This is a genomic window from Amycolatopsis lurida, assembly GCF_900105055.1.
GTDB classification, from domain to species: domain Bacteria; phylum Actinomycetota; class Actinomycetes; order Mycobacteriales; family Pseudonocardiaceae; genus Amycolatopsis; species Amycolatopsis lurida.
The window spans coordinates 1-56053 of the sequence record NZ_FNTA01000003.1 but is presented as its reverse complement, the minus strand read 5'-3'; the positions used below and the strand labels follow the sequence as shown (position 1 = coordinate 56053).

General features: G+C 67.7%; 57 protein-coding genes and 1 pseudogene (1 of these 58 cut by a window edge). 23 read left to right on the top strand and 35 right to left on the bottom strand.

Annotated features, from left to right (window positions below; all coding sequences use genetic code 11):
• The 12 genes from BLW75_RS02615 to BLW75_RS02560 all read right to left on the bottom strand — a co-directional run.
• Positions 1-169, bottom strand: partial view of a serine hydrolase gene (locus BLW75_RS02615; protein ID WP_034318879.1) — the beginning only. It extends 746 nt beyond the left edge of the window; only the first 169 of its 915 coding nucleotides appear in the window; it begins with the start codon at positions 167-169; its stop codon lies beyond the left edge, outside the window.
• Positions 170-257: 88 nt separating this feature from the next.
• Complete coding sequence (locus tag BLW75_RS02610) at positions 258-1526, bottom strand: MFS transporter (protein ID WP_034318882.1); 1269 nt, start codon at positions 1524-1526, stop codon at positions 258-260.
• A gap of 142 nt (positions 1527-1668) precedes the next feature.
• Positions 1669-3339, bottom strand: a complete 1671-nt coding sequence (locus BLW75_RS02605) for a PucR family transcriptional regulator (RefSeq protein ID WP_034318885.1) — start codon at positions 3337-3339, stop codon at positions 1669-1671.
• A 76-nt stretch (positions 3340-3415) separates the two neighbouring features.
• Positions 3416-4522, bottom strand: coding sequence for an o-succinylbenzoate synthase (gene menC / locus BLW75_RS02600; protein ID WP_034318893.1), 1107 nt, complete (start codon positions 4520-4522; stop codon positions 3416-3418).
• Positions 4519-5403: a hypothetical protein gene (locus BLW75_RS02595; protein WP_034318895.1), complete on the bottom strand. Its 885-nt coding sequence runs from the start codon at positions 5401-5403 to the stop codon at positions 4519-4521. Before BLW75_RS02595 ends, menC begins: the two co-directional genes overlap by 4 nt.
• Positions 5404-5434: 31 nt before the next feature.
• Positions 5435-6577, bottom strand: a complete 1143-nt coding sequence (locus BLW75_RS02590) for a M20 family metallopeptidase (RefSeq protein ID WP_034318899.1) — start codon at positions 6575-6577, stop codon at positions 5435-5437.
• On the bottom strand, positions 6574-8049 hold the full coding sequence (locus BLW75_RS02585; protein WP_034318901.1) for an amidohydrolase family protein: 1476 nt from the start codon (positions 8047-8049) through the stop codon (positions 6574-6576). The genes BLW75_RS02590 and BLW75_RS02585 overlap by 4 nt, the downstream gene beginning before the upstream one ends.
• A gap of 162 nt (positions 8050-8211) precedes the next feature.
• The gene (locus BLW75_RS02580; RefSeq protein WP_034318903.1) at positions 8212-9543 is read right to left on the bottom strand and encodes a GH1 family beta-glucosidase; all 1332 of its coding nucleotides are present in this window, start codon (positions 9541-9543) and stop codon (positions 8212-8214) included.
• Between the two features lie 32 nt (positions 9544-9575).
• Entirely contained in the window at positions 9576-10415 is an 840-nt protein-coding gene (locus tag BLW75_RS02575) for a carbohydrate ABC transporter permease (RefSeq protein WP_034318906.1), read from the bottom strand.
• Positions 10408-11364: a carbohydrate ABC transporter permease gene (locus BLW75_RS02570; protein WP_034318910.1), complete on the bottom strand. Its 957-nt coding sequence runs from the start codon at positions 11362-11364 to the stop codon at positions 10408-10410. Before BLW75_RS02570 ends, BLW75_RS02575 begins: the two co-directional genes overlap by 8 nt.
• Entirely contained in the window at positions 11364-12677 is a 1314-nt protein-coding gene (locus BLW75_RS02565; protein WP_034318914.1) for an ABC transporter substrate-binding protein, read from the bottom strand. The genes BLW75_RS02570 and BLW75_RS02565 overlap by 1 nt, the downstream gene beginning before the upstream one ends.
• Positions 12678-12808: 131 nt before the next feature.
• A complete protein-coding gene (locus BLW75_RS02560) occupies positions 12809-13465 on the bottom strand; it encodes a GntR family transcriptional regulator (protein WP_034318917.1) in 657 nt (218 codons plus the stop codon).
• A gap of 103 nt (positions 13466-13568) precedes the next feature.
• Here BLW75_RS02560 and BLW75_RS02555 point away from each other — a divergent pair, with 103 nt between their 5' ends.
• Positions 13569-14000 (top strand): VOC family protein, encoded by a 432-nt coding sequence (locus BLW75_RS02555; RefSeq protein WP_034318920.1) that lies wholly within the window; start codon positions 13569-13571, stop codon positions 13998-14000.
• 208 nt (positions 14001-14208) lie between these two features.
• Complete coding sequence (locus BLW75_RS02550; RefSeq protein WP_034318924.1) at positions 14209-14688, top strand: cupin domain-containing protein; 480 nt, start codon at positions 14209-14211, stop codon at positions 14686-14688.
• A gap of 3 nt (positions 14689-14691) precedes the next feature.
• Here the strand turns inward: BLW75_RS02550 and BLW75_RS02545 are convergent, their stop codons facing one another.
• Entirely contained in the window at positions 14692-15099 is a 408-nt protein-coding gene (locus BLW75_RS02545; protein ID WP_034318927.1) for a RidA family protein, read from the bottom strand.
• A gap of 98 nt (positions 15100-15197) precedes the next feature.
• Here BLW75_RS02545 and BLW75_RS02540 point away from each other — a divergent pair, with 98 nt between their 5' ends.
• A complete protein-coding gene (locus BLW75_RS02540; protein WP_034318931.1) occupies positions 15198-15587 on the top strand; it encodes a winged helix-turn-helix transcriptional regulator in 390 nt (129 codons plus the stop codon).
• Between the two features lie 154 nt (positions 15588-15741).
• Here BLW75_RS02540 and BLW75_RS02535 read toward each other — a convergent pair whose 3' ends face one another.
• On the bottom strand, positions 15742-16593 hold the full coding sequence (locus BLW75_RS02535) for a maleylpyruvate isomerase N-terminal domain-containing protein (RefSeq protein ID WP_277815010.1): 852 nt from the start codon (positions 16591-16593) through the stop codon (positions 15742-15744).
• Positions 16594-16817: 224 nt separating this feature from the next.
• Here BLW75_RS02535 and BLW75_RS02530 point away from each other — a divergent pair, with 224 nt between their 5' ends.
• Complete coding sequence (locus BLW75_RS02530) at positions 16818-18266, top strand: DHA2 family efflux MFS transporter permease subunit (RefSeq protein WP_034318934.1); 1449 nt, start codon at positions 16818-16820, stop codon at positions 18264-18266.
• A gap of 117 nt (positions 18267-18383) precedes the next feature.
• Here the strand turns inward: BLW75_RS02530 and BLW75_RS44060 are convergent.
• From BLW75_RS44060 to BLW75_RS02515, 3 genes and pseudogenes are all read right to left on the bottom strand, one after another.
• Positions 18384-19397: pseudogene (locus BLW75_RS44060) on the bottom strand (acyltransferase family protein); the annotation flags it as partial.
• Between the two features lie 57 nt (positions 19398-19454).
• On the bottom strand, positions 19455-20849 hold the full coding sequence (locus tag BLW75_RS02520) for an ATP-binding protein (RefSeq protein WP_034318938.1): 1395 nt from the start codon (positions 20847-20849) through the stop codon (positions 19455-19457).
• Positions 20842-21519: a response regulator transcription factor gene (locus BLW75_RS02515; RefSeq protein WP_034318941.1), complete on the bottom strand. Its 678-nt coding sequence runs from the start codon at positions 21517-21519 to the stop codon at positions 20842-20844. The genes BLW75_RS02520 and BLW75_RS02515 overlap by 8 nt, the downstream gene beginning before the upstream one ends.
• A 236-nt stretch (positions 21520-21755) precedes the next feature.
• Here BLW75_RS02515 and BLW75_RS02510 point away from each other — a divergent pair, with 236 nt between their 5' ends.
• Entirely contained in the window at positions 21756-23471 is a 1716-nt protein-coding gene (locus BLW75_RS02510; protein WP_034318944.1) for a glycoside hydrolase family 6 protein, read from the top strand.
• Between the two features lie 46 nt (positions 23472-23517).
• Here BLW75_RS02510 and BLW75_RS02505 read toward each other — a convergent pair whose 3' ends face one another.
• Together BLW75_RS02505 and BLW75_RS02500 are read right to left on the bottom strand one after the other, a co-directional pair.
• Entirely contained in the window at positions 23518-24978 is a 1461-nt protein-coding gene (locus BLW75_RS02505; protein WP_034318957.1) for an SDR family oxidoreductase, read from the bottom strand.
• Positions 24979-24990: 12 nt separating this feature from the next.
• Entirely contained in the window at positions 24991-25464 is a 474-nt protein-coding gene (locus BLW75_RS02500; protein WP_034318960.1) for a MarR family winged helix-turn-helix transcriptional regulator, read from the bottom strand.
• A 106-nt stretch (positions 25465-25570) separates the two neighbouring features.
• Here BLW75_RS02500 and BLW75_RS02495 point away from each other — a divergent pair, with 106 nt between their 5' ends.
• Together BLW75_RS02495 and BLW75_RS02490 are read left to right on the top strand one after the other, a co-directional pair.
• A complete protein-coding gene (locus BLW75_RS02495) occupies positions 25571-27601 on the top strand; it encodes an MMPL family transporter (protein WP_091596628.1) in 2031 nt (676 codons plus the stop codon).
• A gap of 74 nt (positions 27602-27675) precedes the next feature.
• Positions 27676-27897: a hypothetical protein gene (locus BLW75_RS02490; protein WP_034318963.1), complete on the top strand. Its 222-nt coding sequence runs from the start codon at positions 27676-27678 to the stop codon at positions 27895-27897.
• Positions 27898-28018: 121 nt separating this feature from the next.
• Here the strand turns inward: BLW75_RS02490 and BLW75_RS44145 are convergent, their stop codons facing one another.
• Complete coding sequence (locus tag BLW75_RS44145) at positions 28019-28192, bottom strand: hypothetical protein (protein ID WP_395766711.1); 174 nt, start codon at positions 28190-28192, stop codon at positions 28019-28021.
• On the opposite strand from BLW75_RS44145, the gene BLW75_RS44140 reads away from it, so the two are divergent.
• On the top strand, positions 28161-28256 hold the full coding sequence (locus tag BLW75_RS44140) for an ArsR family transcriptional regulator (RefSeq protein WP_395766710.1): 96 nt from the start codon (positions 28161-28163) through the stop codon (positions 28254-28256). The genes BLW75_RS44145 and BLW75_RS44140 overlap by 32 nt on opposite strands.
• A 3-nt stretch (positions 28257-28259) precedes the next feature.
• On the opposite strand, the gene BLW75_RS02475 is transcribed toward BLW75_RS44140, so the two are convergent.
• The 5 genes from BLW75_RS02475 to BLW75_RS02455 all read right to left on the bottom strand — a co-directional run bounded on the left by BLW75_RS02475 (position 28260) and on the right by BLW75_RS02455 (position 32077).
• A complete protein-coding gene (locus tag BLW75_RS02475) occupies positions 28260-28562 on the bottom strand; it encodes a DUF1905 domain-containing protein (protein ID WP_034318966.1) in 303 nt (100 codons plus the stop codon).
• An 84-nt stretch (positions 28563-28646) separates the two neighbouring features.
• Positions 28647-29273: a TetR/AcrR family transcriptional regulator gene (locus BLW75_RS02470; RefSeq protein ID WP_034318969.1), complete on the bottom strand. Its 627-nt coding sequence runs from the start codon at positions 29271-29273 to the stop codon at positions 28647-28649.
• Between the two features lies 1 nt (position 29274).
• Positions 29275-30483 (bottom strand): NAD(P)/FAD-dependent oxidoreductase, encoded by a 1209-nt coding sequence (locus tag BLW75_RS02465; RefSeq protein WP_034318972.1) that lies wholly within the window; start codon positions 30481-30483, stop codon positions 29275-29277.
• Between the two features lie 2 nt (positions 30484-30485).
• A complete protein-coding gene (locus BLW75_RS02460; RefSeq protein ID WP_034318976.1) occupies positions 30486-30680 on the bottom strand; it encodes a ferredoxin in 195 nt (64 codons plus the stop codon).
• The gene (locus BLW75_RS02455) at positions 30677-32077 is read right to left on the bottom strand and encodes a fatty acid desaturase (protein ID WP_034318979.1); all 1401 of its coding nucleotides are present in this window, start codon (positions 32075-32077) and stop codon (positions 30677-30679) included. Before BLW75_RS02455 ends, BLW75_RS02460 begins: the two co-directional genes overlap by 4 nt.
• A 192-nt stretch (positions 32078-32269) precedes the next feature.
• Here BLW75_RS02455 and BLW75_RS02450 point away from each other — a divergent pair, with 192 nt between their 5' ends.
• The 4 genes from BLW75_RS02450 to BLW75_RS02435 all read left to right on the top strand — a co-directional run bounded on the left by BLW75_RS02450 (position 32270) and on the right by BLW75_RS02435 (position 35260).
• Positions 32270-33280 carry an SdiA-regulated/phytase-like domain-containing protein gene (locus BLW75_RS02450; protein WP_091596622.1) on the top strand — a complete coding sequence of 337 codons (1011 nt, stop codon included), beginning with the start codon at positions 32270-32272 and terminating at the stop codon, positions 33278-33280.
• Between the two features lie 92 nt (positions 33281-33372).
• On the top strand, positions 33373-34269 hold the full coding sequence (locus BLW75_RS02445) for a hypothetical protein (RefSeq protein ID WP_034318986.1): 897 nt from the start codon (positions 33373-33375) through the stop codon (positions 34267-34269).
• Complete coding sequence (locus BLW75_RS02440; RefSeq protein WP_034318989.1) at positions 34266-34721, top strand: ester cyclase; 456 nt, start codon at positions 34266-34268, stop codon at positions 34719-34721. Before BLW75_RS02445 ends, BLW75_RS02440 begins: the two co-directional genes overlap by 4 nt.
• A 50-nt stretch (positions 34722-34771) precedes the next feature.
• Positions 34772-35260, top strand: coding sequence for a DUF4383 domain-containing protein (locus tag BLW75_RS02435; protein WP_034318991.1), 489 nt, complete (start codon positions 34772-34774; stop codon positions 35258-35260).
• A 51-nt stretch (positions 35261-35311) separates the two neighbouring features.
• On the opposite strand, the gene katG is transcribed toward BLW75_RS02435, so the two are convergent.
• Entirely contained in the window at positions 35312-37546 is a 2235-nt protein-coding gene (gene katG, locus BLW75_RS02430; RefSeq protein WP_034318994.1) for a catalase/peroxidase HPI, read from the bottom strand.
• 32 nt (positions 37547-37578) lie between these two features.
• Positions 37579-38010 (bottom strand): Fur family transcriptional regulator, encoded by a 432-nt coding sequence (locus BLW75_RS02425; RefSeq protein WP_034319092.1) that lies wholly within the window; start codon positions 38008-38010, stop codon positions 37579-37581.
• A gap of 647 nt (positions 38011-38657) precedes the next feature.
• Here BLW75_RS02425 and cmk point away from each other — a divergent pair.
• Complete coding sequence (cmk, locus tag BLW75_RS42675) at positions 38658-39332, top strand: (d)CMP kinase (protein ID WP_034318997.1); 675 nt, start codon at positions 38658-38660, stop codon at positions 39330-39332.
• Between the two features lie 90 nt (positions 39333-39422).
• Positions 39423-39857, top strand: coding sequence for an HIT family protein (locus BLW75_RS02415; protein WP_091596613.1), 435 nt, complete (start codon positions 39423-39425; stop codon positions 39855-39857).
• Here the strand turns inward: BLW75_RS02415 and BLW75_RS02410 are convergent.
• The 6 genes from BLW75_RS02410 to BLW75_RS02385 form a co-directional block, all read right to left on the bottom strand.
• Positions 39854-40477, bottom strand: a complete 624-nt coding sequence (locus BLW75_RS02410) for a class I SAM-dependent methyltransferase (protein WP_158005410.1) — start codon at positions 40475-40477, stop codon at positions 39854-39856. The two genes, BLW75_RS02415 and BLW75_RS02410, sit on opposite strands and share 4 nt — an antisense overlap.
• Entirely contained in the window at positions 40474-41241 is a 768-nt protein-coding gene (locus BLW75_RS02405) for a hypothetical protein (protein ID WP_034319000.1), read from the bottom strand. Before BLW75_RS02405 ends, BLW75_RS02410 begins: the two co-directional genes overlap by 4 nt.
• Complete coding sequence (gene thiL, locus BLW75_RS02400; RefSeq protein WP_034319003.1) at positions 41238-42299, bottom strand: thiamine-phosphate kinase; 1062 nt, start codon at positions 42297-42299, stop codon at positions 41238-41240. The genes BLW75_RS02405 and thiL overlap by 4 nt, the downstream gene beginning before the upstream one ends.
• Positions 42300-42425: 126 nt before the next feature.
• The gene (locus BLW75_RS02395; RefSeq protein ID WP_143055284.1) at positions 42426-43001 is read right to left on the bottom strand and encodes an HIT domain-containing protein; all 576 of its coding nucleotides are present in this window, start codon (positions 42999-43001) and stop codon (positions 42426-42428) included.
• A gap of 285 nt (positions 43002-43286) precedes the next feature.
• A complete protein-coding gene (hpaB, locus tag BLW75_RS02390; protein ID WP_034319010.1) occupies positions 43287-44747 on the bottom strand; it encodes a 4-hydroxyphenylacetate 3-monooxygenase, oxygenase component in 1461 nt (486 codons plus the stop codon).
• Between the two features lie 31 nt (positions 44748-44778).
• Positions 44779-45309, bottom strand: coding sequence for a flavin reductase family protein (locus tag BLW75_RS02385; protein WP_034319101.1), 531 nt, complete (start codon positions 45307-45309; stop codon positions 44779-44781).
• A gap of 70 nt (positions 45310-45379) precedes the next feature.
• Between BLW75_RS02385 and BLW75_RS02380 the strand changes: the two genes are divergently transcribed.
• Complete coding sequence (locus tag BLW75_RS02380; protein ID WP_034319014.1) at positions 45380-46069, top strand: IclR family transcriptional regulator; 690 nt, start codon at positions 45380-45382, stop codon at positions 46067-46069.
• Positions 46070-46087: 18 nt separating this feature from the next.
• Here the strand turns inward: BLW75_RS02380 and BLW75_RS02375 are convergent, their stop codons facing one another.
• A complete protein-coding gene (locus BLW75_RS02375) occupies positions 46088-47461 on the bottom strand; it encodes an MFS transporter (protein ID WP_034319017.1) in 1374 nt (457 codons plus the stop codon).
• Positions 47462-47610: 149 nt separating this feature from the next.
• On the opposite strand from BLW75_RS02375, the gene BLW75_RS02370 reads away from it, so the two are divergent.
• From BLW75_RS02370 to BLW75_RS02340, 7 genes are read left to right on the top strand one after another with little or no spacing between them, the layout of a single operon-like run.
• Positions 47611-49074, top strand: coding sequence for a fumarylacetoacetate hydrolase family protein (locus BLW75_RS02370; protein ID WP_034319020.1), 1464 nt, complete (start codon positions 47611-47613; stop codon positions 49072-49074).
• The gene (locus BLW75_RS02365; RefSeq protein ID WP_034319022.1) at positions 49056-49727 is read left to right on the top strand and encodes a GntR family transcriptional regulator; all 672 of its coding nucleotides are present in this window, start codon (positions 49056-49058) and stop codon (positions 49725-49727) included. The genes BLW75_RS02370 and BLW75_RS02365 overlap by 19 nt, the downstream gene beginning before the upstream one ends.
• A 13-nt stretch (positions 49728-49740) precedes the next feature.
• A complete protein-coding gene (gene hpaE, locus BLW75_RS02360; protein WP_034319025.1) occupies positions 49741-51246 on the top strand; it encodes a 5-carboxymethyl-2-hydroxymuconate semialdehyde dehydrogenase in 1506 nt (501 codons plus the stop codon).
• A 31-nt stretch (positions 51247-51277) separates the two neighbouring features.
• Positions 51278-52372: a 3,4-dihydroxyphenylacetate 2,3-dioxygenase gene (gene hpaD / locus BLW75_RS02355; protein ID WP_034319028.1), complete on the top strand. Its 1095-nt coding sequence runs from the start codon at positions 51278-51280 to the stop codon at positions 52370-52372.
• 9 nt (positions 52373-52381) lie between these two features.
• Positions 52382-53167: a 2-oxo-hept-4-ene-1,7-dioate hydratase gene (hpaH, locus tag BLW75_RS02350; protein WP_034319031.1), complete on the top strand. Its 786-nt coding sequence runs from the start codon at positions 52382-52384 to the stop codon at positions 53165-53167.
• Entirely contained in the window at positions 53152-53919 is a 768-nt protein-coding gene (locus BLW75_RS02345; RefSeq protein ID WP_034319034.1) for an HpcH/HpaI aldolase family protein, read from the top strand. Before hpaH ends, BLW75_RS02345 begins: the two co-directional genes overlap by 16 nt.
• Before the next feature lie 9 nt (positions 53920-53928).
• Positions 53929-54867, top strand: coding sequence for a prenyltransferase/squalene oxidase repeat-containing protein (locus tag BLW75_RS02340; RefSeq protein ID WP_034319038.1), 939 nt, complete (start codon positions 53929-53931; stop codon positions 54865-54867).
• 357 nt (positions 54868-55224) lie between these two features.
• Here BLW75_RS02340 and BLW75_RS02335 read toward each other — a convergent pair whose 3' ends face one another.
• Complete coding sequence (locus tag BLW75_RS02335) at positions 55225-55488, bottom strand: hypothetical protein (RefSeq protein ID WP_034319041.1); 264 nt, start codon at positions 55486-55488, stop codon at positions 55225-55227.
• Between the two features lie 133 nt (positions 55489-55621).
• Between BLW75_RS02335 and BLW75_RS42105 the strand changes: the two genes are divergently transcribed.
• Positions 55622-56053: hypothetical protein (locus tag BLW75_RS42105; protein ID WP_143055283.1), on the top strand; the 432-nt coding region annotated here is incomplete at its 3' end.

Here is a 56053-nt window from a genome sequence, read left to right as displayed (position 1 = left end):
GTTCCAGCGCGATCGGGACCTTGAAGACCGACGCGGTGACGACGGGGGCGTGCTCGTCGACCCCGAACCGCCGGGTGCCATCGATTTCGGCCGCGTGCAGCCGGACCCGGACGCCTGCTTCTTTCGCTCGTTCGTTGATCGTTTCGCTGACTTCGGACGCGGTGGGCATGGGACTCCTGTCTGGTCAAGGGGAAGTGGGCTGAGGACGCGTGGCGCGAAAGTGGCTTTCGCGCCACGCGTTGAATGACCGGAGCCAGTCAAGATCCGGTGCTGGTTTCCGCCGGAGCGAACGAAAACTGCGCCGGGTTCTGCGGCACCCAGAACGCCATCACGGCGGTGAGGAAGGTGGTGCCGATGAGGAAACCGAACGCGGCGGTGTAGGAGAAAGTGTCGGCGAGCCAGCCCATCGCCACCGGGGCGACGGCGCCCGCCACCTGACCGCCGAAGTTCATCACCCCCATGCCGATCCCGGTGACCGCCGTGGGCAGTACGCGCAGCGGCAGGCCGAAAACGGCCATCGTCGCCATGCCGAAGACAGCGAGGGCGAGCGTCTCGTAGACGGTGAACTCCGTAGTGCTGTCCGCGTTCACCATCAACGTCAGCAGCACCACGGTCACCAGCGAGATCGAGCCGAGGTACCAGCGGCCGTGATCGTGGAAGTACCGGTCGAACAGCCAGCCGCCGAGGATGGTCGTGCCGATGCTGACCAGCATCGGGATCGCGGCCAGTACCCCGGTTTGGCTCAACGACAACCCCCTCGACTCCAGCAAATAGCTGGGCACCCAGGTGATCATCCCGTAGTTGAGCATGTTGGTGACACAGAACAGCAGGGTGAACTTCCAGATCACCGGGGACTTCAGCACTTGTTTCCGGGAAACCTCGGGGGTTTTCACCACGTCGCGCGGAAGGCTGCTCAGCCTTTCGGGCAGTGCCTTGGGCAGGATCGTCCACACCGCGACGCCGATGAGCGCGCCGACCCCCGCCATCCAGAAGAACGTGTGCCGCCAGCCGACCGCCATCAGCAGCGGGCCGACGATCAGCGGCGCCAGGCCGGCGCCGATACCGCCCGCGGACAGCATCACGCCGGTCACCGTCGCGCGATTACCGGGGGTGGTCCGTTCGGCGATCGCCTTGAACGACGCCGCCGGGAAAAGTCCTTGGCACACACCGAAAAGGCCACGGACGACGAGCAGCATGCCGAAGGTGCCCGCCATCCCGGTCATCGCGGTGAACGCCGACCAGAGCAGCAGCGTGACCAGCATCGGCCCCCGCGAGCCGTACCGGTCGGCGAGGAAGCCCGCCGGGATCTGGCAGACCATGTACACCAGCGCGAACACGGTGACGAGCCAGCCCTGTTCGGTCTTGCTGAGCTCGAACTCGGCGCCGATCATCGGCAGCGCCATCCCGATCGAGAACCGATCGATGTAGTCGACCGCCCACGCCAACACCATCACCACCATGGTGATGAGCGCGGTCCGGTTGATCCGCCGTGCTGTCCAGGTGTCCTCATTGACCACTGCCGTCATGGCGCCTCCGCGGGATCTTCGGAAGAGAAAGGGAGAACGGCGCGAGCGTGGCGCCGATCACTCATTCTGAAACGCGGTCGCCGAGCGGAGTTCGTGCGATCACACGAACATCGGCCGTCGTTTCGGGCCGGGAGACCGAAGGTCAGTCTTCGGCGCCCGGCGGCCCGGTCCGCGCGTCACGGGGCAGCAGCCGCAATTGCAGCATCGCGGCGAACCGCTCGCCCGCGTCGTCGAGATCGATCTCGCCGACTTCGGCCAGGCGCCGCAGCCGGTAGCGGAAGGTGTTCGGATGGACGTAGGCCGACGCGGACGCGGCTCCGATGTCGCCGAACGCGTCCAGCCAGCACCGGAGGGTGTGCACCAGTTGCGACTGGTGCTGGGCGTCGTAGGCGAGCAACCGCGCGACCGGTCCCGTCGCGACGTCTCCTCTGGCCGCGGCGAGGTCGGCCAGCTCCAGCATGAGCGCGTCGACATGGACGTCTTCGGCGGTCGCGACGCGTTTCGCGCCGCCGTTGGTGAGCAGCACGCGCAACGCCCGGTCCGCGCCGTCGCGGGAGGCGTGGAGACCGGACGCGTCCAGCGCGAGCGGTCCGATGCCGATCGCGGCGGCCGCCCGGCGTCCCGTCCGCTCCAGGAAGGTCGACGCGACCCGTACCGAGCGCTCCTGGCAGTCGGCCTGACCGCCGGGCATCGGGAGGATGCCGTAGGCGACGTCGCCGACCAGCGCGACGGCCGAACGAGGCTGGACGGCGCTCAGGTGCATGGCCAGCGCGTCGGCGACCCGCTGGCGGTCCGCGACCAGCCGGAGATCGTCCTCGGGGTCGGGCGCGCCGAGCAGTCCCATGGCGAGCACGATCGAAGGCTGGCCGAGCAACCCGAGCCGGGCGATGGCCTCCGGTGCGCCGGAGCCTCCTTCGAGTGCCGTGCTCACCAGATCCGCGCGCAGCCGCCGTTCGACGTCGGCACCGGCGCGCAGCCGGAGCAGGTGCAACGCGACGAGCTTCGCGGCGTCGATCAGCGCCTGGGTCCGCTCGTCACTGAGCGGTTCCCGCACCGCAGCCCAGATCGATCCGAGCACCTCGTCGCCGGCGCGGACGGCGAGCGCCACCCGGGGCAGCGCGATGGCACTGTCGTCGTACCGCTGCGGATCGACGTACACGGGCGCATGGTCTCGGTACAGCTTCTCGAAGACGCCGTCCCTTTCGAGGCCGCGGGCGAACCGCTCCGGCACCTGCCGGCCGAGGATCGTTTCCACCCGGGACGGGTCCGCTTCGTCCTGGCGCCCGGAGAACGCGAGGATCCGGTTGTTGCGATCCTCGATGGTCACCGGCGCGTCGATGAGCGCGGCGATCGCGTTGGCCAGTGCGAAGAGATCACCCGAAGGCATTCCACCGAGGGTCTGTGGCGAGACCTCGCCGACGTCCTCTTCGGCGAGCAACGTCCTGAGCATGGCGGCGAGCTGCGCCCAGGACGCGCCGCGCGCGAGCCCCAGCAGGGCCACCCCGGACGACTCCGCGGCACGCCGGAGTTCCGGCGCCGGGGTGACGGGAGAGCGGACGACGAGCGCCGCCGCGCCCCTCGCACCCACGTCGTGCAGAAGGCGGACGACTTCGTCCTGCTCCCGCACCCCGACGCCGAGCACGACGGCTCCGCCAGGGATGTCGGATTCGTCGTGCGGATCGTGGATGACCACCCCGCCGAGCTGCTTGCGGGTGGTCCGGCCGACCGCGACCGGTTCCAGGAGCACGTCCCCGAGGTCTTCGAGGACGCGCCCCAAACTCGTATGCGGCTTGCTGGGCACCGGTGTCAGCACCCCCCGAAGTTAAACCCGATCTCGCCGAACCGACCGGTTCGATCCGACCAAATCTAACCCCGGAATTCGTAGAAAGCTACGAACCGATCCACGCTTTCTCCGTGGTGACCTCGTCCAGAAGATCCGGAATCGGAGTCACCCCGAGGCCCGGCCCGGTCGGCACCGGCAGATGCCCGGCGTCCAGCACGAACGGCTCGGTGATGTCGGTGCGATAGAACCGGCCGGACGCCGAGGTGTCCCCCGGCAGCGTGAAGCCGGGCAGCGAGGCCAGTGCGACGTTGGCCGCCCGGCCGAGCCCGGTCTCGATCATCCCGCCGCACCACACCGCGATCCCGTGTGCCGCGCAGACGTCGTGCACCCGGCGGGCTTCGAGGTATCCGCCGACCCGGCCCGGTTTGATGTTGACGATCTGGCAGGCGCCGAGCTTGATCGCGTCCGCGGCGGCCTTGGCCGAGACGATCGACTCGTCGAGGCAGATCGGCGTCCGGATCCGCTTGGCCAGCTCGGCGTGGCCGAGCACGTCCTCTTCTTCGAGCGGCTGCTCGATCAGCAGCAGGTCGAACGGGTCGAGCCGGGACAGCAGGGGCGCGTCGCCCAGCGTGTACGCGGTGTTCGCGTCGACCTGCAGCAGCACGTCGTCACCGAAGCGCTCACGCACCTGCCGGACCGGCTCGACGTCCCAGCCGGGCTCGATCTTCAGCTTGATCCGGACGTAGCCCTCGTCGAGGTAGCCGCCGACGACGTCGAGCAGGTGCGGGATCGAGTCCATGATCCCGACCGAGACCCCGCAGGCCACGGAGTCGCGAGTGGACCCCAGCTCGGCCGCGAAGGACCGGTCATGCGCGCGGAGTTCGGCGTCGAGGACCGCCATCTCCAGCGCGCCCTTCGCCATCCGGTGGCCCTTGAACTTCGCCAGCAACGGCGTCACCTTGTGCGCGGTCACGTCCTCGGCCGCCAGCAGTGCGGGGATCAGATGGTTCCGCAGCACGTGCTCGGCGGCGTCGTTGTACTCCGACGAGTAGAGCGGCGCCTCCATCGCGACACATTCGCCCCAGCCCTCGCCCGCCGGGGTCACCGCGCGGACCAGCAGCAATTCCCGCTCGGACTGCGTCCCGAACGACGTCCGGAACGGGGCCACGAGCGGCATCCGGACCCGGCGCAGTTCCACACCGCTGAGTTTCACGACTGCTCCTTGGAGATCACGTACCAGCCGGCACGATCGAAACCGGCGACCTTGGCGTTGTCCGCCATCAGTCCGCCGAGGACTTCGCGCAGCGCGACGCGCCACGCGTCGCCGCGACCGGGGTCGGTGCGGCGCAACCGTTCGATGTCGGGCGGGACCGCGACGAGCACGGTCGGCCCGTCCGCGGATCCGATGCTCGGACCGCCGTCGGAGTCGACGGAGAGCGCCTTCGCCGCGCCCAGTGCTTCCGCGTCGATCAGGACCGGTTCGCCGAAGGCGGCGGCGCGGACCTCCGGGCTCCGGAGATCCCAGCCGACCATCAGCCGGTCGGTGTCGCCCGAACCGTTGATGTCGTCCTCCATCGGCCCGTAGAAGTCGGGCAGGTAACCGATCGGGCGCGCGCCGAGTTTGCCCAGGTTGAAGTACGCGTTGCGCCGCACCAACGGGTCGAACGTCCAGGTGATCACCGAGACGTCCTGGAGCAGTGCCCACCCGCGCTGATGCAGCTTCAGTGCGTGCCCGATCCCGCGGCCCGCGCCCGCCTTCGCGACGCCGGCGATATGGCTGTGCAGGCTCGCCTTTCCTGGGTTCCCGAAGAAACCGAAACAGGCACCCAGCAGTTCACCGTTCGCGAATGCGCCCGCGACGTAGTTACCGGCCGTGGACATCGCGCGAAGCAGTTCCGTGCTCACCGGCCTGCCGCCCGGCCCGGACCGCCAGATCGACTCGAACAGGCCGACCACCGCAGCCAGCTCGGCGATCTCGGTCAGTTCGCGGATTTCGACGCCCGAAGCCACGGCCGCGGCCCGCGCGGCGGCGACAGCATCGTCGCGCACCGCCACCGACGCCGGGCTTTCCGCGTTCGTAGCAAGATTTGTCACGGGGCAATCCTTTCCCGGCACCTCGGCCGAGTCACCGTCGTGCCGTACCAGATTCGCCCGCGGGATTCGTCGCACCGGACGGACCCCGCTTCGCGAGTACGTTTTCCACGAGCGCGGCCAGCAAAGCGGTACGACGCGGCAGTTCCGCGACGACGACGTGTTCGTGATCCGCGTGCGCCCCGCCACCGACGGCGCCGAGTCCGTCCAGCGTCGGCACGCCCATCCCGGCGGTGTAGTTGCCGTCCGAAGCACCGCCGACCGACGCGGAAGTCAGCTCTCCGAGCCCGAGTTCCTCCGCCAGTTCGCCGGCCAAGGCGAAGAGTCCCGCCGACGAATTCTCTTCGAGCGGCGGCCGGTTGATCCCGCCGGTCACGCGGACCTCGGCGCCTTCCACGACCGGACGGAGTCCCCGGATGGCCCGGTCGACACGGAGTTGTTCGGCCTCGTTCCAGACACGGACGTCGACGGCCACCCCCGCGGCGGCCGGAACGGTGTTGACCGTCGTTCCGGCCGAAACGACCGTGGGCGTCACGCTGGTCCCGGCCCTGGGATCGGCGAGCGCGGCCACCGCGAGGATCTGGTGGGAGATCTCGATCCCCGCGTTGACGCCCCTCTCCGGTTCGAGCCCGGCGTGCGCGGCGCGGCCGGACACTTCCACCCGATAATGGGAAACGCCTTTGCGCCGGCATTTCAGCGCACCACCGTCGGCCGACGCCTCCAGCACGAACGCGGCGTCGCATCCCGCCGCGGTCTCCTCGATCAGCGCGCGGGAGGACGGCGACCCGATCTCCTCGTCGCCCGTGACCAGAATGGACAGCCCGTCACGATCGGGCAGGGTCGCGGCGGCGTGCAACGCCATCACGACCCCCGCCTTCATGTCGAAGCAACCGGGTCCGCGCAACACTCCGTCCCGCACTGAGAACGGATGGGTCTCCAGTGAACCGTGCGGCCAAACCGTGTCGTGGTGACCGAGCAGCAGGACACGAGGCGGTCCGGCACCGAAGCTCCAGCGGAGATGGGTGACGCCGTCGACGACGATCTTCTCCGGGTCCACGCCGAGCAGTCTCCGGCCGATTCCGGCGACCACTTCGGCGCTGCGCGCCACCGCTTCGTGATCCGAAGACGGCGACTCGCAGAGGATCAGCGTCTCGATGTCGGCGAGCAGGTCGCTCATCGCGGCTCACCCCGCAGCGGTTTGCCGGGGAACGCGTCCGTGCGCAGATTCCCGTCGGTCACGACCGGGACACCCGAGACGAACAGGTGCCGGACCCCGACGGACGGCCGCGTCGAGTCGAAATACGTCGCCGCGTCGGTGATCGTGTGCGGGTCGATCACGACGATGTCAGCGTCGGCACCGACGTTCAGCCGCCCCTTCGCCAGCGCCCCGGGGGCGACCTCGTCGAGCACTCGTGCCGGCAGGTAGGAGCAGCGCCGGAACGCCTCCAGCCAGGTCCAGGCCTTGCTCTCGCGCACCATCAGGCGCAAGGTCTTGGCGTAGGTCCCGGCCGTACGCGGATGGGTCGCGCCACCGGGCGGCAGCGGCCATTCGGTGCTCTCGCTGGTGCCGTTCTTCCAGTACACGGGCAGCGCGTCACTGGCGACGATGGCGTCCGGGAACGCGAGCGCCTGCCGCAGCAGGCCGAGGTCGTGCGGGCTGCTTTCGTCGAGGAACTCCAGGATGCACGGCGCGCCGGGATCTTCGGCGCGCACCTGAAGCAGACGCCCTTCGTCGGCGATGCGCTCCCCCGACTCCAGCATGATCACACTGGACGGGGAGAGCCCCTTCATCTTCAAACGTTCGGGTGAAAGGAAGGCGGCACCGATACCCGTGCTGCCCGCCCCGTACGGATAGGCCTCGACGGTCACCCGCGACCCGGCCGCTCGCCCCGCTTCGAGCGCCCCGAGCACCCGCTCGATCTGGTGACCGGACGTGCTGTTGACGTGACAGTGGTGCATCGCGGCACCGGTCTCGGCCGCGACGATCGCGATCTCGGCCGAACCGTCGATCGGTGTCTCCGGGTTCACTTCGACCAGTTCACGGACGTGGGTGTACGTCGGCGCTCCGGCCTCCTTGGCCAACCGGGCCAGCGCGAGGAACTCGCCGGGATCGGTATCGGGCGCGTAGCCGAGCAGCACACCGACGCCGAGCGCGCCCGCGGCCAGCTCACCGTCCACAAGGGACAGCCAGGCCGCGAGTTCCTTCGGTGACGAAGTCCTTTGCCAGGCCGGGTTCCCGAGCACCGACAGCCCGCTGTCGATATTCGCGTCCGGCTCGATCCCGGCGAGCACCTGTGCCCGCGCGGCGCCCCAGGACGCGGAGAAACCGTAGTGCAGCGGACGTCCCGCGGCGGCGGCCTCGGCGTAGGCCCGCTCGATCGGCATCAACCCGGCCTCGAGGTCGAGCGCGGTCGTCACGCCGTCCATCGCCTGGAGCCGCTGGCCCGCGATGGTGTGCACGTGGCTGTGCAGGTCGATGAAGCCCGGCCCGACGACGAGCCCCGAGACGTCGATCTCCACGTCGCCCGGCTCCGCGGTCAAAGCCTCCCCGACGGCGGTGACCACCCCGCCGGATACCAGCACGTCGGCCGTGCCGTCGAATCCCGTCGCCGGATCGATGACACGACCGCCGCGCAAAAGTGTCCGCATGCTTCGCCTCCTAGGATCGCCTCTTCATGGCGACCCTAGGAGGTTTCGGCGGGCGTCCGTTCGTACCGCGCGACGAATCCGGACCCCTCGGTCCATCCGCGCGCACGAACCCTCGTGAGTGGTAAGGACGGTTCTAACCGTCCTTACCACTCACGAGGCCGGTCAGCGGTTCCGGTGCCCGGCGATGATCTCCGCGTACCGGTGCCCGCTCGCCTTGACGGTGCGCACCTGCGTGTCGTAGTCGACCCGCACCAGCCCGAACCGCTTGCTCAGCCCGCTGTCCCATTCGAAGTTGTCGAGCAGCGACCAGGCGAAGTACCCCTTCACCGGAGCACCCGCTTCGGCGGCGCCCGCCACCGCGCCCAGATGTTCCTCCAGGTAGGCGATGCGGTCGGCGTCGTGGATCGACCCGTCCTCGGCGACCTTGTCGTCGAAGGCGGCCCCGCTCTCGGTGACATAGATGGCGCGGGCGCCGTACTCGTCGGCGAGCCGGTGGATCAGGTCCGCCAGGCCTTGCCCGTGGATCTCCCAGCCCATCGCGGTGGTGGCCGCGCCCTCGACCGGCACTTGCCGGGCGCGCGGAGCGGGGCCTTCCGGGTCGTCCTCGACGATCTGCCGGAAGTAGTAGTTCAGCCCGTGGTAGCCGACCGGCGCCGAGATCACCTCCAGGTCGTCCCCGACCACGGGTGGTTCGACGCCGTAGACCTCGATCATGTCCGCGGGATAGCCGCGGCCGTTCGACGGGTCGAGCCACCAGCGGTTGACATGTCCGTCCATTCGCGCCGCCGCTTCGACGTCCGCGGCGGAATCCGACGCCGGCTCGATCCCGCTGAGATTGACCACCAGGCCGATATTCGCGGGCTGTGCGGCATTCGCGGTGATCGCCTGTACCCCGAGACCGTGCGCGAGCAGGAGATGGTGTGAAGCGTGGACAGCTTGCTTGAGATCCTTGATGCCAGGGGCGAAACGCCCTTCGAGGTAACCGAGCCAAGCCGAACACAGCGGTTCGTTGACCGTGTTCCAGTCCTTCACCCGGTCACCCAGCCGAGCCGCCACGACGGCGGCGTAGTCGGCGTAGGCATAGGCCGTGTCGCGCTCGGGCCAGCCGCCCTTCAGCGCGGAAGGCAAGTCCCAGTGGAACAACGTGGCGAACGGCCGGATCCCGGCCTCGAGCACCGCGTCGACCAGCCGGTCGTAGAAGTCGAGTCCGGCCGGGTTGACCTCGCCGCGGCCGGTCGGGATCACCCGCGGCCACGCGACCGAGAAGCGGTAGGCGTCCAGGCCCAGTCGCTTCATGATGGCGAGATCCTCCGGCCAGCGCCGGTAGTGATCGCACGCGACGTCGGCGGTGTCGCCGTTCAGGACGGCACCCGGGACCCGGACGAAGTCGTCCCAGATGGACGGGAGGCGGCCGTCGGCGTCGACGGCGCCTTCGACCTGGTACGCGGCGGTGGCCGCACCCCACAGGAAATCGGCGGGCAGGTGCAGAGTCAAGGCGGACCTCTCTGTACGGAGCGACGGGCTGGTCATTTCACTGCACCGGCGGTGAGCCCGGCGACGAGATAGCGCTGGAGCAGCAGGAATCCGGCGACGACCGGGACGGAGACGATCAGGGACGCGGCCATGACCTGGTTCCAGTAGACCTGGACCTGGGTGGAGTACTCCTGGAGACCGACCGCGAGGGTCCGCGTGCCCGAATCGGTCATCACCGACGCGAACAGGACCTCGCCCCAGGCCGTCATGAACGAGTAGATGCCCACCGCGACGATGCCCGGCATGGCCGCCGGGACGACCACCCGGACGAGGGCGCCGAAGGGCCCGGTGCCGTCGACCATCGCGGCCTCGTCGAGTTCCTTGGGGATCGAATCGATGTATCCGGCGAGCATCCAGATCGCGAACGGCAGCGAGAAGGTCAGGTAGGTGACGATCAGCCCGAGCCGGGAGCCGTACAGGACGATGCCGGTGGTGTTGCCGATGTTGACGAAGATGAGGAACAGCGGCAGCAGGAACAGGATGCCGGGGAACATCTGCGTGGACAGCACGGTCATCTTGAAGAAGTTCTTGCCACGGAAGCGGAACCGGCTCAGGGCGTACGCCGCGAAGATCGCGATCACCACCGAGAGGATCGCGGCCGAGCCGGAGATGACCAGGCTGTTCACGAAGTATTCGGCCAGAGGGATGGTCTCCCAGATGTCGAAGAACGGCTGGATGGTCAGCGTCGTCGGCACCCATTCCCAGCCGCCCTGCACGTCCCCGAGCGGTTTCAGCGACGACGAAACCATCACGTACAGCGGCACCAGTGTGAACAGGGCGAGGAAGCCGAGGACGAATCGGCGGGCCCACGGGACCCAGCGTGGCTCAGACAACGGCCTTCCTCCTCCGTGCGGTCAGTCCCAAGTAGACGGTGCTGACGAGGAGCAGGAAGAGCAGCAACAGCACCGACATCGCCGAGCCGAGCCCGAAGTTCCAGGTCACGAAGGAGCTCTGGTAGATGTGGATCGATATCAGCGACGCCTCCTTCGGCGCGGACGCTCCGAAAAGGACATACGGCGTGTTGAAGTCGTTGAATGTCCACAGGAAAAGCACCAGCAGCAGTACCTGGTTGACCGGACGCAGCATCGGCTGGGTGATGGCCTGGAACTGCCGCCACCAGCCCGCGCCGTCGATGGCCGCCGCTTCGTACAGTTCGCCGGGGATGTTCTGGAGCCCGGCCATCACGATCAGGAACGCGAACGGCCAGTTCCGCCAGACCGAGACCACCACGAGCGACCAGAAGCTGTTGTCCCCGATGAGCCAGAAGGAGTCGGTGCCCAGCAAGTCGTTCACCAGGCCCGTTTCCTTCTGGAACATGAACGACCAGGTGATCACGGCGGCGTACATCGGCAGCGCGTACGGCACCAGGAACAGGGTCCGGAGCAGACCGCGCCCCCGGAAGTTCTTCTGCATCAGCACGGCGGCCGACGTGCCGAAGAGCCAGCAGAACCCCACCGAGAGGACGGTGTAGAGGACGCTGATCCAGAACGAGCCGAGCAGCGCCTTACCCGCCGCCGAGTCGAAGTCCAGGACGAACTTGTAGTTGTCCAGCCCCGCCGCCGGGGCGGACGAGAAGTCCCGGATGGAGAACTGCGTGAGCTTGAAGAAGCTCATCACGAGCCCGGCGATCATCGGGATCACGTGGACGAGCAGTTCGAGCAGGATCGCGGGCAGCAAGAGCAGATACGGCAGCGCGATGCCGCGCCGGTTGCGCCGGACGCGCCGCGGGCGGGACGCCCCGGCCGGCTTCAGGGCCGGGACGTCGTCGAGAGCGGTCGGCATCAACCACCGGCCGCGATCTGCTGGTCCGCCTGGTTCAGCTGGTCACGGATCTTGACTCCGTCGACCGGCTTGCCCGCGGCGACGTCGGCGAACATCGCCTTCATCGCGGTGCCGATCAGGGTCTCGAACTGCGACTCCTGCGGAACCTGCGGCATTGGCTCAGCTGAATTCGCGAGTACTTTCTGGAAGACCTTGACGTCTTCGGTCTGGAACGCCGCGTCACTGTAGGCGTCCTGGACGGTCGGCAGCGAACCGTAGGTCTTGTTGAGCAGCGCCTGCTCCGGCGCCGAGACCATGAACTTCACGAAGTCCAGTGCGGCGTCGGGGTTCTTGGTGTTCTTGAAGACCGCCATGTTGATGCCCGCGACGAAGCTGGTCACCTTCCGGCCGTTCGGCGGCGCGGCGGCGGGCAACGGGATCGGCGCGACACCGAGGTCGGCCATGTCCATCCCGATGTTCTTGAACGACCCCGCGGAGGCCTGGTTCATGAACATCGCGGCCTTGCCGTCCGACAGGTCCTTGAGGGATTTGGCGGTGTCGGCGTATTCGGCGTTGGCCGGATTGACGATCTTGTCCTTCTGCATCAGGTCGACGAACTGCTGCACGGCCGCGACCGACGGATCCGAAGCCAGTTGCGGTTTGCCCTCCGAGGTGAAGAATTGGGCACCGTGCTGAGCGCCGAGGATCGCCGCGTGGTGGCTGTTCTCGGTGACCTGGCCCGCCTGGAGCGAGAGCCCCCACTGGCCCTTGTCGGGTTTGGTGAGCTTCTTGCCGTCCTCGACGAGTTCCTCCCAGGTGGCGGGCGGCTTGGTGATCCCGGCTTCCGAGAAGAGTTTCTTGTTGTAGTACAGGCCGTATGCCTGGCCGTAGAGCGGTACGCCGACCGGCGGCTGCCCGCTCGCCCCGGTGGCCGCCAGCGACGGGCCGAGGAAACGCGACTTGCCACCGACCTTCTCCAGCGCGGCGTCGTCGAACGGCAGGAACGCGCCCGTCGCCTGCAACGAGGCCGACCACGTGTTGCCGATGTTGAGCACGTCCGGCCCCCTGCCGGAGGTGGTGGCCGCGAGGATCCGGTTGAGCAGATCCGTCCACGGGACGACCTCGAGCTTGACCTTGATCCCGGAGGCCTTCTCGAACTTGTCGAGTTCGGGCTGCAGGACGGCTTTGTCGTTGTCGAGACTGGTGCCCTGATTGGATGCCCAGTACACGAGTTCCTTGGGAGCACTGGACGACGTGTCGCCGCCGCCGCATGCCGTCGTGGCGGCGGCCGCCAGCGCCAGGACGAGCGCGGGAGCGATCTTTCCGATTCGCATCGATGGTCCTCGGGGTGAGTGGCCAAGCCGCGTCCGGAGCTGTGACCCGGGACACGTCTTATTTCAGGGCTTGAGTTAAGCCTTGGCCAACCTTGCCGTCAAGCCCTTGCGCGCCATTTCGTCCGGCTCGTTCACTCCCTCGTCAGCACGGCGAAGGCTTCGCCCCGATGGATGGCGAAGAGTTCGAGCGCCTCCTCGCCGTCACGGGCACGAAGAGCGGCCGCCAGCCGGCGATGCTCGGCCGGAATGCTCGCGAGGTAGCCGTCGGAGCTCACGCCGATCCGGGTCAGCAGGAACAGGTACACCTGCGACCGGATCGCCCGCCACGCCTCGACGAGCCGCCGATGACCGGACGCCGCGTACACCGCGTCGTGGAAATCGATGTCACAGCGGACCATCTCGTGCTCGTCGCGCGCCTGGTCCATCCGGTCGACGACCTCCTCGATCGCGGCCAGGTCCGCCTCCGGCGCGTTCGCGACCACGAGCCGGACGGCCAGCTGCTCCAAGGCCGACCGCAGGCTGTCGAGTTCCGCGACGTCCGCTTCGGACAGCGTCGTGACGATCGCACCGCGATGCCATTCGCTGCGGACCAGGCCCTCACGCTCCAGTTTCAGCAGTGCTTCACGCACCGGGCCGCGGCTGACACCGAGCGCCTCCGAAAGCTCGACCTCGCGCAACTGCGCGCCAGGCGGATAGGCGCCGCCGAAGATGGCGTCCCTGACCCTGTCGGCGACCTCGTCCGCCAGCCCGCGACGACGTGCCGGCATCACCCTGCCAGGTTCGTTCATCCTCGTCCTTCCCGCCGGCACGCCCGAATAGTAGCGATCACGAACTTGTCCTAATGTTAACATTGCTACAAGTACTCGTCCCGTCCGAAAGGATCCCCTGGGTATGACCGTCCTCGACTCCCCCATCCCCCGCTTCCACCTCGCCATGCCCGTCGACGACCTCGCCGCCGCGCGCACCTTCTACGGCGAGGTTCTCGGCCTCGAACAGGGCCGCAGCTCCGACACCTGGATCGACTGGAACCTGCACGGGCACCAATTCGTCACGCACCTCGCGCCGGAGCGGCCGCAGCGGATCCACAACCCCGTCGACGGACACGACGTGCCCGTGCCCCACTTCGGGCTGATCCTCACCGTGCCGGAGTTCCGGAAGCTCGCGGATCGGCTGCGCGCGGCGGACACCTCTTTCGTCATCGAGCCCTACGTCCGCTTCGAGGGCCAGACCGGTGAACAGTGGACGATGTTCCTGCTGGACCCGGCGGGCAACGCCCTGGAGTTCAAGGCGTTCGCCGACGACTCGCAGGTCTTCGCCGCCTGACCGCGAGGCCTGTCACGTGGCGCTCGCCGAGTCCGTGAAGGCCTCCTTGAGGGATCCTGGATCCCTCAAGGAGGCCTTCACGGACCACCGATCGATAACCTGAGGATTATCGATCGGTGTCGCTTTCCGCGTTGATCAAGGTCCGCTCTCGGGAGAGAGTGGTCCTGTCAGCGAGCCCGCTGAACAAGGAAACCGAGGAGACGCCACCATGTTCGACCCCATCCTGCTCCGAGCCGCCGACGCCGAGATCGTCAGCGACGCGCCGGGCAGCGAGATCACGCTGCTGGCCGACTCGGACACCACCGACGGGGGCTTCACCGCGAACCGCGCGACCTTGAAGGACGGCGTCTTCGGCACCCCGGCCCATTTCCACACCCGCGCGACCGAGTTCTTCTTCGTACTCGAAGGGAAACTCCAGGTCCTCGTCGAGGAAACGCTGCACACGCTGGAGAAGGGCGACTTCCTCGCCGTGCCGCCCAAGGTGCCGCACGCGTTCGGCCCCGCCGACGGCTCGGACGCCGACGTCCTGGTCACCTTCACCCCGGGAATGGCCCGCTTCGACTACTACCGCCTCCTCGACCGGGTAGCACGCGGCGAAGCCGACCCGGCGGAGATCGCCGCGTCCTCGCAGCAGTACGACAACCATTACGTCGACAGCCCGATCTGGCGCGCCGCGCGCGGCCAGTGAGCGTCAATCGATGACCGCCGTCGCCTCGACTTCGACGAGGTGCTCGGGCACGTCGAGCGCCGCGACGCCGATCAGTGTGCCCGGTGGGACCGGGGTGCCGCCCAGTTTGGCGGCGGCCCTGTCCACGCCTTCGAGGAACAGCGCGAGTTTGTCCGGCGTCCAGTCGACGACGTAGACGGTCATCTTCGCGACGTCGTCGAAGGTGGCACCGGCCGCGGCGAGCGCGGTGCCGATGTTCAGGTAGCACTGTTCGACCTGTGCGGCGAGGTCACCCTCACCGACAAGGGCACCGGCGGCGTCCCAGGAGACCTGCCCCGCGATGAAGACCAGCTTCGGCCCGGTCGCGATCGACACCTGCCGGTACGCGGGGATCTCAGGCAGTCCCGCGGGATTCACCAGGGTGATGCTCATCCGTACTCCTCGGTCGTGGTCACTTGTGGTTACCCAGGAACTGTAGGAGAGTATGCGTCGACCTGGAAGAACGCACTTTTTCGTGACTGGGGAACCTGATGGTGACCAAGCAGCTCAACGGTTCGGACGACGCCGATCTGCTGCGGGCGGACTCGCTGGCGCGGGAGATCTTCTCCGACGTCGCCAACAAGTGGGCACTCCTGATCATCGAGACGATCGGCGACCGCACCCGGCGGTTCACCGAACTGCGCGACGACATCGAGGGCATCAGCCACAAGATGCTCACTCAGAACCTGCGCATGCTGGAGCGCAATGGCCTGCTCGAACGGACGGTGCACCCGACGGTGCCACCGCGTGTCGATTACACCCTGACCGAGGCCGGGCACGGCCTCCGCGCGACGGTCGACGGGATGTGCGACTGGACGCAGCGGTTCCTCGGCCACATCGAAGACTCGCGACGCCGGTTCGACACGCCTGCCAACGGTTGACGGCCTGGTCAGCACGGCCAGCCGGGTTCCGCCGCGAGTCGTCCGTCTGACCACACGTGTCGTCCATCCAGTCACGTGTGTCGTCCATCCAGTCACGCGAACCGCCACCCGCGCACCGGCAGCAGGTACCCGAACACTCGCGACACCCGAAGCCCTACGGCAACCGGACCACCCGCAGGAAGGCGGGCAACAACCACGGCCGCGGGCCGCTGACGACGATCTTGCGCGTCAGCGCGGAACGCGCCTTGCCGACCCGGTGGAACAGCATCAGGTTCAGCGTCGGCGGATCGAACGAGATCCGCACGTCGACCGGTCCACCGGGCTCCTCGACCGTCACCCGTCCCCGATGCAGCACCAGCACGACCGGGGACGTGTACGCGGATCGGAACGCCACGGCGATCCGTCGATCCCGCGGCGGCTCGTCGGTGTCGAGCAGATGCCCGATGTCGTGGCTCAGCACACCCACCAGGAACAGGTCGAAGAACAACGCCGCGTCACCCGGCTGGATCGTCCATGGCAGCTTCAGCGCCTTGGCGATGTCCCAGCCATGGATCTGAAGTTCGTTGACGAGGTGCGCGAGCACGCCGGCCAGCGGCACCTTCGAGCCCCCGAGCCAGTCCAGCGGGGTGCCGGGGTCCACGTCCTCGGTCACGCGCAGTACTTCCTCGATGTCCGCGAGCAATCCGGTGACGAGCACCTGAATGTCACGTTCGGGAAAGTCTCGCAACACCAAGGTGTTCAGCACGGAAACGGTGTCCACAGTGGTCTTCTCCACCTGACTCTGCCCACCCGTGGCGAGGACCGCGGTGCCGTCCGGCCGCACCAGCGACGTGTACATCTTCGCGATCATCGCGACGTGGGCGACCGTTTCGGCCACCGTCCACTCCGCCGTGACCATCGCGTCCGGATCCGGAACGCGGGTGACCAGGTCCGCGAATCGCGCGCCCGTCACCCGATAGGCTCGCCGCACCGAATGCCATCGATCTGCCGTGATCGCTCTGGTCACGTGCCGATTTTACCTTGCTGCCAAGGAAAAACCGTTCCGCTCGTGTGCGGTCCCGCACTGCCCGAACGCACAGTGACCGTACTCACTACGGAAATTCACGTGACACACACCGACCTGCACGGGCAGACTGAACGAAACGACTCAGCTTCGCCTTCGCGGTCACCGTTGCCGGCGCCCAAGGCGGCCGACGCGGACCCGCGCCCTTCCAGGAGAGCCCTTCACTGATGACCGAGACCCTGCCCGAAACCGCCCACGACCAGCAAAGGGCACCGGCGAAAGCCGGACTCCTGATCGGGGTCCTGGTCCTTTCCGCGTTCGTGATGATCCTCAACGAGACCATCCTGAGCGTCGCGCTGCGTGACCTGACCGTCGACCTCCAGGTCCCGACCACCACCGTCCAGTGGTTGACCAGCGGTTTCCTGCTCACCATGGCGGTCGTCATCCCGACCACCGGGTTCCTGCTCGAGCGGTTCACCCCGCGCCAGGTGTTCCTCGCCTCGCTCACCCTGTTCAGCACCGGCACCCTGGTCAGCGCGCTGGCCCCGGGTTTCGCCCTGCTGCTGACCGGCCGCGTCATCCAGGCCTGCGGGACGGCGGTGATGCTGCCGCTGCTGATGACCACGGTGATGCGCCTGGTCCCGGTCGAGAAGCGCGGCGCCACGATGGGCACGATCACGATCGTCATCGCGGTCGCGCCCGCCATCGGCCCGACCATCGGCGGTGCCGTGCTCTCGTCGCTCGGCTGGCGCTGGATGTTCTGGATCGTGCTGCCGCTCTCGCTCGCCGCTCTGGTGGTCGGCATGGTGCAGCTGCGGCTGGACGGCGACACCCGCAAGGTGCCGCTGGACGTGCTGTCCGTGGTCCTGTCCGCGCTCGGTTTCGGCGGCGTGCTGTACGGCCTGTCGGTGTCCGGCGAATCGGCCGGTGGGCATCAGCCGGTGCCGCCGTGGGCGCCGATCGCGGTCGGTGTCGTGGCGCTCGTGGTGTTCACCTGGCGCCAGTTGCGGCTCCAGAAGGAAGACCGCGCGCTGCTGGACCTGCGTCCGTTCACCCACCGCAGTTTCGTCGTCTCGCTGGTGCTGACGGCCTTGCTGTTCATGTGCCTGCTCGGCGCCGCGGCGATCCTGCTCCCGCTGTACCTGCAGACCGTCCTGCACACCACCACGTTCGTCAGCGGGCTCGCGGTGCTGCCCGGCGGTCTGGTCCTCGGGCTGCTCGGCCGCCCGGTCGGCGCGCTTTACGACCGCTTCGGCCCCCGGCCCCTGGTGATCCCCGGCGCGGCCTCGATGGCGATCTCGCTGTGGCTGTTCGCCCTGCTCGGCGCGGAATCGCCTCTGATCGCGGTCATCGCCATCCACGTCCTGCTGATGGGCGGGCTCGGCCTCATGATGACGCCGCTGATGACCGAATCCCTCGGTTCGCTGCCCGAACACCTGTATTCACACGGCAGCGCGATTCTCGCCACCCTTCAGCAGCTCGCCGGCGCGCTCGGCACCGCCCTGTTCATCGCGATCGCCACGGCGAGCACGACCACCGCCGGAGCGGCCAGCCCCGACGCGGCCGGTATCCGCACGACGTTCATGGTCGCCGGTTGTGTCGGCCTCGCCGCGTTCGTCGGATCGCTTTTCGTCAAGAAGAGCGCCACCACCGGTGGCGTGGCCGCGCACCACTGACGTCGACCGAGCGCCCGCCGTTTCCTCCACCGGAGGGACGGCGGGCGCTCGTCGTCCGACCACCTTCCGGCCGTAGGCGATGGCGGGCTGTTCGACCCAGCGGCGCAGCGCGCAGGCGAACAGCAGCGCGACACCGGTGGTCGCGGCGGCCTTGGCGAGCCCGGTGGGCAGCAGCCAGCCCGTGACCCCGGCCGCGCCGGTCTGAGCGAGGTAGAGCGCGTACGAACGGTCGCCGACGAAGGTCATCGGCCTGCTCGAGAGCAGCAACCGGACCGGGCCCGGCGACACGACCGCCACGAGCAGCAGTGCCGAGCCCGCCGCATAGACCGGCACGACGAACTGCCAATGCCCGCCGAGCGCCTTCGTCAGCGGGCCGACGGAGAACTGCAGCACGACGAACCCGCAGCCGATCACCGTGGCGACGGCCGGGCTGGTCAGCGGCCGGACGAGGGCGAATCCGCGCGGATGGTGGAGCGTCATCGCCAGCAGGCAGCCGATGACCAGCGAGCAGTAATGCACCGAAAGGCTCGCCCAGGTGTGCGAGGGCGCCAACGGCAGCGCGAACAGCACGACACCCAGGACGGCAGACGCGCCCAGCAGCGAACGCAGTGCCGTCTTACCGCTCCGCGCGAACGAAGTCAGCACCAGCAGCGCGGGCCAGACCAGGTAGAACTTTTCCTCCACTCCCAGCGACCACGACGTCGGATAGGGCGTGTTGAAGTCGACGAGTTCGTTGCCGAAGACGAGGTAGTACGGCATCGCGTCGGCGAGCCTGCTGCTCTGGTACGCCCCCCCGAGCAGGACGGCGACCGTGGTCAGCGCCAGGAGCAGGAAGTACACCGGCATGATCCGGAAGACCCGGCGAAGGTAGAACCCGCGCAGTGAGATCCGGCCGTCACGGTCTTCTTCGCGCAGGGCCAGCGTCGTGATGAGGAAGCCGGACAGCACGAAGAACAGTTGCACGGCGATCCAGCCTTGGAGGCGGTCGACGACCGGGCCGCCGTAGTGGAAGCACACCACGGCCACGGCCGCGAGCGCGCGAACGCCGGTGAGGCCGGGGAACCATGACGAGGCCAGGTACTCGGCGTGGCCGAGGGGGCGCCACCACGAGCGGCGTGCAGGAGCGAACATGCTCCGAAGGTTCGTGCGCGGACGCTGAACCGGAGCTTAAGGAAGCTGAAGACGTCTTCAGCTTCGCGCTTCCGCCAACGGCAGGCGGGCGACGAGCCGGGCACCGCCGTCGTGGTCGGCGACCTCGACGGTGCCGCCGTGCGCATGGGCGATCTCGGCGACGATCGCCAGCCCCAGACCCGCGCCACCGTCGTCACGCGCACGTCCGTCGTCGAGACGCACGAAGCGATCGAACACCCGCTCACGGTCCGCGGCGGGAATGCCCGGCCCGTCGTCGGTCACCGCGACCACGGCGACGTCATCCACAGTGGACACCCGAACTTCGACACCCGTACGGGTATGGCGTTGCGCGTTGTCCACCAGGTTGCGCAGCAACCGCTCCAGTCTGCCGCGGTCGCCGAGGACCATCGGATCCGCGTCGATCTCGGCTCGGACCGCCTGCCGCCCGGAGAGACAGGATTCGACCACTTCGGACAGTCGCACCGGCGTGGTTCGTTCCGGCTCCGCGTTGTCCAGCTTGCCGAGCAGCACCAGGTCTCCTACGAGGTCCTGCAGCCGGGTGATGTCGAGAAGCGCGTTGCGGCAGGCGTCGCGCCAGTCCAGCCGGTCCGGATGCGCGAGCAGCACCTCGAGCTGGGTCCGCAGGGAGGCCAGCGGTGTGCGCAGTTCGTGCGACGCGTCCGAGGTGAAGCGGCTCTGCCGGGTGACCGCCGTGTCCAGGCGGGCGAGCATCGTGTTCATCGTTTCGGCGAGCTTCGCGATCTCGTCGGCGCTGTCCGGGGCCGGGACCCGGCGGGAGAGGTCGTGCGCGCCGATCTCCGCGACCTCCGAGCGGATCGCCTCGACCGGCCGCAGCGAACGGCGTACGGCGAGCCACGCGACCGCCCCGATCAGCAGCGCGATCACCGGGACACCCACCAGCAGCGTCACGCGCACCGCGTCGAGCGCCGCCTGCCCGGACTCGTCGACCACGGCGGCGCCGTAGATCCGGTACTTGCTGTCGCCGCTCGTGTCGGCCGCGACGTGCACGCGTGTCTCGGTGGTCTCGACATCACGTCCGAGCACTCCCCGGCAGCCGACCGAGCCCGCCATCGACTCGTCGACCGCGCCCGCCTCGAGAACCGACACGGAATCACCGCGCTGATAGTCATCGTCCTGGACCAGCAGACCGTGCCGCAGACCCGGGCATCCGATGACGCGGTTGCCGAACTGATCGACCACTTCGTAGGCCGAGTCACGAACGAGCAGGAGCAGATCGGCCGGTGCCGCGCCGGTGTTCAGCAGTTGCACGATCGCCGCCGCACGCGCCCTGGCCACCTGAGCGGCCCCCGCTCCCAGCCGGTTCTCGGCGTCGACCACGAGCCAGGCCGAGACGACACCGAGGGCGACAAGCGACGTCACGAACGACGTCAGCGCGACCCGGAAGCGGGTCGTCCGCAGGAACTCACGCACCGGAGGCCACCACGTGGTAGCCGGCGCCACGCACCGTCCGGATCGTCTCCGCCCCGAACGGCAGATCGATCTTGCGCCGCAACGCGCTCACGTGGACTTCGACGAGGTTCGCGGTCGCCGACGCGGCGAAATCCCAGAGGTTCTCCAGCAACTCGGCTTTGGTGACCACCTCGCCCTGCCGCTTCATCAGATACGCCAGGAGAGCGAACTCCTTGGTGGTCAACGGGATCTCGGCCGCACCGCGACGGCAAACGCGGCTCGCCTGGTCGAGTTCGAGGTCGCCGAGCCGCAGGGTGCCCGGCCGCGTCGCTCCCCCGCGCCGGATCAGCGCCCGGAGCCGGGAGAGCAGGACGCCGTAGGAAAACGGCTTCGGGAGGAAGTCGTCGGCGCCGGTGTCCAGCGCCTCGATCTCGTCGTCCTCACCGTCCTTCGCGGTCAGCATGAGGATCGGGGTGGTGTCACCCCGTTCGCGCAGTCTCCGGCAAACGCGGTAGCCGTTGAGCCCCGGCAGCATGATGTCGAGGATCATCGCGGAATACGGATGTTCGGCGGCGTACCAAAGCGCGTCGCGGCCGTTGTGCGCGACGTCCACGGCATAGCCCTCGGCATTCAGCCCCGCGCGCAGCGATTCGGCGAGCCTTCGCTCGTCCTCCACGAGCAAGATCCTCATCCGCTCACGATCCCACACGGCCAAGCCGTCTCCGGTCACCGGCCGCCCGCTGTCCGGGTGAAGGCCTCGCCGCCGTCAGGACGAGCCTTCCACCGGGCGGCTCAGTCCTTTGGCCGTATTCTGGGAGCGATCCCATATCTCGGCCCGCGCACCCCTTGTCACGACCCGGCCATCCCTTTACGGTCCTCGATGGGAGCGCTCCCATAAATCGGATTCCGGTCGCAAGGAGGCGACGCATGAGATTCCGCAGAAAGGGTGTTTCGGCACCATTGGCCATCGGCGCGGTACTCGCGATGGTGGCGGTGCCGGTGGTGCTGGGCTCGAGCGCCGAAGCGGCGCCGGGCTGCAAGGTCGACTACACGATCACCAACCAATGGGACACCGGTTTCGGGGCGACCGTCACCGTCACCAACCTCGGCGACCCGATCAGCGGCGGCTGGACGCTGAGCTGGGATTTCCCCGGAAACCAGCAGGTGCGGCAGGGCTGGAACGGCAACTTCGGCCAACAAGGCACGCGAGTGACGGTCCGGGACGCGGGGTGGAACGGTTCGCTCGGCACCGGCGCCACCGTCTCCCCCGGCTTCAACGGCAGCCACTCCGGCACGAACGGGAAACCCGCCGTCTTCACCTTGAACGGCACCACCTGCACCGGTTCCACCGCCCCCACGACCACGACCACGACGACCCCCGGTCCTGGCGGCCCGAAGGCGGACAACCCCTACGCCGGTGCCGGGGTGTACGTGAACCCGGATTGGTCGGCGAAGGCCGCGGCCGAACCGGGCGGCGCCCGGATCGCGAACCAGCCGACCGGCGTCTGGCTCGACCGGATCGCCGCCATCGAGGGCACGAGCACGAGCCGCGGGCTGCGCGCGCATCTCGACGGAGCGCTTCAGCAGGCCGCCGGGAAACCGCTGGTCGTCCAGCTGGTGATCTACAACCTGCCCGGCCGTGACTGCTCCGCGCTCGCGTCCAACGGCGAACTCAAGGCGGACGAACTCCCGCGCTACCAGGCCGAGTACATCGACCCGATCGCCACGATCCTCGCCGATCCGAAGTACGCGGCGTTGCGGGTGGTGACCGTGATCGAGATCGACTCACTGCCGAACCTCGTCACCAATGTGACACCCCGGCCGACGGCCACGCCCCAATGCGACGTCATGAAGGCCAACGGGAACTACGTCTCCGGTGTCGGTTACGCGCTCGCGAAGTTCGGCGCGATCCCCAACGTCTACAACTACATCGACGCCGGGCACCACGGCTGGCTCGGCTGGGACGACAACCTCGGCCCGTCCGCCGCGCTCTTCGCACAGGCCGCGAAGAGTTCCGGCAGCACCTTGGCCAACGTGCACGGCTTCATCGCCAACACCGCGAACTACGGGGCACTCAGGGAGCCGTACTTCACCGTGAACGACAGTGTCGGCGGCACTTCGGTGCGGACGTCGAAGTGGGTGGACTGGAACCGCTACGTCGACGAACTGTCCTACGCGCAGGCGTTCCGGCAGGAGGCGATCCGGGCGGGCTTCCCGGCGGACGTCGGCATGCTCATCGACACCTCCCGCAACGGCTGGGGCGGCACCGCGCGGCCGTCCGGCCCCGGGCCGTCCACCACGGTCGACGCCTACGTGAACGGGAGCAGGACGGATCGCCGCATCCATCTCGGGAACTGGTGCAACCAGGCGGGCGCGGGGCTCGGCGAACGCCCCAAGGCCGCGCCGGAAGCCGGGATCGACGCCTACGTCTGGATCAAGCCGCCGGGTGAATCCGACGGTTCCAGCAAGGAGATCCCGAACACCGAGGGCAAGGGTTTCGACCGGATGTGCGATCCGACGTACACCGGCAACCCGCGAAACCAGTACAACATGTCCGGCGCGCTGCCCGACGCGCCGCTCTCCGGGCACTGGTTCTCCGCGCAGTTCCAGGAACTGCTGAAGAACGCTTACCCGGCTCTGTAGACGGGGTCTCGTGAGTGGTAAGGACGGTTCTAACCGTCCTTACCACTCACGAGGTTTCTCCTTGCGCCGCACCGGTGATGTTGCGGACCATGCCACCGAAGACGACACCGTGGAACGGCGCGATCCCCTTCCAGTACGCGTGCCCGGCCAGCCCGTGCGGCTCGAACACCGCCCGCTGCCGGTAGACGGTCCGACCGTCCTCATCGGACTCGACACCGAGTTCGAGCCAGGCGCGCCCCGGCAGCTTCATCTCGGCCCGGAGCCGCAGCAGGCGCGGCCGGTCGAGGTATTCGACGCGCCACCAGTCCAGCGCCTCGCCGAGGTGCAGCCGCCGCGGATCCCGCCGTCCGCGCCGCAATCCGACGCCGCCGACGAGCCGGTCGGCCCAGCCGCGGACCGACCAGGCCAGGGGGAACGAGTACCACCCGTGCTCCCCGCCGATGGACTCGATGACATCCCACAGCGCCTCCGGCGAGGCGTCGGTCCGCTGCGCCCGATCGTCCTCGTACACCGTTCCGCCCGCCCACTCCGGATCACTCGGCAGCGGGTCCGAAGGTGCCGCGGCACTCGACGCGTCCGACCAGCGGGTCGGCACGTCGGCGTTGCGGATCCGGGTCAGCGCCAGTTCGACGGCGTGCTCGTAGTGCGTCAGCCCGGCATCGGGGTCGGGGATGTGCTCGGCGATCGAGTGGTCGTGACAGACCACCTCGTGCACCAGCGATTCGATCAGCGGTACGGCGATCGACTTCGGCACGGGAGTGACCAGGTTCACCCATTGCGCGGACAACCATGGAGTGAGCACCGGGACCGGTACGACGGCTCGCCTCGGCAGACCGGCGACGACGGCGTACCGGCGCATCATGTCCAAATAGGTCAGCACGTCCGGCCCGCCGATGTCGAAGGCGCCGTTCACCTCGGCCGGGAGATCGGCCGCGTGCACGAGATAGTGCAGCACGTCCCGGATCGCGATCGGCTGGATGCGGTTGCGCACCCAGCGCGGGGTCACCATCGCCGGGAGCCGCTCGGTCAGGTAGCGCAGCATCTCGAAGCTCGCCGAACCCGAGCCGATGATCACCGCGGCCTGCAGGACGATTGCGGGCACTCCGGAATCCAGCAGGACCCGGCCCACTTCGGCGCGCGACGCCAGGTGCGGCGACAGCTCCTCGTCGTCCGGCACGATTCCGCCCAGGTACACCAGCCGACGCGCGCCCGCCGCCTTGGCCGCCTCGGCGACCGTCCGCGCCCCTTCCCGGTCGACGTCGACGAAGTCCTTGCGCGCCAACGAATGCACGAGGTAATAGACGACCTCGCAGTCGCTCAGCGCCGTCTCGATGGAGGCCGGATCGGTGACGTCGCCGCGTGCGACCTCGACGCGGTCACGCCACGGCTCCTCGGCGACCTTCTCCGGCGAGCGCGCCACCACGCGCACCTCGTGACCCGCGTCCAGCAGTTGCGGTACCAGCCGTCCGCCGACATAGCCCGTCGCTCCCAGCACCACACATCGCATGCCCCCGAGTGTTCACGGTGCCAGGCGACCGCGCACTTCGACGGTCGCGGCGATACTGCTCCGGAGGAACCGGGCGACCGTCCGCCGCTCGTCCTCGCCCAAGTCCCGCCACGCTTCGGCGTAGCTCCGCCCGAGCGGCTGGAAGAACTCGGAGCCGATCTCCCGCGCCTTTTCGTGCATCCGCAGTTCGACCTTGCGCCGGTCGGTCGCGCTCCGGTCCCGGAAGAGGTGCCCTGCCCGCTCCAACCGGTCCAGCACCGCCGTCGTCGCCGACGCGCTCAGGTGCAGGGCGCTCGCGAGCCTGCTCGGGCTCATCGGGTCCCCCATGCGGGCGGCGTCCATGATCACGGCGAGCGCGTTGAGGTCGGTCCGGTGCAGGCCGTGTGCCTCGCCGAACATCTCCGCGAACCGGTCCGACTCGACCGTCAGCTGCCGCAGCAGGAGAACGAGCAAGTCGTCCGTGACGGGCTCCGTGTCCTCAGGCATGTCCGGAACCTCCCCTCACGCTGCCCCGCCCGGGCGACCACTCTACTATTTCGATGGTCGAACTATTCACTCGTCGAAGTAGCACTGCCACGGGAGCCATCCGTCCATGATCTCGGAAGTCGAACGCCCCGCCCGCACGCGGTCACGTCTGCGCTGGCTGCTCCCCGCCCTGATCGGGGTCGCGTGGCTCATCTTCGGCGGGTTCAGCGGCCCGTACGCGGGCAAGCTGAGCCAGGTCACCGAGAACGACAGCAGCAGTTTCCTGCCGGCGTCCGCCGAAGCCACCGAGGTCGGCGAACTCCAGAAGCAGTTCTCCAGCGCCGCCGTCATCCCGGCGATCGTCGTCGCCGAACGGCCCTCCGGCCTGACCGAGGGCGACAAGCGGTTCCTCGCCGACCGGACGTCGAATGCCCGGCTCTTCCCGGCCCCGCAGAGCGACGCGGGCGCGCAAGTCGTCGTGCTCCTCGACGCCACGGGTGACCCTGGGGACGGTGTCGAGGCGCTGCGAGAAGCGCTCGCCCGTGATACCCCGGACGGGTTGAAGGTGCTCGTGACCGGCCCGGCCGCACAGGTCGCCGACCTGAAGGAGGCGTTCGGCGGGATCGACGGCCTGCTGCTCCTGGTCGCGGGCGCGGTGGTCGCGGTCATCCTGATCGTCGTCTACCGGAGCCCGCTGCTCCCCCTGCTCGTGCTGCTGTCGGCGGTGTTCGCGCTGGGAACGGCGAGTCTCGCGGTGTACCTGCTCGCGGACCACGACGTCCTGGCGCTGAACGGGCAGAGCCAGGGCATCCTGTTCATCCTCGTCTTCGGCGCCGCCACCGACTACGCGCTCCTGATGGTCTCGCGGTATCGCGAGGAACTCCGGACGACCGACGACGCGCGCCTCGCCCTCCGCACGGCCTGGCGCTCGACCATCGAACCGATCGCGGCGTCGGCCGGGACCGTGATCCTCGGCGTGCTCTGTCTACTGTTCAGCGATCTGAACTCGAACAAGGGACTCGGCCCGGTCGCCGCCATCGGCATCGGCGCCGCCTTCCTCACGACCATCACATTCCTTCCCGCGGTCCTGGCCTTGTGCGGCCGCAACGCTTTCTGGCCTTTCCGCCCAGCGGTGTCGCCGCCTCGCGAGGAGAACGGAGGACTCTGGAGTCGCGTGTCGCGCTGGGTCGCCCGCGCTCCGCGCACGATCTGGATCGTCACCACGGTCGTCCTGCTCGCGGGCGGTGCGTTCCTCCCCCAGCTCAAGGCCTCCGGTACCGCGCAGTCCGACGTCTTCCTCACGCCGGTCGATTCCGTCGCGGGGCAAGAAGTCCTCTCGCGCTACTTCCCCGGCGGCTCCGGTTCGCCCACGGTGATCATCACCCCCGCCGGCCAGGCCCCGGCGGTCACCGCACTGGCGCGTGTCCCCGGTGTTTCGGACGTCCGCCAAACCGGCGAAGCGGGCGGGCTCGCGAAGATCGACGCGGTCCTCGCGGATCCCCCGGACTCCGACGCGGCCGTCGCGACGGTCGAGCGGATCCGCGAAGCCGTGCACACCGTCGACGGCACCAAGGTCGGCGGTCCCACCGCCACCCTGCTCGACACGAGGGAGACCTCCGAGCACGACCGATTGCTGATCATCCCGATCGTGCTGGTCGTGATCTTCCTCGTGCTCGCCCTCCTGCTGCGGTCGCTGCTCGCGCCGCTGCTGCTGATCGGCACGGTGGTGCTGTCCTTCGCCGCGACGATGGGCGTCTCCGCGCTGGTGTTCAACCACGTCTTCGACTTCCCCGGCGCCGACCCGGTCGTCCCGCTGTTCGGCTTCGTCTTCCTTGTCGCACTGGGGATCGACTACAACATCTTCTTGATGACCCGCGTCCGCGAAGAAGCGGGCAGAATCGGCACGCGGGACGGGACGCTGCGCGGTCTCCGCGTCACGGGTGGCGTGATCACCTCGGCGGGAGTCGTACTCGCCGCGACCTTCGCCGCACTGGCCGTCCTGCCGATCCTCTTCCTGGCCCAACTGGCGTTCATCGTCGCTTTCGGCGTCCTGCTCGATACGCTTCTGGTGCGCTCGCTGCTGGTACCGGCACTGGCGGTGGACGTCGGACGGAAGATCTGGTGGCCGTCGAAGCTGGCGAAGACCGGCCGGGAATGAACGTCGCGATCGTCCGTCCGGAACTCACGGCGGCTCCGTCTACGGAATGTGCGAGCCGCCCGTAACCTGGTGACATGAGCGAGGACCAGGACGCCATCGACGAGCGGATCCAGGATGCCGGGGAACGTGGCGACCTGGACGAACTCCGGCGGCTGGCCGACGCCGGCAGCAGTGACGCGGCGGACCAGCTGATCGAAACGGCGACCGAACTCGGCGCGCTCGACGAACTGCGGCGGCTGGCGGAACGCGGCAACCGGGACGCCGCGGAGCAGCTGGCCGAACTCACCGAGGAGTAGCGCCCCGCGTCGCCGGGATCAGCACCGGGAGCGCGGCCCCGTACGACACCGGCGACCGGATACGGGACGCGGAGCCCGAACCTGTGCGCGAGCAGTCCACCGGTCAGCGCGCCGAGCGGCATCAGCCCCAGCCGAGGAGCCGGTACACACTGTTGACACGGCCGAGCAGCGACGCGGGGACGTCTCGCTGCCGGACGCTGACCGTGATGACGTTCCAGATCGTCGTCACGAAACCGCTCACCGCCAGAAGCCCGCCGAGCACCGTGACCCCGAGCGCCGTTTCCCGGCACCTCAAGATCCTGCGGGACAGCGGACTGGTCGCACGCGGACGCTCCGGCCGCAGCGTCCGCCTCCTTTGACGGTCAGAGGTCGATCAGCTCGACGGTCACCTTCGCCGCATCACCCTCCTCGATCCCCTCGGCTTTACGAACGGCTTTCTTCACCGGCAGCACATACGCGCCTCGTTTGGCGTCCGGGAAGATCGACGTCTGCCATTTGCTGCCACCGATACCGGCCTGGACCCGGACCGCGCCGAACCCCCTGCGCGGGCCGCCGGTGATTTCGCGGATCTCCTCGGAGATGTCCTGAGGCAGGCTGACGAACGTCCAGGTCTCCCCGCGGCGGGCGTCCCAGACCCAGAGCTCGGCATCGAACACGACGATCATCGGTGGAGCCTCGCACACAGGTCCGACAGTTTCCGCGTGGTCCAGAAGGGACAGGAGATGTGGTTGCGGTGTCCGACCCGCGGCCTAATCCTGCGAAGGATGCCGCAGTGACCGAGCCGTCGTCGCGCCGAGCACACGCGAAGCCATCCACGCCAGCGCGTCGGCCGTGCGCGCCGGGGTGTCCGACGGCTGCATGATGTGGCTCAGCACGGTCCGGACCACGACGTCGATCGCCACATCGAGCTGTGAAGCGTCCAGCGGTGGGCCGTAGGCGCGGACACGACCGCGCAGCATGACCGTCGCTTCGCTCAGCAGGCTCCCGGCCCGCGACGTCAGCAGCGGCAGTAATTCGGTGTCGGCGCCATGCGTGGCCGAGACGATGGCGCGCAGCAGGAGGTTGTCGTCGGCGAGTTCGAGGACGCCGCGGACGGCGTCGTGGATCGCCTCGACGAGGTCGTCGGGGTGCCGTTCGAAGGCTTCCTGGACCACGGAGAGGAAGCGAGCGAGTTCGTGCGAGATCATCGCTTCGGCCAGCCGGCTCTTCGAACCGAGTTCGTTGTAGACGGTCTGACGACTGACGCCGACGATCTCCGCGAGTTTGCTCATCGTCACCGAGGACCAGCCGGAACGCACGGTCAACTCGATCGCCGCCGAGACGATCGGTTGACGGTACGGACCTCCCGTGACCGGTGCCTCACTCATGATCGTCATTCTAGGCCGCCGTGCCCGCCGCGAACGCCAGCGCCTCGGGCCACGGCGCCCGCCCCGCGATATGGCGTCGGTACTTCATGATCTCGCGCGGCCGGTCGATCGTCAGTGCCCCGACGACCCGGTCCCCGCGCCGGTACAGCGCGGTGAAGCCACCGGCCTCCGGGACGGCGGCCACCACCTCGTCCGCCCGCGGGGTGCCGACGAATTGGATCCGGTGGTCGTACCAGTCCGACCAGAAGTAGGGCACCGGCGCCAGCGCGCGGGCCGACTCCGGAGCGAGCGCGTGCCGAGCGGCCGCGGCACCCTGCTCCGCGGCGTTCGTCCAGTGCTCCAGCCGCATCAGCTCACCGTCGAACAACGGGTTCGAGGCGTGTGCGACGTCTCCGGCGGCGTACACGCCGGGGATCCCGGTCGACAGCGTCGCATCGCACACCACGCCACCGTCGCGCTCGTGCAGCGGGACCCCGCTCCCCACCAGCCAGCCGGTGGCGGGGACGACACCGATGCCGGCGACCACCAGATCCGCGGGCAGCACCTCACCGGTCGAAAGCCGGACGCCGGTCACCGCACCGCCGTCGGATTCCAGGCCGGTGACCGTCGTGGACAACCGCAATTCCGTACCCGCCTCGCGGTGCAGTGAAGCGCACACCGCACCCGCCTCGGCTCCGACCGCGCGGACGAGCGGGACGCCGAGCGTCTCGACGATCGTCGACGCCAGCCCGCGTTTCCGGGCCGCGGCGGCGACCTCCGAGCCGATGAAACCCGCCCCGATCACGACCGTGCGCGCGCCACCGTCGAGGGCGGCGCGGACGGCGAGCGCGTCCTCGGCGGTCCGCAGCGTGTGGACCCCGGCGACCCCGTCGCTTCCGGGGAGCCGTCGCGCGGTGGCTCCGGTCGCGATCACCAGTGCGTCGTAGGGAACCGCCGTCCCGGCGACCGACACCTCGCGAGCGGCGGTGTCGAGCCCGTCCGCCGGCGCGCCGAGCATCAGCTCGACGCCGAACTCGTCACGCAACGCGGTCTCGGTGTGGAAGGGGTCGACTCGCCCTGGGCCGTCCGCGGCCAGGAAGGACTTCGACAACGGGAGCCGGTCGTAGGGCGGGTGGTCCTCCGCGCCGATCAGCACGATCCGTCCCCGGTACCCGTCCCGGCGCGCGGCCTCGACCGCGCGCAGTCCGGCCAGTGACGCTCCCACGACGACCAGTGCCATCGTCAGTCCCGCAACTTCAGGGCGAGGACCGGGCAGGCGTCGACGGCGGCCGTCAGATCCTGGCGGTATTCCTCACCGGGCCGTTCGTCGAGCACGACGACCGTCCCGTCGTCGCCCACCTCGAAGAAGTCGGGTGCCATCGCCTCGCACATGCCCAGCCCGTCGCATTTCGCGCGGTCCGCTTCGATCTTCATCATGCTCCGACCCTTCCCGGTGCCACGAAATCGACCTTCTCCCGCACCCCGCAGTCCGGGCAGCACCACGAATCCGGGATCGCCGACCACGGCGTTCCGGCGGGGAAACCCTCACGCGGGTCGCCGAGTTTCTCGTCGTAGACATAGCCACAGCCCGGGCACATCCCGCCTTCGGTCGCGTCGCCGTGCGTGTCGGCGACGGCCCGGGAGGGCGCGGTGACGCGCGTTCCGTAGCGCGCCAGGATCTTGGCCCGTTTCGACGGCTGGATGTTGGCGCGGGAGATGTCACCGTCGAAATGCGCGAGGACGCGCGGATCCATCACGCGGCGCCACACCGGCGGGAACAGCGCCAGCACGATCATCCCGGCGTAGCCCGTCGGAAGAACCGGCGACTCCGCGAAGTCACGCAGCGTCTGGTAGCGGCGGGTCGGGTTGGCGTGGTGGTCGCTGTGCCTTTGCAGGTGGTAGAGCAGGACGTTGGTGGCGATGTTGTTGGAGTTCCAGCTGTGGCTGGGATCGACCCGTTCGTAGCGGCGCCGGTTCGGCGGGCCGACCTTCTGCCGGCGCATGCCGTAGTGCTCCATGTAGTTCACGACCTCCAGCAGCGAGAAGCCGATCACCGCCTGGATCACCAGATACGGCAGGATCCCCGGCCCCAGCCACACGGTCATCGCCGCCCACAGCACCGCCGACATCAGCCAGGCGTTGAGGACGTCGTTGCCGATCCGGAACGGATGCCGGTCGCGCCGGGCGTACCGCTTGCGCTCGAGCCCCCACGCGGATTTCAGCGAGCCGAACACCGTGCGCGGCCAGAACCGGTAGAAGCTCTCCCCCACGCGGCTGCTGGCCGGATCCTCCGGGGTCGCCACGCGGACGTGGTGACCGCGGTTGTGCTCGATGTAGAAGTGGCCGTAGAAGCTCTGCGCCAGCGCGATCTTCGACAGCCAGCGCTCGTGGCTCTCCTTCTTGTGCCCGAGTTCGTGCGCGGTGTTGATGCCGATACCGCCGATGCAGCCGATCGAGATCGCCAGCCCGACCTTGTCCGCGACGGACAGGTCGCCGCGGGCGATCAGCCAGAACGCGACCACGAAACCCGCGTACTGGATGGGCAGGAAGGCGAAGGTGATCCACCGGTAGTAGCGATCCCTCTCCAGCCGTTCGATCACGTCGTCGGGCGGATTGCCGCGATCCAGCCCGGCCAGCAGGTCGATCAGCGGCACGATCACCAGGATCACGATCGGGCCGATCCAGAACCACACCCCCCATCCGGTGGCCGCGTGCAGCCCGATGGCCAGGAAGGCGAGCGAGGGGACCACCAGGCCGATCAGCCACAGATACCGCTTGCGATCGGTCCATCGTTCGGTCGAGCCCGCCGGGATCGTGCCCGTCATCTCGCTCATCGCACCCTCCTCCGTTGGCTGGGTTTACAAAACAGTAGGTGATGTACACCCAGTTTGACAAGTGGACACCATTTGTAAACCCACTGTTGCTTCATTTCGTGAGAACCTGGCGATATCTTGTATTCGTAAGGAAACTTACTTAACTTATGACGACACGCCGCGACCCACTTCGTCCGCCCCGAAGGAGCGCGAATGCCCCCATCACCTCGCCGGATCCGGCCCGCCGCCATGGCCACCGTCGCCGCCGCCCTGCTGGTCCTGCCTGCCACGACCGCCGCCGCGAGCACGACGGCGAACAGCCCTTGGCCGGGCGGTTCGGCCGTCGCGAACGCCGACGGTTCGAACGTCCTCGGCGGCAACATGAGCGGCCTGTCCTTCGGAAGCCCCGACGTCCTGTGGGCGGTCAAGAACGGTCCCGGCACGCTGTACCGCCTCGTGCGCAACGGCGCGAAGTGGCAGCCGGACACGGCCAGCGGCTGGTCGTCGGGCAAGCCGTTGCGCTACCGCGACGGCAAGGGCGATCCCGACGCCGAAGCCGTCGTGGCCACCCCGGACGGCGTGGTCGCGGCCACCGAACGCGACGGTGACAACAGCAAGACGAGCGCCCTCAAGGTGCTCCGGTACGACGTCTCCGGCTCGGCCAAGACGCTCAGCGCCAAGGCCGAATGGAACCTGACGGCGGATCTGCCGAAGGTTTCGGCCAACGACGGCCTCGAAGCCGTCTCGTGGATCCCGGACAGCGCCCTCACCGCCAAGGGATTCGTGGATCAGCGCACGAAGGCGCCGTACAACCCGAGCAGCTATCCCGGTCATGGCACCGGCCTCTACCTCGTCGGCCTCGAAAGCAACGGGATGATCTACGCCTACGCGCTCGACCAGGCGGGCGGGAAGTACACCCGGGTCGCGAGTTTCGCGAGCGGGCTCGGCTCGATCATGGAACTCGAGTACGAGGCTCCGACCGGCAAGCTGTGGGCGGTCTGCGACGACACCTGTGGCGGCGACTCGACGACGCTGGCCATCGACGCGCAGGGCAAGTTCGCCGTCACGGCCACCTACGACCGCCCGGGCGGAATGCCGGACTACAACAACGAAGGGTTCGCGATTTCGGCCACCTGCGCCTCCGGGAGCAAGCAGGTCGTCTGGGCCGACGACGGCAACGAGGGCGGCCACGCGCTCCGCGCCGGCACCCTGTCCTGCGGCTGAACCGTCACTCCATTCCGGCGCGGATTCGCGCCGGAATGGAGTGCACCGATTCAAGCCTTTCTCCCGCTCTCTTCCTGGACTAGTTTGTCGGCATGAAATTCGCTTCCCTCGCGATTCTTCCGGCCTTGACCATTCCCCTGTTCCTGCCGTCCGCCGCGCTGGCGGACGACGACTGGCAGTCCATCGGCACCGGCATGACCTCCGGCGCCAGCGGCATCGCCGTCCTGGACAGGGACGGCGATCGAATCGACACACTTGTCCTACGGGACAACAAGAAGCCCGGCGAGAACCGCGCCGTCCGGGTCCGCATCGATCACGGCAAGGTGTCCAAGGTGGACTCCATCGACTGGCCCGGCGAGCTCCCGGTCGATCTCGAAGCGGCCGAACCCGTGCCGGGCAAGAACGGCGAATTCGTCGCACTGGCCAGCGACGGCAAAGGCTTTCACTTCACCTTGAAGGACAGGCGCCTGAAAGTACTCGGCACTTTCCAGGTACCGAAGGGCGACCCGGAGGACAATTACGAAGGTTTCGCGCTGAAAAAGGTGTATGACCGATTGTTCGCTGTCTGGGCGGACCGCGGCCAGGACGCCCGCCCTGCCACGCTCTACTCGGCGGAGTTCTCGGTCTCGAAGCTGTCCTTCAAGAAGCCGAAGTCGATCCCGTTCCGCGTCACGTACCCGGCCACCCACGTCCGGCACACCTCGGACGTGGAGATCACCGCGGACGACCGCGTCCTGATCTCGGCCGCCTCGGATCCCGGCGACGAAGGGCCTTTCGATTCGGCCGTGTACGAGGCCGGTGTCCTCCGTTCCGACGGTTCGATCGCCCTCTCCCCTGCCCCGGTGAAGATCGGCGACTTCCCCGGCCACAAGATCGAGGCCATGACCTGCCTGTCGCGCTCGTGCGGCAGCCTGCTCTACGGAACCGACGACGAGGCCGCGGGCGGTAGTCTCCGGATCGCGACCAGGAACCACCCGGAGGACCAGTGATCAGTGAAGACCTGCGCGAGCGCCGCCTCAAGATCATCGAAGAGCACATGGACACGGAGGTGGCCCACGAGTTCGACCGCACGCTGGGCACCTTCAACGGCCATCCGCACTACGAGATCATGGCGACCGGGCAGATCTTCGACGGCGACGAAGAGGTCATGGCGTACTACCGCATGACCCGGACGGCGTTCCCGGACCAGCGGCACGACAACGTCCGGTATCACTTCGCCGACGAGTCGGTCATCGTCGAATTCGACCTGCTCGGCACCAATCTCGGCGAGTTCTACGGCCGTCCGCCCACCGGCAAGGCGTTCCGGGTGCCGATCATCGCGGTGTTCTTCTTCGACGAGGACAGGATCACCAACGAGCGCATCTACTTCGACGCCGCCAGCCTGATCACCCAGGCCGGGCACGCCGAACTGCTGACCCTCCTGGCGTCCGGCGACGTCTGAACCGACGCCGGCCGAGGATTACCCCGGAGAACCCGGGGTACCCGGCCGGCATGGCAGAAGCAGAACAAGCCGACGGCGCACAACGCACCGGACGGCGTCCTCCGCAAGTGGCCGCGCTGGTGGTCGGTGCGGTCTTCCTCGTGGTCGGCGTACTCGGCTTCATCCCGGGCATCACCACCGGCTACGACGAGCTCGAATTCGCCGGACACCATTCCGGCGCCCGCTTGTTCGGGGTCTTCGCCGTGTCGATCCTGCACAACCTGGTGCATCTGCTGTTCGGCGTGGCGGGCGTGCTCGCCGCCCGCAAACGCGCCGCTTCCCGGATCTTCCTGATGGTCGGCGGCGGGATCTATCTGCTTCTGTGGATCATCGGGTTGGCGATCCCCCAGAGCAGCCCGGGGAACTTCCTGCCGTTCAACGTCGCCGACAACTGGCTGCATCTCGGCCTCGGCGTGGGCATGATCGCGCTGGGTGTCTTCACCACCGCGCTCGAACGCAAGGCGGGCGACTACCCGGAACCGGACCTGCAGCACCAATGAAAACGTCCGGGCCCGCCGCGAAAGCGACGGGCCCGGACGTTCGGATCAGTCTCAGACCAGGTCGTACCGGTCGAGGTTCATGACCTTGTCCCACGCGGAGACGAAGTCACGGACGAACTTCTCCTTGGCGTCGTCGCTGGCGTAGACCTCCGCCACCGCGCGAAGCTCGGAGTTGGACCCGAACACGAGGTCGGCGCGGGTACCGGTCCACTTGACCTCGCCGGTCGCGGAATCGCGGCCCTCGAAGGTCTCCGCGTCCTCCGACGTGGCGGTCCACTGGACGCCCATGTCGAGCAGGTTCACGAAGAAGTCGTTGGTCAGCGACCCCGGCTTCTCGGTGAACACGCCGTGCTTGGACTGCTGGGCGTTGGCGCCGAGGACACGCAGACCGCCGACGAGGACGGTCATCTCGGGCGCGCTCAGGTTCAGCAGGTTCGCGCGGTCGAGGAGCAGGTACTCCGTCGGAAGACGGTGACCCTTGCCGCGGTAGTTGCGGAACCCGTCGACGGTCGGCTCCAGCGGGGCGAACGACTCGGCGTCGGTCTGCTCCTCCGTCGCGTCGGTGCGCCCAGGGGTGAACGGCACGGTGACCTCGAAGCCGCCCTCCTTCGCGGCCTGCTCGACGGCGGCGACGCCGCCCAGCACGATCAGGTCGGCGAGCGAGACCTTCTTGCCGCCGGTCTGGGCGCCGTTGAACGCCTCCTGGACCCCTTCGAGGGTCCGTAGCACCTGAGACAACGTCTGCGGGTCGTTGACCTCCCAGTCGCGCTGCGGCTCGAGGCGGATGCGGGCACCGTTCGCGCCACCGCGCTTGTCGCTGCCGCGGAAGGTCGAGGCCGACGCCCACGCGGTGGAGACCAGCTGCGAGACCGAAAGGCCCGACGCGAGCAGCTTCTCCTTGAGGGCGGCGATGTCCGCGTCGTCGATCAGCTCGTGGTCGACGACGGGCACCGGGTCCTGCCAGATCAGCGTTTCCTGCGGCACCAGCGGGCCGAGGTAGCGCTGGATCGGGCCCATGTCACGGTGGGTCAGCTTGAACCAGGCGCGGGCGAAGGCGTCCGCGAACTGGTCCGGGTTCTCGTAGAAGCGGCGCGAGATCTGCTCGTAGACCGGGTCGAAACGCAGCGCCAGGTCGGTGGTGAGCATGCCGGGCGCGCGGTTGAGCTTGCCGTCCTCGGGATCCGGCACGGTGTTCTTCGCCTTGCCGTCCTTCGGGACCCACTGGTGGGCGCCCGCCGGGCTCTTGGTCAGCTCCCAGTCGTATTCGAAGAGGTTGTGGAAGAACCAGTTGCTCCACTGGGTCGGGGTCGGCGTCCAGGTGACCTCCAGACCGCTGGTGATCGCGTCGCGGCCCTTGCCGCTGCCGAAGGTGTTCTTCCAGCCGAGGCCCTGCTCCTCGATCGAGGCGCCTTCGGGCTCGGGGCCGACGTACTTGTCCGGGTCGGCCGCTCCGTGCGTCTTGCCGAAGCTGTGGCCGCCGGCGATCAGCGCGACGGTCTCCTCGTCGTTCATCGCCATCCGGCCGAAGGTCTCGCGGATGTCGCGGGCCGCGGCCAGCGGGTCCGGGTTGCCGTTCGGGCCTTCCGGGTTCACGTAGATGAGACCCATCTGCACGGCGGCCAGCGGGTTCTCCAGCTCACGGTCGCCGGTGTAGCGCTCGTCGCCGAGCCACGTGCGCTCGGGACCCCAGTACACGTCCTCGTCCGGCTCCCAGACGTCCGCGCGGCCACCGGCGAAGCCGAAGGTCTTGAAGCCCATGGTCTCCAGCGCGCGGTTGCCGGTGAAGATCATCAGGTCGGCCCACGAGATCTTGCGGCCGTACTTCTTCTTGACCGGCCAGAGCAGCCGGCGGGCCTTGTCCAGGTTGCCGTTGTCCGGCCAGCTGTTGAGCGGGGCGAACCGCTGCATGCCCGCGCCCGCGCCACCGCGGCCGTCCTCGATGCGGTACGTGCCCGCGCTGTGCCACGCCATGCGGATCATGAAGCCGCCGTAGTGGCCGAAGTCCGCGGGCCACCAGTCCTGCGACGTCGTGAGGACGGCGTCGACGTCCTTGGCGAGCTCGGTGAGGTCGAGGGTCTTGAACTCGGCGGCGTAGTCGAACCCGGCGTCCATCGGGTCGGACGCGGCCGAATGCTTCCGGAGGATCTTCAGGTTGAGCTGGTTCGGCCACCAGTCACGGTTGCCCGCGCCTTCGGTGGGGTGGTTGCGGCGGCCCGACGAGACGGGGCAGCCGCCCGCGCTCTCTTCGTTCATTTCGCCGATGACGGCGTCCGGGCTGTCAGACACGGGAATCCTTCCGGGAATCAGAACTGCAGGGCTCAGGAACGGGGTTCGATGGCACAGTCGGGACACCGGCCCCAGTAGATGACCTCGGCCTCTTCGATCACGAAGCCTTGGTCGTTCGACGCGGTCAAACAGGGTGCGGGACCGACGGCGCAGTCGACGTCGGCGATGGCACCACAGGTTCGGCACACGACGTGGTGGTGGTTGTCCCCGACCCGGGACTCGTACCGTGCCACGGACCCCGACGGCTGGATCCGCCGTACGAGACCCGCGGCGGTCAGTGCCCGCAACACGTCGTAGATGGCCTGGTGAGAGACCTCGCCGAGTTCCGTGCGCACGGCCCCGATGATCGAGTCGGTGTCGGCGTGCGGGTGGTCGCGTACCGCTGTCAGCACGGCCACCCTGGGACGCGTCACGCGCAGGGAAGCCCCGCGCAGCATCCGCTCGAAGTCCTGGGTCGTGGGCACGGCCGCAGTCTGGACCATTTTCTGGAATGAATCAAGTTCTTGCATCCCGGGCGTGTCCCCGCCCACGCCCGGGGGGCAGCCAGCGTCCGTGAAGGCCTCCTGGGAGGGACTCTGAATCCCCCATGGAGGCCTTCACGGACGCGCACGACGAACACGAGAGGGCGGCTGCCATCAGTGACGCGCAGTTTGTGGCTTCCGTTACATATTCTCTTCGAACAGTTTCACTACGCGCCGAACAACGGCGGATAAGCGATGTGAGCGGTTCGCGATCAGCCACGAAAGCGCACCCGGCTTCGGCGTCACTGGTCTGGACCGCAAGCAAACACGAAGGTGCGAAAATCGGACCGAACTTCCGCTTGCGGCAAGGAATCGACCCCCTCGTGGCGTGTTTTTGGGGCAGATCAACCACAAAAGTGGCCTGCTTCGACACCTGGATGAGTGAGGGAGCATGCCGGAGCGTCGTCGGCACGCTCGCGCGCACCACTGGCCCGGAGCACGTAATCCTTTGCCAGAGCCGCAATTCGTCGCATCTCCGCTGCTCCCGGGACCATACGTCTGCACGCCCACGGCAGGCTTCCTCCGTGGTAGCGTCTGCGCCCTGTTCCCACCGTCCGGCTTCACCGATCGTGCACGAACAAGGGAAAACCATGCCCGAAGAAGGCGTCAACACCGTCGTGGCGGTGGATGGTCCCGCTGCGGCGGGCAAGACGACCACCTGCCTGGCACTGGCGAGATCTTTCGACCTGCACTATCTCGAAAGCGGAAGAACTTACCGCATCATTGCTTTCGAGGCGATTCAGCGGAAAATACCCGTCGAAAACACTCGTAAGATCACCGGGCTCTGCGATGAATTGATCACCGAGAGCCGTTCTGCGACCCTGTTGACCTCCGACCGCTACGAGCCGGAGACCCTGCGCGCGACCCCGGTCAACGTCGCCGTCTCGACCGTCGCCAAGATCGCGGAAGTACGCCAGCGGGTCACCAGCCTCATCCGGCTCTGGGCCGGAGCACAGACCCGGTGTGTCATAGAAGGACGCGACATCGGCACCACCATCTTTCCCGCCGCGACCGTGAAGTTCTACTTGACCGCCAGGCCGGAGGTCCGGGCAATGCGCCGAGTACGCCAAGAGCGGGCGGCGTCGTACGAGAACGTTCTCGGCGACGTGATCCGCCGGGACGAGGCCGACATGTCCAGGGCGTCGTCACCCTTGGTCCCCGCCGAGGACGCGATCAGAATCGACACCTCCGAACTCACCTTCGAGCAGGTAGTGAGCCGAATGACGGCGGCGTGTCGCAACAGAGGCTTAGAGATCAACCGTTAGTGCGAGTACGCTTCTGCTTTGTCTGCGACGAAGCTAAGTTGACCACAGGTATGACTTCAAGTGATCGATCAATGACGAGGAGTATTGGTTATGAAGCCGGCGATGGCGAAGGAAACCGAAGCCGAACCGGTGACCGCCGATTGTCTCTTTTGTCAATTCGATGACACATCGGTGAACGACATACTGGTCCAGGGAGATGAGATCTACGTGCGCTGGGACAACTTTCCGGCGGCCAAGGGACATGTCGAGCTCGTCCCGAAACGACACGTGGAGTCCTACTTCGCACTCACGGCGAGCGAGCACGCCGAAGTTCACTCGCTCATCAAGCGAGCGCGCGACGAGATCGAACAGCGGTTCCAGCCCGACGGTTACACCATCGGCGTGAACGAGGGGCAGGCCGCGGGCAGGACCATCGATCACCTGCACATCCACCTGATCCCGCGCTACGAGGGCGATGTGGCAGATCCGCGAGGCGGTGTCCGCCATGTCCTGCCCGGAACCAATCCCGACGAATGGCTCGGCTAGGCCCTCCTAGCTTCCACCACGAACCAGTCGCCCCGCCCACTCGGCGACACCCGCACCGATACGAAGCCTGCCGCGGTCAGCTCGTCCACGACGGCTTCAGGCCTGCGCAACGAGAACCAGCGCGAAGACGGCATGCGGGTGCTCCGCATCCACCCTTCTCCGTCACCTTCCTTGAGGCTGATCGCCGTGGCACCGCCAGGCGTGAGCACTCGATGAATCTCGGAAAACGCTCGGAGGTGCGTCTCTCTCGGCAGATGCAGGACGCTCGCGCAGGCCCACACGCCGTCGAATACACCGTCCGCCAGCGGTAAGGCCAAGAGGTCGCAGAGCACCGCGCCGGCTACCGCGCACCGACATCGCGTGTAACGGAGCAGCTTCTCGCTGAGATCGACGGCGACGACGGTCGCGCCGCGCCCGATCAGATATTCCGCGTCGCGACCCGAACCACAGCCGACGTCCAGCACCGCGGTTCCCGGAAGTGCCTCGAGGAAACGGTCCAGTTCCCGGTCGAGACCCGGAAACAGGTCAAGTGTGCCGGTGCTCCGGACATACGTCGCGGCGCTCTCGTCATAGACCCGCCGGGTCCTCGACACCACCGCACGCACGTGCTCGCCGTTCATGTGCATTCGAAATCCTCACGGCCGATGGCCATGCCCAGATTGGTCATCTCCTCCAGCAGTTCGCGCCGGTCGAGCACCTCGTAGCCCCGGCCGGCGTCCACACTCACGCAGCCGACGAACTTGTTCCGCCCGCTCCTGATCGGCGTGACGAAAAGCGCCGTTCGATGTTTGAGGGCCTGAAACTCCTCCCACTTCAGGTTCATCACCGATTCGGATCCGTGGTGCGCCACGTGGTCGTCGTACTTCACCTGATCGGTGAGGCGCTCCACCAACGGCGCGACATCGAACTTCACCTCGCGATCGTGTTGCCAGCACAATCCCACCGCGCCGATACCCCGCACCGGGGTGAAACTCCGCGTTGCCGGAAAAGATGACATCCGATAGGAGGAAAGTCGCTTCAGTACTCCGTGCACCGGGTGTCGCGGCGTTCGCGTCTTCCGCCATACATGGAGTGCCAGGTCGCCGGTGTCCAGTGGTGGCTCGATCTTCGCGCTGATGTCGAGCAGCCTGCCGAACGTGGACAGGACCCGGCGGCGCATCATGACGTTCCGGTCCACGAAGGCACGCCGTTGCCAGCTCTCGAACGGCGTGAAGGCGCCGAACACACCGGCCATGACGAGAACGACCAGCAACAAGAACGAGCGGCCGTTCAGGAGACCGTCCCAGAACGGCTTCGACGGTACGTTGTACGCCTTGCCCGCCAGGAACAAGGTCGCCGACAGCAGAATCGTCTTGTCCGCAGCCTTGGCCGTCCTCCGGCTCATGCCTTTCCGTCGCCCTGCTGGTGCCGCCACGCCTCACCCGGGAGGTCCGCACGTCGGCCGTTCTCTCCGGCCAAGACCACGTCGGGTTTCTCGGTGACCACCCCGATCCGGTGGAAACTCAGCACTTCGGCGAGGCTGTCCACCCGGCAGGGTGGCACGGTGAAGACGAGTTCGAAATCGACCGAATCGCCCATGACCAGGCTCAACGGCTCGACTCCCACGTGAGCGGCCACCGCGGCCACCGCCTTGAGAACAGGGATCGATCGCTCGTCGACGTCGATGCCGACGCCACTCGACTCGGCGATGCTCAGCAAGGCGGCCTTCAGTCCGTCCGAGGTGTCCAGACAACTCGTGACCACCCTGCTCGCACCGAGCACGAGTCCCTCGTCGACTCTGGCCACCGGTCGCTTCCAACTGGCGAGCAGCGAAGGAAGCAGGCTGTCGATGACAAGATCCGGGACGCCGGAGCGCAGATACGCCATCGCCGCTCCGGCGGGACCGGTCGGTGCCGTGAGACACACGACGTCACCGGGCTTCGCACCGGACCGCAGCAGCGCCCGGCCCGCAGGGCACACCCCCAGAGCCGATGCGGAGAGGATCAGGCGTTCCGCGCCACCGATGTCGCCACCCACGTTGAGGCAGCCGAAGGCGGCACACGCGTCGCGAATGCCCCGCATGACGAGCCCGAACAGCGCATCGTCCATTTCGGCCGGATACCGGACGACGGAAAGCAGCCCGATCGGTTTCGCGCCCATCGCCGCGATGTCACTCAGGTTCGCGGCGACCAGGTAATAGCCGAGGTCGTATTCGTCCAGATGCCCCATCTCGTAGAGCCTGAACTTGGGGCCGCGGACGTAGTCACTGCCCACGACCAGGTCGTGGTCCCCGGCCAGCCGGAAGACCGCGCAGTCGTCCTGGGCGTCGGCTCCCACGGTCAGTTCCACCAGACCGCCATCCGGAGACGAGACCGGAACGAACTCGAATGCTTGGCGGGCGAACAACGGGACGATCGTCCTAGCCAGTCTCGTCGGTTCGTCCGAGAATTTCTCACTCGCCACAGGACAGCTCCATATCGGCGGCCGTACGGTCGCCACTCAGTTTTCCCGGCCAGTGATCCACCATTCGCATGGTCTCGCGGAGATCCCTCTTTCGCATCACCACCGCGTAGTCCCATTCAGGGTCGTCTATCGCCAGCACCGCTCCGGCGATCGAGCGCAGATACTGTCTTTTCTGCTCACCTGTCGGCAGGTACAAACGAACCTTTCCCGGTACACGCGGAGGAAATAGGCCGAAGACGGCCACGGTGAGAGCGCCAGCTCGCCGAGCGAATCCAGATCGCGGTGGACCAGGCCGTCGCCGATCAGGAGGTCGTCCACGGTGTCGCCGTCGACAGGGAGAAAGTGCAGATGCGCGTGCGTGATGCAGGCGTGACTCTCCTGCCCCGCACTCGATCCGTGTTCCAGGATCAGCGGCTCACCGAAGGTGTCCCGGTACAGCGGGATGACGTCGCCGACAAGGCCGGTCACCTCCAGCTCGTGGAGGGAAAGTACCTGAGCGAAGGACAAGTAGTGTTTCGACGGGAGGAGCAGAAGATGACCGAGAACGAGGGGTGACATATCAGCCAGCAGGGTCAAATTTCCTGTCGAGTATATTCGACGGGACGGCGGGTCGCCTTCGTAGAAACGGGCGAAGGAAGTCTCACCTGAACCTGAAAACTCGTCACAGAAGTCCGCATCCGCGCACTGGATGGTTTCGATCATGTCTCCCCCTGCCGCCTCGCCTCGCCATGGTTCGTCGATCAGAGCCCCTGGATTTTTGCGCACGGTCACGGCGAACTTGAACGGTCGATGCGGAGATTAGCTCGAACGTCGTAACCCGCTCATGGATTCGTGACGACGAAATTTTGGACAAAAGCAGGACACATCATGGCCGATACATACCCATCCACCGCACACGTGAAAAGCGTCCGCCACCCAGTGGGTGACGGACGCTTTCCGACTGTCGCTATTCGCTCGAATTCACGGGCGTTTCGGCGAAATCCGCACTTACTGCCCTTCGCGCGCCAGCAGCTCCCGGACCCGCTCCTGCAGCGCTTCCCTCGGGTACGCGTTCACCTGGGCCCCCGCCATCCGTACCGGGTCGCCGAAGAAGAAGTACTCGTACAGCGACTCCCGCCCGGCGAAGCTCGAGACCGACGCGTCGAACGCCAGCTTGAACAGCCGCGCGCGGTCTTTGGCCGGCAGGGTGGCCGACTGGAGGTACGTGTCGAGGTCAGGACGGCCTTCGGCCTCGAAGTCCGCTTCGCCCGGCAGGGCCATGAGCCCGGAGGCGGAGAACTTGCGGATGATCTCGGTCAGCCGCGGTGAGACCTTCGTGGGGTACCAGTTCCGGGCGGCGTTGAGGACTTCCCACTTGGGCAGGAAGACGCCGTCCTCGCTCAGTTTCCCGTCGGCCTCCGCCGCGCGCAGTACGGCCTTCTCGATCTCGACGTAGGAGATCAGCTCGGACAGGTCCTGCTGGATGTGCTGGAAGCCGCCGATGCCGATCGCGGCCGCGATCTCACTGGCGAGGCCGAGGTAGAACTCCGTCTTGGCCAGCGTGCGCGTGACGACCTGATGGGTCATGAGCGCGCCGGCGCCGGTCTCGGAATACCAGGCGTTGCACAGTTCCGGGTGTCCCAGCAGGAAGACGCGCTCGTTCGGGACGAAGACGTCGTCGAACACCACGACCGCGTCCATTTCCTCGAACCGGGAGGCGAGCGGTTCGTCGAAATGCGAGCGCCCGTGGTCGAGTCCGGCACGGCAGAAGTACTTCAGGCCGGGCGCGTCGTTCGGAACGGCGAAAGCGTACGAGTACGGGGCGTCCTCGGGAGTACCGCGCAGGACCGTCGACGGGAACACCAGTAGTTCGTCGGCGATCGGCGCGATGGTGGCGAGCATCCGCGCGCCGCGGACGACGATGCCGTCCTCCCGTTCCTCGACCACCTTCGCCGACAGGTTGCCGCCACCCTGCTGACTGCCCGACACCGAACGGTTGACCTGCGGCGGGATCAGAGTGTGCGTCGCGAGGAGGTCGTTCTCGCGCGCCATCTCGTAGTACTTCTGGATGCGTTCACCGTAGACGGGATCGGCCTGGGAGAAGAACTTCTTCGCGGTCGAGAGCGCGGTGAGCGACGAGTTCATGTAGTCGCCGGTGCGACCGAGGAAACCGTTGGAGTACTGCGCCCACACGGAGAAGGCGGCGCGGCGGCGTTTGAGGTCTTCCTCGTCGCGCGGCACCAGGAACGAAGTTCCGACCCGCTCCCCCGTGGTCGGCGATTCGTAGGTGAGGACGTCACGGTGCGCCGGATCGTGCTGGAGGTCGAACAGCTTCGCGTAGGTCAGCGCGTTGTTGCGGAACGCCGGATGTTCGGCGACCTTCGAGGTCACCTTCTCGCCGTCGACGTACAGTTCCGGCGTCATCGCGTTGAGCTTGTCGAGGTACTGCTGTCCGGTGCGGGCTCCCATGTCGTGCTCCTTCTCGGGGTGGACGTCGTTGTCAGAAAAGGGATTCGTGGCCTTGCGCGGATTCGTGGATGGTCGAGAACTGCCCGTTGACGAAGCCGAGCGCGTCACCGGAGCGGTAGTCGAACTCCCGCACCTCGCCGAGGAACAGGGTGTGGTCACCTCCGTCGTAGGCGGCCCACGGCGTGCAGTCGAACCAGCTGAGGACGCCGCCGAGCCGCGGCGCGTGCCCGCCTTCGACCCACGTCGGCGCGCCTTCGGGAGTCGGGCGGCCGGCGAAGTTCATCGCGAGCGCCTCCTGCTCGGCGCCGAGGACGTTGACCGCGAACGGGCGCCCGGCGAGCAGGTCGTGGCTTTTCACGGTGCGCTGGATCGAGACGAGGACGAGAGGCGGATCCATCGAGACCGCGGTGAAGGAGTTCACCGTCAGGCCATGCCGTTTCGTGGCGGCGTCGAAGGTCACGACGGCCACTCCCGTCGCGAACCGGCCGAGACAGCCGCGGAAGAACTGCGCGGGTGGCCGATACAGGCTCGAACCCGGCGAGAAACTCGTTTCGCGTGACATCGTGACCACCCAGTCGATTCCTGTTCTATAATCGAACAGACAGTTCAACTATCGAAATGGATCGTATACGATGGTTTCGGAGTTCCGCAAGACCGCGAGCACGTCCCAGACGCTCAGCCGCGGCATCCGTGTCCTCGAAGTCCTTGCCGACGCCCAAGAACCGCTCAGCGTCGACCGGATCGCCGAACGGCTCGGCGTGCACCGGTCGATCGCGTACCGGCTCATCCGCACCCTCGAAGAGCACGGGCTCCTCACGCGGGAACCCGCGGGGAAATACGAACTGGGCGCGCGGCTTGCCGCGCTGGCGGCGGGGATCAAACACGATCTGCAGGCCGCGGCCCTGCCGGAGCTGACCGCGGTCGCGAACGAACTCGGCATGACGTGTTTCGTGGCGGTGATGGACCGCGAGGAATGCGTGACCCTGGTCAGTGTGGAACCCCGGCACGCCGTCGCGTCCGTCGCGCAGCGCCCGGGGTCCAGGCATCCGTTCACCGCGGGCGCGCCCGGCCGCGCGATTCTTTCCCAGCTACCGGCAGAGGACTGGCCGGAGGATGTCCGGGAAGTCGCCGACCGCGGCTACGCGGACAGCCACGGCGAGGTGATCGAGAACCTCAGTTCGGTGGCCGTGCCACTCCCCCTGCGCGGGCACGCTCCCGCGGCGCTCGCGGTCGTCTACCTGTCCAGCACACGAGCCCCCGCCGAGCTCGCGGAGCGGCTCAAGGCGGCGGCGAAGGCCGTCCGTGACGCTCTCGGCGGGTGAGCGTCACGGACGGCGGGATCACTTCGAGAAGCGCAGCGGACTGACCGCCTGCTCGGCTTCGTGATCCGGCCCGAGCGGGATTCCCGACCGGTCACGCAGCAGCAAGGTGGCGATGAGCCCGACGACGGTCATCCCGGCCAGATAGACGGCCACGGACACCGACGTGCCGGTCGCGTCGACCAATGCGGTGGCGATCGTCGGCGCGAACGCGCCACCGAGGATCGCGCCGAGCGCGTACGAGATCGAAACACCCGAGAACCGGATCGACGCGGGGAACAGCTCCGCGTAGAACGCCGCCTGCTGGCCGTAGGTGAACCCGAGCCCGACACTGAGGATGATCAGGCCCAGCGCCAGCAACACGACGTTCCCGGTGTCCACCAAGGGAAAGAGCAGCGCGACGCCGGCGAGTTGCGCGATCCAGCCGACGACGTAGGTGCGCCGCCTGCCGATCCGGTCGGACACCGCGCCCGCCGCCCACGTCGACAGCAACCAGGTCGCCGCCGAGGCGGTCACAGCCCACAGCACCGGGCCGCGGTCGAGGCCGATCGGGCCCTTCGGGTTGGTCGCGTAGTTCTGGATGTAGCCGCCGGTGGTCATGTAGCCGACGGCGTTGTTGCCCGCGAACACCAGCGCGGCGACGAGAACGAGCACGGCGTGCTTGCGGAACAGCTGGATGATCGGGGTCCTGGTCTGCTCGCGGCGTTCGGCGATCTCCCGGAAGACCGGGCTCTCCTCGACGCGGCGCCGCACGTAGTGGCCGACCAGGATCAGCCCGACGCTGAGCAGGAACGGGATCCGCCAGCCCCAGTCGAGGAACGCCTGCCCCGGGACGAGCAGGTTGGTCAGCGCCAGGACACCGGAGGCCAGCAACAGCCCGAGCGGGACACCGATCTGCGGCGAGGCGCCGAAGAGGCCCCTGCGCTTCGAGGGCGCGTGCTCGACGGCCATCAGGACAGCGCCACCCCATTCACCACCCGCCGAAACGCCCTGCAGGATCCGCAGCAGGATCAGCAGTACCGGCGCGAGGACACCGATCTGGTCGAACGTCGGGAGCACGCCGATCAGCGTGGTCGCGACGCCCATCAGGATCAGGGTGAGCACCAGGACCACCCGGCGGCCGTACTTGTCGCCGAAGTGCCCGGCGAGGAACGCCCCGAGCGGGCGGAACAGGAAGCTCACGCCCACCGTGGCGAAGGAGACGAGCGTGCTGTTGGCACCGAGACCGGAGAAGAACAGCTTGCCGAAGACGAGACCGGCGGCGGACGCGTAAACGAAGAAGTCGTACCACTCGACCGTGGTGCCGACGACGGTCGCGAACGCGACCCGGCGCCGATCGGAAGACGGTGGAGCGGTCCGGCCGGGCGTGCGTTCATCCTGCGCTGGATTCGACACCTTGACTCCTTTGACCTAGGCCTGACGCGAGTGGCGGCCCGCAGGGATCCCCGGGCGAGGCGAAGGCCACTCGGTGACCGCCTTGCCACTGTGGCACAGAATCATATACGTTATTAGATACGAAGCAAGGGTCGAGGATTCAGGGGAACATGGGCACTTACGAGGCACCGTCCGGTCCGACGGCCACCCGGCCGGGCAAGATCATCGCCGTCCACCTCAGCTACGCCTCCCGCGCCGAGCAACGCGGGCGGCGTCCGGTGAACCCGTCGTACTTCTTCAAGCCGTCGAGCTCGATCGGCCAGTCCGGCGGCACGGTCGAACGTCCGGCCGGGACCGAACTGCTGGCCTTTGAAGGCGAGATCGCCCTGGTCATCGGCACCGCGGCCCGGTGGGTGAAACCGGAGCAGGCATGGGAGCACGTCGCCGCGGTCACCGCCGCGAACGACTTCGGCCTCTACGACCTGCGCGCCGCGGACAAGGGCTCCAACGTCCGCTCCAAGGGCGGCGACGGCTACACCCCTCTCGGCCCCGGCCTCATCGACGCGCGCGACATCGATCCCTCGTCGCTGCGCATCCGCACCTGGGTGAACGGCGATCTGGTGCAGGAGGACAGCACGGCCGGACTGCTGTTCCCGTTGCGGCAGTTCGTTTCCGACCTTTCCCAGCACTTCACGCTCGAACCTGGCGACGTCATCCTCACCGGGACCCCCGCCGGCTCGACGGTGGTCTCCCCCGGCGACGTCGTCGTGGTCGAAGTGGACGTTCCCGGCACCTCCGTCAGCAGCGGACGGCTCCACACCACCGTCACCCAGGGGATCCGGTCCTTTTCGGACATCGGCAGCCTGCCCGAGGTCGACGACAAGCAGCGCGCCGAGGCCTGGGGCACGCCCGTCGAACAGGTCGAAGAGAACTCGCCCACGCTCAGCGAGGAATTGCGCGCAAAGCTTCTTCGCGCACCCGTCGCGGGTTTGTCGGCGCAGCTGCGCAAACGCGGGCTGAACAACGTCGCGATCGACGGCGTACGCCCCAATCTGCCCGGCTCGAAGGTCGTCGGCACGGCGAGGACGCTGCGTTTCGTCCCGAACCGCGAAGACCTCTTCAAGTCCCACGGCGGCGGTTACAACGCGCAGAAGCGCCTCTTCGACTCTGTCGGCGCCGGCGAGGTGATCGTCATCGAAGCCCGCGGTGACAAGGGTTCCGGGACGCTCGGGGACATCCTGGCGCTGCGGGCACGCTACCTCGGCGCCGCCGGGGTGATCACCGACGGCGGAGTCCGCGACTTCGAGGCCGTCGCCGCGACCGGCTTGCCGGTGTTCTCGCAGGGCCCGCATCCGGCGGTCCTCGGCCGCAAACACGTGCCGTGGGACACCGACGTCGCGGTCGCCTGCGGCGGGGCCACCGTGCTGCCCGGCGACATCATCGTCGGAGACGACGACGGCGTGGTCGTCATCCCGCCGTCGCTGGCCGAAGAGATCGCCGACGCGGCGCTCGTCCAGGAGGACGAAGACGCTTGGATCGCCGAGCAGGTCGGACAGGGCCGCCCGATCGAGGGGCTCTTCCCGCTGAACCCGTTGTGGCGGGAAAGGTATGAGGCATGGCAGAAGAAGCAGTGAAGACGACCAGCAAATCCGAACTCGCCTACGAGTGGCTGCGTGAGCGGATCGCCCGGCACGAGTACGGGCCTGGCTACCGGCTCGTCCTCGCCGAGATCGCCGGCGCGCTCGACATGAGCGTCGTCCCGGTGCGCGAGGCGATCCGGCGGCTGGAGGCCGAACGGCTGGTCACCTTCGAACGCAACGTCGGCGCGCGCGTGGCGATGGTGGACCAGAACGAGTACGTCCACGCGATGCAGACCCTCGGCGTTGTCGAAGGCGTCGCCACCGCGCTGTCCGCGCCGCAACTGTCCGAAGAGAACATCGCGCGGGCGCGGCGGGTGAACGAGCGCATGATCGCGCTGCTGGACCACTTCGACGCGCACGAGTTCACCGCGCTGAACCAGCAGTTCCACTCGCTGCTCTTCGCATGCTGCCCCAACCCGCAGATCCTCGACCTCGTGCACCAGGGCTGGACCCGGCTGTCCGGGCTGCGCGACTCCACGTTCGCGTTCGTCCCCGACCGCGCGCACCGGTCGGTCGAGGAACACGAAGAGATCCTCCGGCTGATCACCGAGAAGGCCGATCCGCTCGACATCGAATTCGCCGCGCGCAATCACCGCTGGGCCACCATGCAGGCCTTTTTGGACGCTCGAGAGCGCGCGAACCGCTGACTGAGGAGGAATCTTGACCAGCACGACTCCCCGGCCGATCCCGGACGGTGTCCCGGAGCGGATCCGGCACTACATCGGCGGCGAACTCGCCGATTCGGCCGACGGCGCCGTCTTCGACGTGCTCGACCCGGTCACCAACGAGGTCTACGTCCAGGCCGCCGCGGGGAAGAAGGCCGACATCGATCGCGCCGTCGCCGCCGCGCGGAAGGCGTTCACCGAAGGGCCTTGGCCGAAGCTGCTGCCTCGCGAGCGGTCGCGCGTGCTGAACCGCATCGCCGATCTCGTCGAGTCGCGGGACAAGCGGCTGGCCGCGCTGGAGAGCTTCGACTCGGGTCTGCCGATCTCGCAGGCGCTCGGTCAGGCGCGCCGGGCGGCGGAGAACTTCCGGTTCTTCGCCGACCTGATCGTCGCGCAGGCCGACGACACCTACAAGGTGCCCGGCCGTCAGATCAACTACGTCAACCGCAAGCCGATCGGCGTCGCCGGGCTGATCACACCGTGGAACACGCCGTTCATGCTGGAGTCGTGGAAACTCGCGCCCGCGCTCGCGACCGGCAACACCGTCGTGCTCAAGCCCGCCGAGTTCACCCCGCTCTCCGCGTCGCTCTGGGCGGAGATCTTCGAGGAGGCCGGGCTGCCGCCGGGCGTGTTCAACCTCGTCAACGGCTTCGGAGAGGACGCCGGTGACGCGCTGGTGAAGCACCCGGACGTCCCGCTGATCTCGTTCACCGGCGAGAGCCGCACCGGCAGCCTGATCTTCGGCAACGCGGCGCCGTTCCTCAAAGGACTGTCGATGGAACTGGGCGGCAAGTCCCCCGCCATCGTCTTCGCCGACGCCGATCTGGAGACCGCGATCGACGCGACGATCTTCGGGGTGTTCTCCCTCAACGGCGAACGCTGCACCGCGGGCAGCCGCATCCTGGTCGAGCGCGCGATCTACGACGAGTTCGTCGAGCGCTACGCCGCGCAGGCCAAGCGGGTCAAGGTGGGCGACCCGAGCGACCCGGCGACCGAGGTCGGCGCGCTGGTGCACCCCGAGCACTACGACAAGGTCATGAAGTACATCGAGATCGGCAAGACCGAGGGCAGGCTCGTCGCCGGCGGTGGCCGCCCGGACGGCTTCCCGACCGGGAACTACGTGGCGCCGACCGTGTTCGCCGACGTCAAACCGGACGCCCGGATCTTCCAGGAGGAGATCTTCGGCCCGGTCGTCGCGATCACGCCGTTCGACAGCGAAGAAGAGGCGCTGGAGCTCGCGAACAACACTAAGTACGGGCTCGCGGCCTACATCTGGACCAACGATCTCAAGCGGGCGCACAACTTCGCGCAGTCCGTCGAGGCGGGCATGGTGTGGCTCAACTCGAACAACGTCCGCGATCTGCGCACGCCCTTCGGCGGGGTGAAGGCGTCCGGGCTGGGACACGAGGGCGGCTACCGCTCGATCGACTTCTACACCGACCAGCAGGCGGTGCACATCAATCTCGGCGAGGTGCACAACCCCGCCTTCGGCAAGGGCTGACCCCGTTCCCCCGTCCACAAAGGATGACGCAATGAAGCCGATCCCCACTCCGAAATCGCCGCCGCCGGACGTCCTGCGCTGCGCGTACATGGAACTCGTCGTCACCGATCTGGCGCGGTCGCGCGCGTTCTACGCCGACGTTCTCGGACTGACGGTGACTGAGGAGGACGAGACCACGGTCAGCCTCCGCACGATCGACGAGTTCATCCACCACAATCTCGTGCTGCGCCGGGGACCCGTCGCCGCGGTCGCGGCGTTCTCGTACCGGGTGCGGTCGCCGGAGGACCTGGACAAGGCCGTCGCGTTCTACACGGAACTGGGCTGCCGGGTCGAGCGCAACGAGAACGGGTTCACCAACGGTATCGGCGACTCGGTGCGGGTGCAGGACCCCCTCGGCTTCCCGCTCGAGTTCTTCCACGACGTCCAGCACGTCGACAGGCTCAGCTGGCGTTACGACCTGCACGTCCCGGGCGCGCTGGTCCGGCTCGACCACTTCAACCAGGTCACGCCGGACGTCCCGCTCGCGGTGAAGCATATGGAAGACCTCAATTTCCGGGTCACCGAAGACATCCAGGACGATCAGGGCGTCACGTACGCGGCCTGGATGCGCCGCAAGCCGACCGTGCACGACACCGCGATGACCGGCGGTGACGGACCGCGGATGCACCACGTCGCCTTCGCCACGCACGAGAAGCACAACATCCTGTCCATTTGCGACAAACTCGGCTCGCTGCGGATGTCGGACCACATCGAACGCGGCCCCGGCAGGCACGGTGTCTCCAACGCGTTCTACCTGTACCTGCGCGACCCGGACGGGCACCGCGTCGAGATCTACACGCAGGACTACTACACCGGCGACCCCGACAACCCGGTCGTCACCTGGGACGTGCACGACAACCAGCGCCGCGACTGGTGGGGCACGCCGGTGGTCCCGTCCTGGTACACCGACGCCTCTCTCGTGCTCGACCTCGACGGCAAACCGCAGCCGGTGGCCGCGAGGACCGAGGAGAGCGAACTGGAGGTCACCATCGGCGCCGACGGCTTCTCCTACACCCGCAAGGGTGACGACGAAGGCGAGCTGCCGGCCTGGAAACAGGGCGAGTACAAACTCGGCAACCAGCTCTGAGGCGGAGACATGCTCGAACAGGAAACGATCACCGCGATCGCCGACGAACTGGCGGCCGCGGAGGAGGCCCGGGAGACCATCCCGCTGCTGACGGCGCGCTATCCGGACATGACCGTCGAGGACTCGTACGCCGTGCAGAACGAATGGCGGCGCCGGGGTATCGCGGCGGGGCGTCGGCCGGTCGGCCGAAAGATCGGGCTCACGTCGAAGGTCATGCAGGCCGCCACCGGGATCACCGAGCCCGACTACGGCGCCATCTTCGCGGACATGGTGTTCGAGAACGGTTCCGTGATCGAGCACGGCCGGTTCTCGAACGTGCGCATCGAGGTCGAGCTGGCCTTCGTCCTCCGTGATTCCCTCTCGGGGCCGGACGCCACGGTGTTCGACGTATTGCGGGCGACCGAGTACGTCGTGCCCGCGCTGGAGATCCTGTCGTCGCGGATCGAGATGTCGGGCCGGACCATCGTCGACACGATCAGCGACAACGCGGCCATGGGCGGGATGGTGTACGGCGGCAACCCGGTCGCGGTGGACGCCGTCGACCTGCGCTGGGTTTCGGCGTTGTTGTACCGCAACGAGACCATCGAGGAATCCGGCGTCGCCGCCGCGGTGCTGAACCATCCCGCGAACGGCGTCGCCTGGCTGGCGAACAAACTCGCCCAGCACGGTGACCAGCTCGATCCGGGCGACATCGTGCTGGCCGGGTCGTTCACGCGGCCGATGTGGGTGCACCCCGGCGACACCGTGACCGCCGACTACCGGGACCTGGGGGCGATCACATGCCGCTTCGTCTAGACCCGCCGTTCCGGGATCGCTTGGGCGAGCGGCCGCGGATCGGCATGTGGGTCACGTCGGGCAGCCCGGTCGTCGCGGAGATCTGCGCGGGTTCCGGGCTCGACTGGCTGCTCGTCGACACCGAGCACTCCCCCGCCGGGCTCGAGACAGTGCAGTCGTTGCTGCAGACGATCGCCGCGTATCCGATCACGCCGGTGGTGCGTGCGCCGTCCGGCGATGCTGTCGCACTGAAGCAACTGCTCGACCTTGGCGCGCAGAATCTGCTGGTGCCCATGGTCGACAGCGCGGAGGAAGCGGAAGCCGTGGTGCGGGCCGTCCGCTATCCGCCGCGTGGCGTGCGCGGTGTCGGCAGCGCTCTGTCGCGGTCGGCGCGCTGGAACCGGGTCGAGGACTATCTCGCGAAGGCCGAAGAGTTCACCTCGCTGTTCGTCCAGATCGAGTCGACGAAGGGAGTCGCGGCCGCCGCCGAGATCGCCGCTGTCGACGGCGTCGACGGGGTGTTCGTCGGGCCTTCCGATCTGGCCGCCTCGATGGGCCTGCTCGGACAGCAGACGCACCCCGACGTCACCGCGGCCGTCTTGAGCACGTTCGAGGCCGTCCTTGCTGAGGGGAAGCCGGTGGGAGTCAACGCGTTCGACCCCGCACAGGCCCAGCGCTACCTCGACGCCGGCGCTTCGTTCGTGCTGGTCGGCGCCGATGTCTCTCTGCTCGCTCAAGGTTCGGAGGCGCTCGCGCGGCGGCATGAGGCTTAAGGTCTCGACATGCTCCCGTGGCTGCTGGACTCCGACCCCGCCCTGCGCTGGCAGGTGGAACGCGACCTCGCGCACGAACCGCCCGAGGTCTGGGAGGCGACGCGGGCGCGGATCGCGACCGAAGGTTTCGGAGCGCGTCTGCTCGCCCACCAGGACCCGGACGGCCAGTGGGCGGGCGGAGCGTTCTTTCCCGCCGGCTTCACCGGCGCGGAAGGCGAGCAGCCGTGGACGGCGACGACGTGGTCCCTCAACAGCCTGCGTGAGTGGGGCATGGACGCCGCGGCGTTGCACGGGACCGCCGAACTCCTCGCCGAGAACAGCCGGTGGGAGTACGGCGACATGCCGTACTGGGGAGGCGAGGTCGACTGCTGCATCAACGCGTGGACGCTGGCGAACGGCTTGTGGCTCGGCGCCGACGTCGCCCCGCTCGTCTCGTGGTTCTCGGACCATCAGCAGCCCGACGGTGGCTGGAACTGCGAGTGGGTCTCGGGGTCCCAGCGCTCGTCCGTGCACTCGACGCTGAACTCGCTCAAGGGTCTGCTCGCCTTCGAGACCGCGACCGGCGGCACTCCGGCTTCGCGGGCCGCGCGGCACTCAGGTGAAGAGTATCTGCTGGAGCGGGGCCTGTTCCGGCGGCTGTCGACCGGGTCGGAGATCGCGCCGTGGATCACGGTCTTCGCGTATCCGTTCCGCTGGTTCTACGACGTGCTGAACGCGGCCGACTACTTTCGTGAGGCGGCGCTGCACGACGCCGCTGCTCCGGATCCGCGAATGGCCGAAGCCGTCGAACGCATCCGTGCCGCGCGACAGCCGGACGGGACTTGGCTCCAGGCCCACCGGCACGCCGGGAAGGTGTGGTTCGAGGTCGACGTCGAGGCGGGCAAGCCGTCGAAGTGGCTGACGCTGCACGGCACTCGAGTGCTGAACTGGTGGGATTCCGCGACTTGAGTCTGCGGGAATCTTATTCGTGCGCTCGGTCTTTGGGTGAGCAGGAGCGGGCACGTGTTTTGGTGTGCACATGCTCTTGACCGGCCCATTCAACATACAGATCGTCTCATCAGATTGTAAGCAAGTATCACTAGTCGGCCAGGGCGAATCGACTCTGGGCCCATGTTCTGCCCACGGATAGAGGAAGCCCGACGCTACGGGGGGAGGTAGCGTCGAGGGTTTCAAAGTCAACGTACCGAGCCAGCGGTCCATCGGCGCGCTGCGATCACCATTACGCTTCGGGTATGACGGCTGTGCCTCCGAAAGCAACAGCGAATTCCGCAGGGCTCTGAGGAAACAGCCCGTGGATGGCATCCTTCAGCACATCGAGGGATTGCTGGCAGTTCGGCTCGACCGCAAGACCGCGGTGAGGAAGCGCAGGACCGTCGGCGCACGGAGCGACCGAGAGACTTGGGTTCGCGTCCGGCGGGTGCGCCGAGCACGAGGCCGGGCGCGGGTCTGTTCCGTGTCGTCGGTGTTCTCGGGGGCGACGGTGTAGCCGTAGCCGAGCATCAGGTTGGTGACCTCGGCGCCGTCGTCGGCCTGGTCGCCCCTGCCATCGGGCGCACGAAGTGTCAGCATGGCGGATCTCCATGATGGGGGTAGTTAGATACGGGGTGTGAAGTGGGTTGGCGCAACGCCACGGCCGCCCCAACCGCGAGCGTCGCGCCAGATCAGGATTCAGGCTATGCCTGGGGTTGGTTAGGTTTGCATCATGCGAACTGTGGAGGTTCCGGTATGGCTTGCCGTCACCGTGACGCTTGGCGTTGCGCTCATAGGCGCGGGTGGAGCCATCTGCGCACAGCTTGTAGCCGCATGGCGGCAACGAAAGCGTGAGAACGTGAAGTGGCAACGTGACCGAGTGTCGGAGTCGGTCAGGATGACACACGAGCATGCCAGCCAATGGCGTGACGTTAAGATCAAAAGGTACGGATCATTCCTGGTCAAATTGCGCGCAGTTGAATCAATTATTTTTGAAATGCAGAGAACATCCGGGGCCGATTTTGAGCGCTGGTACTCTACACTAAGAGAGCAAATGGAGTCCTTTAGTGAGGATGTTGCAGAGATCGAACTGATCTGCTCTACTCGCGTACGCGAGTTCATGCGCAGTGATGCTAGCCGGCGAAAAATAATTAGCCTCTACATG

Coding starts and splice junctions, on each gene's coding strand:
- BLW75_RS02490 (WP_034318963.1), top strand. CDS start 27,676: ATGAGCGAGGACCAGGACGCCATCGACGAGCGGATCCAGGATGCCGGG.
- BLW75_RS02385 (WP_034319101.1), bottom strand. CDS start 45,309: ATGTCACGCGAAACGAGTTTCTCGCCGGGTTCGAGCCTGTATCGGCCA.
- BLW75_RS02340 (WP_034319038.1), top strand. CDS start 53,929: ATGCTCCCGTGGCTGCTGGACTCCGACCCCGCCCTGCGCTGGCAGGTG.
- BLW75_RS02495 (WP_091596628.1), top strand. CDS start 25,571: ATGATCTCGGAAGTCGAACGCCCCGCCCGCACGCGGTCACGTCTGCGC.
- BLW75_RS02445 (WP_034318986.1), top strand. CDS start 33,373: ATGAAATTCGCTTCCCTCGCGATTCTTCCGGCCTTGACCATTCCCCTG.
- BLW75_RS02435 (WP_034318991.1), top strand. CDS start 34,772: ATGGCAGAAGCAGAACAAGCCGACGGCGCACAACGCACCGGACGGCGT.
- BLW75_RS02560 (WP_034318917.1), bottom strand. CDS start 13,465: ATGAACGAACCTGGCAGGGTGATGCCGGCACGTCGTCGCGGGCTGGCG.
- BLW75_RS02410 (WP_158005410.1), bottom strand. CDS start 40,477: ATGAACGGCGAGCACGTGCGTGCGGTGGTGTCGAGGACCCGGCGGGTC.
- BLW75_RS02565 (WP_034318914.1), bottom strand. CDS start 12,677: ATGCGAATCGGAAAGATCGCTCCCGCGCTCGTCCTGGCGCTGGCGGCC.
- BLW75_RS02515 (WP_034318941.1), bottom strand. CDS start 21,519: ATGAGGATCTTGCTCGTGGAGGACGAGCGAAGGCTCGCCGAATCGCTG.
- BLW75_RS02510 (WP_034318944.1), top strand. CDS start 21,756: ATGAGATTCCGCAGAAAGGGTGTTTCGGCACCATTGGCCATCGGCGCG.
- BLW75_RS02395 (WP_143055284.1), bottom strand. CDS start 43,001: ATGATCGAAACCATCCAGTGCGCGGATGCGGACTTCTGTGACGAGTTT.
- BLW75_RS02365 (WP_034319022.1), top strand. CDS start 49,056: ATGGCAGAAGAAGCAGTGAAGACGACCAGCAAATCCGAACTCGCCTAC.
- BLW75_RS02465 (WP_034318972.1), bottom strand. CDS start 30,483: ATGGCACTGGTCGTCGTGGGAGCGTCACTGGCCGGACTGCGCGCGGTC.
- BLW75_RS02590 (WP_034318899.1), bottom strand. CDS start 6,577: ATGAGCGACCTGCTCGCCGACATCGAGACGCTGATCCTCTGCGAGTCG.
- BLW75_RS02475 (WP_034318966.1), bottom strand. CDS start 28,562: ATGATCGTCGTGTTCGATGCCGAGCTCTGGGTCTGGGACGCCCGCCGC.
- BLW75_RS02405 (WP_034319000.1), bottom strand. CDS start 41,241: ATGAGCCGGAGGACGGCCAAGGCTGCGGACAAGACGATTCTGCTGTCG.
- BLW75_RS02450 (WP_091596622.1), top strand. CDS start 32,270: ATGCCCCCATCACCTCGCCGGATCCGGCCCGCCGCCATGGCCACCGTC.
- BLW75_RS02505 (WP_034318957.1), bottom strand. CDS start 24,978: ATGCGATGTGTGGTGCTGGGAGCGACGGGCTATGTCGGCGGACGGCTG.
- BLW75_RS02610 (WP_034318882.1), bottom strand. CDS start 1,526: ATGACGGCAGTGGTCAATGAGGACACCTGGACAGCACGGCGGATCAAC.
- cmk (WP_034318997.1), top strand. CDS start 38,658: ATGCCCGAAGAAGGCGTCAACACCGTCGTGGCGGTGGATGGTCCCGCT.
- BLW75_RS02540 (WP_034318931.1), top strand. CDS start 15,198: ATGGTGACCAAGCAGCTCAACGGTTCGGACGACGCCGATCTGCTGCGG.
- BLW75_RS02500 (WP_034318960.1), bottom strand. CDS start 25,464: ATGCCTGAGGACACGGAGCCCGTCACGGACGACTTGCTCGTTCTCCTG.
- BLW75_RS02455 (WP_034318979.1), bottom strand. CDS start 32,077: ATGAGCGAGATGACGGGCACGATCCCGGCGGGCTCGACCGAACGATGG.
- BLW75_RS02335 (WP_034319041.1), bottom strand. CDS start 55,488: ATGCTGACACTTCGTGCGCCCGATGGCAGGGGCGACCAGGCCGACGAC.
- BLW75_RS02345 (WP_034319034.1), top strand. CDS start 53,152: ATGCCGCTTCGTCTAGACCCGCCGTTCCGGGATCGCTTGGGCGAGCGG.
- BLW75_RS02460 (WP_034318976.1), bottom strand. CDS start 30,680: ATGATGAAGATCGAAGCGGACCGCGCGAAATGCGACGGGCTGGGCATG.
- BLW75_RS02470 (WP_034318969.1), bottom strand. CDS start 29,273: ATGACGATCATGAGTGAGGCACCGGTCACGGGAGGTCCGTACCGTCAA.
- hpaH (WP_034319031.1), top strand. CDS start 52,382: ATGCTCGAACAGGAAACGATCACCGCGATCGCCGACGAACTGGCGGCC.
- BLW75_RS02530 (WP_034318934.1), top strand. CDS start 16,818: ATGACCGAGACCCTGCCCGAAACCGCCCACGACCAGCAAAGGGCACCG.
- BLW75_RS02585 (WP_034318901.1), bottom strand. CDS start 8,049: ATGCGGACACTTTTGCGCGGCGGTCGTGTCATCGATCCGGCGACGGGA.
- BLW75_RS02570 (WP_034318910.1), bottom strand. CDS start 11,364: ATGCCGACCGCTCTCGACGACGTCCCGGCCCTGAAGCCGGCCGGGGCG.
- BLW75_RS02380 (WP_034319014.1), top strand. CDS start 45,380: ATGGTTTCGGAGTTCCGCAAGACCGCGAGCACGTCCCAGACGCTCAGC.
- hpaD (WP_034319028.1), top strand. CDS start 51,278: ATGAAGCCGATCCCCACTCCGAAATCGCCGCCGCCGGACGTCCTGCGC.
- BLW75_RS02555 (WP_034318920.1), top strand. CDS start 13,569: ATGACCGTCCTCGACTCCCCCATCCCCCGCTTCCACCTCGCCATGCCC.
- BLW75_RS02545 (WP_034318927.1), bottom strand. CDS start 15,099: ATGAGCATCACCCTGGTGAATCCCGCGGGACTGCCTGAGATCCCCGCG.
- BLW75_RS02415 (WP_091596613.1), top strand. CDS start 39,423: ATGAAGCCGGCGATGGCGAAGGAAACCGAAGCCGAACCGGTGACCGCC.
- BLW75_RS02550 (WP_034318924.1), top strand. CDS start 14,209: ATGTTCGACCCCATCCTGCTCCGAGCCGCCGACGCCGAGATCGTCAGC.
- hpaB (WP_034319010.1), bottom strand. CDS start 44,747: ATGGGAGCCCGCACCGGACAGCAGTACCTCGACAAGCTCAACGCGATG.
- BLW75_RS02370 (WP_034319020.1), top strand. CDS start 47,611: ATGGGCACTTACGAGGCACCGTCCGGTCCGACGGCCACCCGGCCGGGC.